We start from the raw sequence: 56,478 nt of genomic DNA on the forward strand, positions 1-56,478 counted from the left end.
GGGGACGGGCGGCGGCGAACCGCCCGTAGTGGGCCCCGCCATCCGGGGCTCCTTACCCCCAAGCTCAGAATCAGCTCAATTCCCTTGCCCGCCGGCCGCGCCGGCGGGCAAGGTCGTACCCAGCGCCCTTGACCCGGCCACCAGCACGACCCGCGCCCCCCACGCACCTCGGACCCAGTGGCGTCCCCCGCCCGCGGAGCCCTCCTCTACCAGCTCCGTACCGGCCCTGGGAAGCCCCGCGCCTCCCGGCCCCGTACCATGGACACAGCCGTGGCGCGTCCGCCCGGCGGGCGTACGAGGAATGACGCCGCATCCCACGATCCGAGAGAAGCGCACGCACCCATGCCCACGCGCCACGACATCCGCAACGTCGCCATCGTCGCCCACGTCGACCACGGCAAGACGACCATCGTCGACGCCATGCTCAAGCAGGCCGGTGCCTTCGCCGCCCACCAGCACCTCGACGACCGCATGATGGACTCGAACGACCTGGAGCGTGAGAAGGGCATCACGATCCTCGCCAAGAACACGGCGGTGAAGTACCACCCCAAGGACGGCGGGGCCCCGATCACGATCAACATCATCGACACCCCCGGCCACGCCGACTTCGGTGGTGAGGTCGAGCGCGGCCTGTCGATGGTGGACGCCGTCGTCCTGCTGGTGGACGCCTCCGAGGGTCCGCTGCCGCAGACCCGCTTCGTGCTGCGCAAGGCCCTGCAGGCCCGGATGCCCGTCATCCTGTGCATCAACAAGACGGACCGCCCGGACTCCCGGATCGACGAGGTCGTCAACGAGACCTACGACCTGTTCCTCGACCTGGACGCCGACGAGGACCAGATCGAGTTCCCGATCGTCTACGCCTGCGGCCGCGACGGCATCGCCTCGCTGACCAAGCCGGAGGACGGCACGGTCCCGGCGGACTCCACCAACCTGGAGCCGTTCTTCTCCACCATCCTGGAGCACGTCCCGGCCCCCACCTTCGAGGAGGACGCGCCGCTCCAGGCCCACGTCACCAACCTCGACGCCGACAACTTCCTCGGCCGCATCGCGCTGCTCCGCGTCGAGCAGGGCGAGCTGCGCAAGGGCCAGACCGTCGCGTGGATCAAGCGGGACGGCTCGATCTCCAACGTCCGCATCACCGAGCTGATGATGACCGAGGCGCTCACCCGCAAGCCGGCCGAGGTGGCGGGCCCCGGTGACATCTGCGCCGTCGCCGGCATCCCGGACATCATGATCGGCGAGACCCTGGCCGACCCGGAGAACCCGGTCGCGCTGCCGCTGATCACGGTCGACGAGCCGGCCATCTCCATGACCATCGGTACCAACACCTCGCCGCTGGTCGGCCGTGGCGGCACCGGCAAGGGCGCCGACAACAAGGCCGCGGTCAAGGACCGCAAGGTCACCGCCCGCCAGGTCAAGGACCGCCTGGACCGCGAGCTCATCGGCAACGTCTCGCTGCGCGTGCTCGACACCGAGCGCCCCGACGCCTGGGAGGTGCAGGGCCGCGGTGAGCTGGCGCTGGCCATCCTGGTCGAGCAGATGCGCCGCGAGGGCTTCGAGCTGACCATCGGCAAGCCCCAGGTCGTCACGCAGGAGATCGACGGCAAGGTGCACGAGCCGGTCGAGCGCATGACCATCGACGTGCCCGAGGAGCACATGGGCGCCGTCACGCAGCTCATGGGCGTCCGCAAGGGCCGCATGGACAACATGTCGAACCACGGCTCCGGCTGGGTGCGCATGGAGTTCGTCGTGCCCTCGCGCGGCCTGATCGGGTTCCGTACGGAGTTCCTGACCCAGACCCGCGGCACCGGCATCGCGCACTCGATCCACGAGGGCCACGAGCCGTGGTTCGGCACCCTGGCGACCCGCAACAACGGCTCGCTGGTCGCCGACCGCGCCGGTTCGGTCACCGCGTTCGCGATGACCAACCTGCAGGAGCGCGGCGTGCTGTTCACCGACCCCGGCACCGAGGTGTACGAGGGCATGATCGTCGGCGAGAACTCGCGCTCCGACGACATGGACGTGAACATCACCAAGGAGAAGAAGCTGACGAACATGCGGTCCTCGTCGGCCGACTCGTTCGAGGCGATCGTCCCGCCGCGCAAGCTCTCCCTGGAGCAGTCCCTGGAGTTCTGCCGCGACGACGAGTGCGTCGAGGTGACCCCGGAGGCCGTGCGCATCCGGAAGGTGAACCTGGACGGCCGCGAGCGCGCCCGCGCCGCGTCGCGCGCCAAGCACGGCTGAGCCACCAGGCAGTGACGAGCGGCGGTCCCCGGAGCCTTCCGGGGGCCGCCGCTCGGCGTTGGGGGGAGTGGCGCGTGTACGCCACCGGGGGTGTCCGGAGCGTGGGCGCGGGGCAGTGTCCGGTCAAGGAGTTTTCCCGAGCCCGGCGTCCGGATATCGACCGTCGCTCTCCGGAAGATGTGTTAACGGTCCGTTTCGGGGGTGTCTGTCTCTGCTCACTTTGTCCGGATTTCGGTCTTCCGGCCCTCGGCGATGTTGTCAAAACGAGACCCATTAAGTGTGGTTTACGGCCCGGACGTACTTAATAGTTGGCTCCATTGAGCTCGGGTCAATGGGTCACGCACTGTGGGGAGTGCCGACTCACGAGCACACTCGGGGCACTTGGGTCCATCGCCGTCAGGGGTGTCGGCGAACCTCGAAGTGCCCCTCTTGTAGTGACAAAGTGGACTCATGAGGAGGAACCCATGCGTGGTGCCAAGAGCGCCAAGTGGGTCGCGGGCGCGATCGTCGTCGCCCTGGCGGCGACGGCTTGTGGCGGGGGCAAGGACGACAAGGGCTCGTCCACCGAGAAGGGCAAGCCCGCGGGCTACGTCTCGGTCGACGTCGGCGAGCCGCAGAAGCCGCTGATCCCGGCCGACACGAACGAGTCGCTCGGCAGCTACGTGATCCAGGCCATCTTCACCGGCCTGCTCAGCTTCGACGCGCAGGGCAAGATCGTCTACGACAACGCCGAGTCGGTCAAGACGACGGACTCGAAGGTCTGGACGGTCAAGCTCAACAAGGGCTGGAAGTTCCACAACGGCGAGGCCGTCACCGCGCAGTCGTACGTCGACGCGTGGAACTGGTACGCCAACGTCAAGAACAAGCAGCAGAACGCCCCGTGGTTCTCCGACATCGAGGGCTTCGGCGACGTCCACCCGGACAAGGGTGACCCGAAGTCCGACAAGATGTCGGGCCTGAAGGTCGTCGACGAGAACACCTTCACCATCACGCTGTCGAAGCCGGTCCCGTACTTCGAGTACAAGCTCGGCTACACCACCTGGGCCCCGCTGCCCAAGAGCTTCTACGCCGACCCGAAGGCCTTCGGCCAGAAGCCGGTCGGCAACGGTCCCTACGTCTTCGAGAAGTGGGACCACAAGAAGCTCATCCAGGTCAAGGCGAACGCGGACTACCTGGGCCCGAACAAGGCCAAGAACAAGGGTGTCCTGTTCAAGAACTACGCCACCGTCGAGGCGGCGTACCAGGACCTGCTGTCCGGCAACCTGGACATGATCCGCCAGGTCGGCCCGAAGGACCTGCCGAAGTACAAGCAGGACCTCGGCGACCGCGCGGTCGAGCAGCCCTACGCGGCCATCCAGTCCCTGGTCCCGGCCATGTACTCGAAGCCGTTCAAGGGCATCAACCCGAAGGTCATGCAGGGCCTTTCGATGGCGATCGACCGTGACACGATCACGAAGACCGTCCTCAACGGCACCCGCAAGCCGGCGACGTCCTTCATCCCGGCCGGCGTGGCGGGCAAGCAGGACCTCCAGACGGACGTCTTCAAGTACAACCCGGCCAAGGCCAAGCAGCTCGTCACCGAGGGCGGCGGCGTTCCGGACAACAAGATCTGGATCCAGTACAACGCCGACGGTGGCCACAAGGAGTGGATCACGGCCGTCTGCGAGTCCATCCGCAACGCCACCGGGATCGACTGCATCCCGGACGCGAAGCCGGACTTCCAGACCGACCTGGAAGCGCGTGACAACGACCAGGTCAAGGGCATGTACCGCGGTGGCTGGGTGGCCGACTACCCGGTGAACGCCAACTTCATGCGCGAGCTGTACGACTCCAAGGCCGAGGCGAACAACGGTCGCTTCAACGACCCGGCGGTCGACGCTGCCTTCCGCAAGGGCGACAACGCCAAGTCCCTGGAAGAGTCCATCAAGGCTTACCAGGACGCGGAGAAGCTGGTTCTGTCGAAGATGCCGGCCATCCCGCTGTGGGAGTACAAGATCAACGGCGGCTACGGCAAGAACGTCAGCAACGTCAAGGTCGACTACCGCGGTGACTACGTGATCACGGACGTCACCGTCAAGTAACCCCGCCTACGGGCCAATCCCCACTCGGCCATCAGCCGCCACCGCACCGGCGGCAGGCCGGGGGCCGCTCCCCGCACGCGAGGGAGCGGCCCCCGGCTGCAGTTATCCACTCGGAGGCAACAATGGGGCGTTATGTCGTTCGGCGACTGCTCCAGATGATCCCGGTCTTCCTCGGGTCAACCCTGCTGGTCTTCTCCATGATGTACGCGCTGCCCGGCGACCCCGTGCGCGCGCTCGCCGGAGAACAGACCGTCGACCCCGCGCAGATCGCCCAGATGAAGAAGGACCTGGGACTCGATCTGCCGCTCTGGCACCAGTACCTGAACTATCTGGGCAACCTGTTCCAGGGTGACTTCGGCACCCAGATCGCCAGCGGTCGTCCGGTCGCGGACATCATCGCGGAAGCGTTCCCGATCACGGTCCGCCTCGCCCTGTTCGCCTTCACCTTCACGGTGCTCGTCGGTATCTCCATCGGCGTCTTCGCCGGTCTGAAGGCCGACACCCTGCGGGACCGGGCGCTGCTCGTCCTCACGCTGCTGCTCATCTCGGTCCCCTCCTTCGTACTCGGCTTCCTCGGCCAGTACTTCTTCGCCTTCCAGCTCGGCTGGGTCGAACCGAACGTCAGCCCCGAGGGCAACTGGGACGAGTTGTTCCTGCCCGCGGTGGTGCTCGGATCACTCTCACTCGCGTACGTGGCACGACTGACGCGTACCTCGGTCGCCGAGAACCTGCGCTCGGACTACATGCGCACCGCGGTCGCCAAGGGCCTGCCCCGCCGCCGCATCGTGGGCGTCCACCTGCTGCGCAACTCGATGATCCCGGTCGTGACCTTCCTCGGCACCGACCTCGGCGCGCTCTTCGGCGGCGCCGTCGTGACCGAGGGCATCTTCAACGTCAAGGGTGTCGGCTTCAACGTCTTCGACGCGCTCAAGCACCGCGAGGGCGCCACGGTCGTCGGCATCGTCACCCTGATCGTGATCGTGTACCTGGTCACCAGCCTGCTCGTCGACCTGCTCTACGCGGTCCTGGACCCGAGGATTCGCTATGCCTGAGGCAGTCAAGTCCACCCCCGAGGTCATCAAGGACCACCCGTCCCCGGACGTCCCGGCCGGGCTGCCCGCGGCCAAGCCCGAGAAGCCGCGCAGCCTGTGGACCGACGCCTGGCACGACCTGCGTCGCAACCCGCTGTTCATCGTCTCCGCGGTGCTGATCGTCGTCCTGCTGGTCATGGCGATCGCCCCGGGCCTCTTCACCGGCGCCGACCCGCGCCACGCGGACCTCGCCAAGCACTACCTCCAGCACCCGAAGTGGGGGAACGTCTTCTCCGAGGACTGGTTCGGCTACGACATCCAGGGCCGCTCGATCTACGCGCGTGTCATCTACGGCGCCCGCGCCTCGATCTCCGTCGCCGTCGTCGTGACCGTGCTGGTCACCGTCCTCGGCACGATCGTCGGCATGCTGGCCGGTTACTTCGGCGGCTGGATCGACACGCTCCTGTCGCGCGTCACCGACATCTTCTTCGGCGTCCCCTTCATCCTCGGCGCGATGGTGGTCCTCACCTCGTTCACCGAGCGCAGCCTGTGGGTCGTCATCCTCGCCCTGGCCTTCCTGGGCTGGACCCAGATCGCCCGTGTCGCCCGCGGCTCGGTGATCACCGTCAAGCAGGCCGACTACGTGATGGCGGCGCGCGCACTGGGCGCCTCCACCACCCGGATCCTGCTGCGGCACATCCTGCCCAACGCCATCGCCCCGGTGATCGTCGTCGCCACGATCGCGCTCGGCGGCTACATCTCGGCCGAGGCCACGCTGTCCTTCCTGGGCATCGGCCTCGCCGAGCCGACCGTCTCGTGGGGCGTCGACATCTCGTCCGGCCAGGAGCAGCTGCGCAACGCGCCGTACGTCCTGGTCATCCCGTCGGTGATGGTGTCGATCACGGTCCTGGCGTTCATCATGCTCGGCGATGCGGTGCGCAACGCCCTTGACCCGAAGCTGCGCTGAGGAGGGCGTACGTGACCATCATCGAAGAGACCGCAGGCGTCCCGGCGCCCCGCTCGAACGGCTCGCAGTCCACGCCTCTGCTCGAGGTCCGCGACCTGCACGTCGAGTTCCACACCCGTGACGGTGTCGCCAAGGCCGTCAACGGCGTCAACTACTCGCTGAACGCGGGCGAGACGCTGGCCGTGCTCGGCGAGTCCGGCTCCGGCAAGTCCGTCACCGCACAGGCGATCATGGGCATCCTCGACATGCCGCCCGGCCGCATCCCCAAGGGAGAGATCTTCTTCCAGGGGCAGGACATGCTGAAGATGTCCGCCGACGAGCGCCGCAAGATCCGCGGCCGGAAGATCGCGATGATCTTCCAGGACGCGCTGTCGTCGCTCAACCCGGTGCTCAGCGTGGGCTACCAGCTCGGCGAGATGTTCCGGGTGCACCAGGGCCTGTCCAAGAAGGACGCCAAGGCCAAGGCCATCGAGCTGATGGACAAGGTCAAGATCCCGGCCGCCAAGGCCCGGGTCAACGACTACCCCCACCAGTTCTCCGGCGGCATGCGCCAGCGCATCATGATCGCCATGGCGCTGGCCCTGGAGCCGGACCTGATCATCGCGGACGAGCCGACCACCGCGCTCGACGTGACCGTCCAGGCCCAGGTGATGGACCTGCTGGCGGAGCTGCAGCGCGAGTACAACATGGGCCTGATCCTGATCACCCACGACCTCGGCGTGGTCGCCGACGTCGCGGACAAGATCGCCGTGATGTACGCGGGCCGCATCGTGGAGAACGCGCCGGTGCACGAGCTCTACAAGCGCCCCGCGCACCCGTACACCCGGGGTCTGCTCGACTCGATCCCGCGCCTGGACCAGAAGGGCCAGGAGCTGTACGCGATCAAGGGCCTGCCCCCCAACCTGCTCAAGATCCCGTCGGGCTGCGCCTTCAACCCGCGCTGCCCGAAGGCGCAGGACATCTGCCGTACGGAGGTGCCGGCCCTGGTGCCCGTCACCGAGCGGGACGGCAGCGACCTGCCCGGCCGCGGCAGCGCGTGCCACTTCTGGAAGGAGACGATCCATGGCTGAGCCCAGCAAGAACGACGGGGCCGTGGACGCGACGCCGAACGTCACCGAGGTGGAGACCGTCGAGGTCTCCAGCGAGACCCAGGCGGTCGCGGCGATCGAGGCCCCGGTGGAGCGCGGCGAGCCGATCCTCCAGGTGCGCAACCTGGTCAAGCACTTCCCGCTGACCCAGGGCATCCTCTTCAAGAAGCACGTCGGCGCGGTCAAGGCCGTGGACGGCATCTCCTTCGACCTGTACCAGGGCGAGACCCTGGGCATCGTGGGCGAGTCCGGCTGCGGCAAGTCGACCGTCGCCAAGCTGCTGATGATGCTGGAGAACGCCACCTCCGGCGAGGTCTTCTACAAGGGCCAGGACATCACCAAGCTGTCCGGCCGCGCCCTGAAGGCCGTGCGCCGCAACATCCAGATGGTGTTCCAGGACCCGTACACCTCGCTGAACCCGCGCATGACGGTCGGCGACATCATCGGGGAGACCTTCGACATCCACCCCGAGGTGGCCCCGAAGGGCGACCGCCGGCGCCGGGTGCAGGAGCTCCTGGACGTGGTGGGCCTGAACCCGGAGTACATCAACCGCTACCCGCACCAGTTCTCCGGCGGCCAGCGCCAGCGCATCGGCATCGCGCGCGGCCTCGCGCTCAACCCGGAGATCATCATCTGCGACGAGCCGGTCTCCGCGCTCGACGTGTCGGTGCAGGCGCAGGTCATCAACCTGATGGAGAAGCTGCAGGACGAGTTCAACCTGTCCTACATCTTCATCGCGCACGACCTGTCGATCGTCCGGCACATCTCGGACCGGGTCGGCGTGATGTACCTCGGCAAGATGGCCGAGATCGGCACGGACACCCAGATCTACGACCACCCGACGCACCCCTACACCCAGGCGCTGCTGTCGGCGGTCCCGGTGCCCGACCCGGCGGCCCGCGAGGGCCGCGAGCGGATCATCCTCACCGGTGACGTCCCGTCGCCGGCGAACCCGCCGTCCGGCTGCCGCTTCCGCACGCGCTGCTGGAAGGCGCAGGACAAGTGCGCCACCGAGGTGCCGCTGCTGGCGATCCCCGAGCGCTTCCAGGGGGCCGAGACCCCCGCGGCGCACGAGTCGGCGTGCCACTTCGCCGAGGAGAAGGACGTCGTCCACGCGGCGTAGCCGACCCTCCGTACACGACGGACCCCCCGGAAGCCCGCTCGGGCATCCGGGGGGTCCGTCGTCTTCGTACGGACGCGGTGAACGTGCAGCCCGGGCGTTATGGGGTGATATTTGGGCCTAAGTGAGATCTGGTACCCACGGGAGGCACTCCATGCGCGGAGCCACGCACGCCAAGTGGACCGCTTGCGCAGCGGTCGTCGTACTCGCCGCGACGGCCTGCGGTGGCGGGGGCGACAGCGGCGGCAGCGGCGCCGACGGCATCGTGAGCTCCTCCTGGGGCGACCCGCAGAACCCGCTGGAGCCGGCGAACACCAACGAGGTCCAGGGCGGCAAGGTCCTCGACATGATCTTCCGGGGCCTGAAGCGGTACGACCCCAAGACCGGCGAGGCCAAGGACATGCTCGCCGAGAAGATCGACACCACCGACTCCACGAACTTCACCGTCAAGATCAAGGACGGCTGGACCTTCTCCAACGGCGAGAAGGTCACCTCGAAGTCCTTCGTGGACGCCTGGAACTACGGCGCGCACCTGAAGAACAACCAGAAGAACGCCTACTTCTTCGGCTACATCGAGGGCTACGACAAGGTCCACCCCGAGTCCGGCACCCCCACCGCCGAGACCATGAGCGGCCTGAAGGTCGTCGACCCGCTGACCTTCACGGTCAAGCTGAACCAGAAGTTCTCGACCTTCCCCGAGACCCTGGGCTACGCCGCGTTCGCCCCGCTGCCCGAGTCCTTCTTCAAGGACCACGCCGCCTGGCTGTCCAAGCCCGTCGGCAACGGCCCGTACAGCGTCGACGCGTACACCAAGGGCTCGCAGATGCAGCTCAAGAAGTGGGCCGACTACAAGGGCGACGACAAGGCGCAGAACGGCGGCGTGACCCTCAAGGTCTACACCGACAACAACACCGCCTACACCGACCTGACCGCCGGCAACCTGGACCTGGTCGACGACGTCCCGGCCTCGCAGCTGAAGAACGTCAAGAACGACCTGGGCGACCGGTACATCAACACCCCGGCCGGCATCATCCAGACCCTCGGCATCCCCTTCTACGACCAGGGCTGGCAGGGCGAGAACGGCGCCAAGGTCCGCAAGGGCCTGTCCATGGCGATCAACCGCCAGCAGATCACCGACACGATCTTCCAGAAGACCCGCACCCCCGCCAAGGACTGGACCTCGCCGGTGCTCGGCGCGGAGGGCGGCTACAAGGACACGCTCTGCGGCGACGCGTGCACCTTCAACCCGGCGGAGGCCAAGAAGCTGGTCGCCGAGGGCGGCGGCATCCCGGGCGGCCAGCTGAAGGTCTCGTACAACGCGGACACCGGCTCGCACAAGGAGTGGGTCGACGCCGTCTGCAACTCGATCAACAACGCGCTCGACAACGACAAGGCCTGCGTCGGCAACCCGGTCGGCACCTTCGCCGACTTCCGCAACCAGATCGGGCAGCACAAGATGCCCGGGCCGTTCCGCACCGGCTGGCAGATGGACTACCCGCTGATCCAGAACTTCCTGCAGCCGCTGTACTACACCAACGCGTCCTCCAACGACGGCCAGTTCAGCAACCCGCAGTTCGACAAGCTGGTCGACCAGGCCAACGCCGAGCCGGACACCAAGAAGGCCGTGGAGCTCTTCCAGCAGGCCGAGGAGGTCGTACGGGACCAGATGGCCGCGATCCCGCTCTGGTACCAGAACGGCAGCGCCGGCTACTCCTCGCGGGTGTCGAACGTGTCGCTGAACCCCTTCAGCGTGCCGGTCTACAACGAGATCAAGGTCAGCTGAGACCGGACGCCGGAAGGGGAGTGCCGCCATGGGGCGATATGTGGTCCGGCGCCTGTTGCAGATGATCCCGGTCTTCATCGGCACCACGCTGCTGATCTTCCTGATGGTCAACGTGATGGGCGACCCCATCGCGGGGCTGTGCGGCGACCGCCAGTGCGACCCCGCGCTGGCCGCCAAGCTGACCTCGGACTTCGGCCTCGACAAGCCCGTGTGGCAGCAGTACCTGACCTACATGGGCCACGTCTTCACCGGGGACTTCGGCACCGCGTTCAACGGTCAGAAGGTCACCGAGCTGATGTCGACGGCCTTCCCGGTGACCATCCGGCTCACCCTGGTGGCGATCTTCTTCGAGATCGTCATCGGCATCACCCTCGGCGTGCTCACCGGGCTGCGCCGCGGCAAGCCGATCGACACCACGGTGCTGATGCTGACCCTGGTCGTCATCGCGGTGCCCACCTTCGTCACCGGACTCCTCGCCCAGCTGCTGCTGGGCGTGGAGTGGGGCGTCATCAAGCCCGCCGTCTCGCCCGAGGCGCCGGTGAACGAGCTGATCGTGCCCGGCCTGGTGCTCGCCTCGGTCTCGCTCGCGTACGTCACCCGGCTCACCCGCACCTCGATCGCCGAGAACGCCCGCGCCGACTACGTCCGCACCGCCGTCGCCAAGGGCCTGCCCCGGCGCCGGATCATCTCCCGCCACCTACTGCGCAACTCGCTCATCCCGGTGGTCACCTTCATCGGCACCGACGTCGGCGCCCTGATGGGCGGGGCGATCGTCACCGAGCGGATCTTCAACATCCACGGCGTCGGCTACCAGCTCTACCAGGGCATCCTGCGGCAGAACAGCCAGACCGTGGTCGGCTTCGTGACCGTGCTGGTGCTGGTCTTCCTCGTCGCCAACCTGCTCGTGGACCTTCTGTACGCCGTACTCGACCCGAGGATCCGCTATGCCTGAGAACAACGAGGGCGCGATCGCAGCGACCGGGGCCGGCGGTGCGATGGACCTGGCCGCCAGCGAGGCGGGCAGCGTGGCCGGTGCGCCCGGCGGCCCCGGCGGCACCGGCCCCGCGAACAAGCCGCGCTCGCTGTGGTCCGACGCCTGGCGCGACCTGCGGCGCAACCCGGTCTTCATCATCTCCGCGCTGGTCATCCTGTTCCTGGTCGTCATCTCGATCTGGCCGTCGCTGATCGCGTCGGGCAACCCGCTCAAGTGCGACCTGGGCAAGGCGCAGCAGGGCTCCCAGCCCGGCCACCCCTTCGGCTTCGACGGCCAGGGCTGCGACGTCTACACCCGCACCGTCTACGGGGCCCGCACCTCGGTCCTGGTGGGCGTCCTGACCACGCTGGGCGTCGCGGTGCTCGGCTCGGTGCTCGGCGGTCTGGCCGGCTTCTTCGGCGGCGGCTGGGACGCCCTGCTGTCGCGGATCACCGACATCTTCTTCGGCATCCCGGTCGTCCTCGGCGGCCTGGTCTTCCTCTCCGTGGTCACCTCCTCCACGGTCTGGCCGGTGATCGCCTTCATGGTGCTGCTCGGCTGGCCGCAGATCGCCCGCATCGCGCGCGGCTCGGTGATCACCGCCAAGCAGAACGACTACGTCTCCGCGGCCCGGGCGCTGGGCGCCTCCAACTCCCGGATGCTGCTGCGGCACATCGCGCCCAACGCGCTGGCCCCGGTGATCGTCGTCGCCACCATCGCGCTCGGCACGTACATCGCGCTGGAGGCCACCCTGTCCTTCCTCGGCGTCGGCCTGAAGCCGCCGACGGTCTCCTGGGGCATCGACATCTCGGCGGCCGCCCAGTACATCCGCAACGCCCCGCACATGCTGCTCTGGCCGGCCGGCGCGCTGGCCCTCACCGTGCTCGCGTTCATCATGCTCGGCGACGCGGTGCGCGACGCCCTCGACCCCAAGCTGCGCTGAGGAGTTGGACGTCATGCTGCTCGAAGTGCGGGACCTCCAGGTGGAGTTCAGGACACGGGACGGGGTCGCCAAGGCCGTCAACGGGGTCAACTACTCGGTGGACGCGGGCGAGACGCTGGCCGTGCTCGGCGAGTCCGGCTCGGGGAAGTCGGTGACCGCGCAGGCGGTCATGGGCATCCTCGACGTGCCGCCGGGACGGATCGCGGGCGGCGAGATCCTCTTCCAGGGCCAGGACCTGCTGAAGCTCAAGGAGGAGGAGCGCCGGAAGATCCGCGGCGCGAAGATGGCGATGATCTTCCAGGACGCGCTGTCCTCGCTCAACCCCGTGCTCAGCGTGGGGGAGCAGCTCGGCGAGATGTTCGTGGTGCACCGGGGCATGTCCAGGAAGGACGCCAGGGCCAAGGCGATCGAGCTGATGGACGAGGTGCGCATCCCGGCGGCCAAGGAGCGGGTGGGGCAGTACCCGCACCAGTTCTCCGGCGGCATGCGCCAGCGCATCATGATCGCCATGGCGATGGCCCTGGAGCCGGACCTGATCATCGCGGACGAGCCGACCACCGCCCTGGACGTCACCGTCCAGGCCCAGGTGATGGACCTGCTCGCCGAGCTCCAGGCCCGGCACAACATGGGCCTGATCCTGATCACCCACGACCTGGGCGTGGTCGCCGACGTCGCGGACAAGATCGCGGTGATGTACGCGGGCCGGATCGTGGAGTCCGCCCCGGTGCACGAGATCTACAAGAACCCCGCCCACCCCTACACCCGGGGCCTGCTCGACTCGATCCCGCGCCTGGACCAGAAGGGGCAGGAGCTGTACGCGATCAAGGGCCTGCCGCCCAACCTGCTGGCCATCCCCTCGGGGTGCGCCTTCAACCCGCGCTGCCCGATGGCCCGCGACGTGTGCCGCACGGACGTGCCGCCGCTCGCCGAGGTGGCCCCCGGCCGCCGGAGCGCCTGCCACTTCTGGAAGGAGTGCCTCGATGGCTGAGCCGATCCTCGAAGTGCGCGACCTGGTCAAGCACTTCCCGCTGACCCAGGGCATCCTGTTCAAGAAGCAGGTGGGCGCGGTCAAGGCCGTCGACGGGGTGTCCTTCGGACTCGGGGCGGGCGAGACGCTGGGCATCGTGGGCGAGTCCGGCTGCGGCAAGTCGACCGTCGCCAAGATGCTGGTCAACCTGGAGAGCCCGACGTCCGGGGAGATCCGGTACAAGGGCGAGGACATCACCAAGCTGTCCGGCCGGGCCCTGAAGGCGGTGCGCCGCAACATCCAGATGGTGTTCCAGGACCCGTACACCTCGCTGAACCCGCGGATGACGGTCGGCGACATCATCGGGGAGCCGTACGAGATCCACCCCGAGGTCGCCCCCAAGGGCTCGCGCCGTCGCAAGGTGCAGGACCTGCTGGACGTGGTCGGGCTCAACCCCGAGTACATCAACCGCTACCCGCACCAGTTCTCCGGCGGCCAGCGCCAGCGCATCGGCATCGCGCGCGGCCTCGCGCTCCAGCCGGAGATCATCGTGGCGGACGAGCCGGTCTCGGCCCTGGACGTCTCGGTGCAGGCCCAGGTGGTGAACCTGCTGGAGCGGCTGCAGGACGAGTTCTCGCTCTCGTACGTCTTCATCGCGCACGACCTGTCCATCGTGCGGCACATCTCCGACCGGGTCGGGGTCATGTACCTGGGCCGGCTCGTGGAGATCGGCACGGACGCCGAGATCTACGACCACCCGACGCACCCCTACACCCAGGCGCTGCTGTCGGCGGTGCCGGTGCCCGACCCGGCGGCCCGTGAGCGCCGGGAGCGGATCATCCTGAGCGGCGACGTGCCGTCCCCGGCGAACCCGCCCTCCGGCTGCCGCTTCCGCACCCGCTGCTGGAAGGCGAAGGAGCGCTGCGAGCTGGAGGTGCCGCTGCTGGCGGTCCCGGCGGAGCTGCGGCTCGCCGACACGCCCGCGGCGCACGAGTCGGCGTGCCACTTCGCCGAGGAGAAGCACGTGGTGCCCTAGGGGTGCCTCAGGGGGCGGGGTCGGCCTTGACCGTCCCCGCCTCCGGGTGGTGGCAGGCCGTCAGGTGGTCCGCCGCATTGCCCTCGATGCGCACCAGCGGCGGCTCCTGCGCGGCGCACAGGTCCGTGGCCTTCCAGCAGCGGGTGCGGAAGCGGCAGCCCGAGGGCGGGTCCACCGGGGACGGCACGTCGCCGTGCAGCCGGATGCGCTCGCGGCCCTCGGCGTCCTCGGCGGCGTCCACGGTCGCCTCCGGGACCGCCGAGAGCAGCGCGTGGGTGTACGGGTGGCGGGGGCGCCGGTAGATCGCCTCGCGGCCGCCCACCTCCACCACCTTGCCCAGGTACATCACCGCGATCCGCTGCGAGAAGTGCCGCACCACGGCCAGGTCGTGGGCGATGAACAGGAACGCGATGCCCAGCTCCCGCTGGAGCTCCTGGAGCAGGTTCACCACCTGCGCCTGGATCGACACGTCCAGCGCCGAGACCGGCTCGTCGGCCACGATCAGCCGGGGCTCAAGGGCCAGCGCCCGGGCCACCCCGATGCGCTGGCGCTGCCCGCCGGAGAACTCGTGCGGGAAGCGGTTGTAGTGCTCGGGGTTGAGGCCCACGGTCTCCAGCAGCTCGCGCACCCGGGCCTCGCGCCCGCCGGGCGGCTTCAGGCCGTTGATCTCCATCGGTCCCGAGATGATCGTGCCGACCGTCTGGCGCGGGTTGAGCGACGAGTAGGGGTCCTGGAAGATCATCTGGATCTCGGAGCGGATCGGCGCCAGCTCCTTGCGCCCGGCCCGGGTGATGTCGCGGCCCCGGTAGGTGATGGTCCCCGAGGTCGGTTCGAGCAGCCGGGTCAGCAGCCGCCCGGTGGTGGACTTGCCGCACCCCGACTCGCCGACCAGGCCGAAGCTCTCGCCCTCCCGCACGGTCAGGTCGACGCCGTCCACCGCCTGCACGGAGCCCACCCGGCGCCGGAAGGGGAAACCGCCCGTCACGGGGAAGTACTTGGTCAGCCCCCGGGCCGTCAGCAGTTCCGTCACCGTACGCCTCCAGGGAACCGGATCCCCCGCTTGTCCGCGGGACTCAAGTGGCAGGCCGCGCCCCGCCCTTCGGGCATCGCGGGCCGCTCCGACGCGCACCGTCCCCGCGGCACCAGGGCGGTGTGCGGGCAGCGCGGGTGGAAGGGGCAGCCGGAGGGCGGGTCGAGCAGGCTCGGCGGCGTGCCCGGGATCGGCCGCAGCGGCTCGTCCACGTCCGACTCCAGGCGCGGCATCGAGCCGAGCAGCCCCCAGGTGTACGGGTGCCGGGGGTCGCGCAGCACCTCGCGCACCGTGCCGCGCTCCACCGCCCGGCCCGCGTACATCACCAGCAGGTCGTCCGCGGTGTTGGCGACCACCCCCAGGTCGTGGGTGATCAGGATGATCGCCGAGCCGAACTCCTGCTGGAGCTCGGCCAGCAGGTCCAGGATCTGCGCCTGCACGGTCACGTCGAGCGCCGTCGTCGGCTCGTCCGCGATCAGCAGCTCGGGGTCGCAGACCAGCGCCATCGCGATCATGGCGCGCTGGCGCATCCCGCCGGAGAACTGGTGCGGGTAGTCCCGGGCGCGCAGCCCGGGCCGGGGGATGCCCACCTTGCCGAGCATCTCCACCGCCCGGTCCCACGCCGCGCGCCGGGAGGCCCCGGTGTGCTTGCGGTACGGCTCCGCGATCTGCCGCCCGATCGTGTAGTACGGCGAGAGGGCGCTCAGCGAGTCCTGGAAGATCATCGCGACCTTGCTGCCGCGCAGCCGCTCCAGGGTGCGCTCGTCGGCGCCGGTGACCTCCTGGCCGTCCAGCAGGATCTCGCCCTCGGTGCGGGAGGTCGCCGGGTCGTGCAGCCCGAGGACGGACAGGCTGGTGACGGACTTGCCGGAGCCGGACTCGCCGACGATGCCGAGGGTGCGGCCGCGCGCCAGGTCGAAGGAGAGCCCGTCGACGGCCCGTACGGTCCCGTCCTCGGTGGAGAAGCGGACCCGCAGGTCGCGCACGGACAGGAAGGCCCCGTCCCCGGCGGGCGCGGGCGCCGCCCCGTGGTCCCGGATGGCTTCGGTCAAGGCAGCTCCTAGGACAGCCGCACGCGCGGGTCGATGAAGGCGTACAGGGCGTCGACGACGATGTTGGCGAGGACGATCGCGGTGCAGCTGAAGAGCATCACGCCCATCAGCATCGGCAGGTCCTTCTCGGTCACCGACTCCACCGCGAGCCGCCCCAGGCCGTGCAGCGTGAAGGTGAACTCGGTGATCATGGCGCCGCCGAACAGGCTGCCCAGGTCGATGCCGAGGATCGTCACGATCGGGGCCAGGGCGCCCCGCCAGGCGTACCGGAAGAAGACGGCGGAGCGGCTCATCCCCTTGGCGCGGGCGGTGCGCACGTGCTCCTCGCCGAGCTGCTCGATCATCTGCGAGCGGGTCATGCGGCTGTAGTTGGCGACGAAGACGATGGACAGGATCAGCCAGGGCAGCAGCATCCCGGTGAACCAGCCCACCGGGTCCCGGGTGATCGGCACGTACGCGGGCCGGTCCAGCCAGCCGGTGGAGTCCACCAGCAGCCACAGCGCGAGGGTGCCGACGAAGTAGATCTGCATCGAGTTGGCGACCAGCGACAGGGAGCTGAACACCTTGTCGGTCAGGGTGCCCCGGCGGGCCGCCGCGAGCATCCCGATGCCGACGCCGACCACCAGGAAGACCACGGTGCCGCCGACGGCGAGGGAGAGCGTGGTGGGGTAGCGGTCGACGATGGTGTCCCACACCAGCGTCTGGTCGTTGAAGGAGTAGCCCAGGCAGGGCGCGGGGCAGTGGCCGAGGGAGAAGTCCCGGCCCGCGAAGATCCCCACCAGGTAGTGCCAGTACTGCACCGGCACCGGGTCGTCGAGGCCCAGGTTCCGGTTGATGAGCGCGATGGCCGCCGGGTCGCAGTTCTTCCCGCAGGAGAGCATCGCGGGCTGCGAGGGCAGCGCGAAGAAGAGGAAGAACGTGATGGCGCTGATCAGCAGGATGATGACGCTGGCGCCGAGCGTCCGGCGCACCAGGAATCGAAGCATGGCGGCGGGGTCTCTTCTCCGGTTCGGTCTTCCCCGGTTCGGGCGGTGCGGGTCCGCGCCGGTGCGGGCGCGGACCCGGTGGGTGTGCGGGCGGCGCTACTTGACGTAGACGCCGGTCGGGTCCGCCGTGCCGTACACGGAGTGGTACTTCACGCCGCCGAGGCCGGAACCCCACAGCGAGTACTGGGTGTTGTAGAAGATCGGCACCGCCGGGACGTCGTCGGTGAGGATCTTCTCGGAGAGCTTGAACCACTCGGGCGCGGCCGCGTCGATGTCCTGGACCTTGTTGATCCGGTCGATCTCCGCGTTGACCTTCGGGTCGTTCAGCAGCCAGTAGTTCTGCGAGCCGTCGGAGATCTGCCGGCCGTCGAAGAGCGGCGGCACGACGGTCGAGCCGACCGGCCAGTCCGCGCCCCAGGACGCCCGGTGGATGTCGATCTTCTTGTCGACCTTGGAGATCTCGTCACGGAAGTTGTCCGGGTCGATCTCCTTCTTCTCCACCTTGAACCCGGCCTTCTCCAGCGCCTGGGCGACCACCACGGAGACCTTCTGGTAGATCTCGTCGTTGCGGTAGGCGTACACCAGCTCGTAGCCCTCGGCGCCGGCCTCCTTCAGCAGCTGCTTCGCCTTGGCCGTGTCGCCGCCCGCGTACTTCTTCTTGCCGAACGGGTCGGTGTCCTGCCAGCCGGCCAGCGACGGCGACATCAGGTTGCCCGCCACCACCCCGCCGGTCTTGCCGCCCACCTGGGCCAGGATCTGCGCGCTGGGCAGCGCGTAGGCGATGGCCTCGCGCACCCGCTTGTCCTTCACCCGGCGGGTGTTGATCGCCATGTAGTCCTCGTACGGCTGGACCTCGCGGAAGGACCGGGACTTGGTGCCCGGGTCGTCGAGCACCGACTGCGCGGTGTCGGTGGTCACCGCGTCGGAGAAGGACATGGCGGTCTTGTCGGAGCCGCGGTCGGCGAGCAGCCTGCGGGTGGTCTCGGCCTCCTCGCTGCCGAAGCTGATCTGGAAGCCGTCGACGTACTGGTGGCGGATCGGGTCGGTGTCCGCCTTCCACTGGGTGTTCTTGACCATGGAGATGGACTTGCCGGTCTTGATCTCCCCGAACTTGTACGGACCCGAGGCCAGCGGGCGCTTGTTGTAGGGCTCGCCGGGGTCCTTGCCGGGCGCCGAGGGCACCGCGCCGATGTTGGGCATGGCCATCGCGTACGGGGCGTCGGGGTGCGCGGTGCGGAAGTGGAAGACGACCGTCTTCTCGTCCGGGGTGTCGAGCACGGACGCGGGCAGGTGCTTGCCCTTGTACGGCCCGTCGGGCAGCGCCTTGCGGAAGTCCTGGCCGTCACCGGAGAGCCACTGCGGCACGTACAGCGGGCCGTCGGTGGCCCAGCTCGCGTACAGCCGCTCCACGCTCTGCCGGACGTCGGCCGAGGTGATCTTCGAGCCGTCCTCCCAGGCGAGTCCGGACTTGAGCGTGTACGTCCAGGTCTTCCCGCCGTCGGAGGACCTGCCCGGGTCGGTGGCCAGGTCGCCGACCAGGGTCACCTTCCCCTTCTCGTCGATCTTGTAGCCGGTCAGCGAGCGGTTGTAGAGCAGCTGGTTGGTGAGGGTGTCCGAGTAGTAGATCTCGGCAGGGTCCAGGTAGTTGAAGGCCGCCAGCTGGAGCACGTTGACCGTGCCGCCGCTCTTGGCGCCCTTCACCGCGGGGGCGGGGCCCTTGGAGTCGGCGGCGTTGCCGATCCGGTAGTTCCCCGCCTTGTTCTTGTCCGGGCCCGTCGCCCCCTCGCCCTTGCCGCCCCCGCCGCCCCCTCCGCCGCTGCTGCAGGCGGAGAGGAGCAGCGCCCCGGTGGCCAGAGCCACGGCCGCCAGCCGTCCTCTGCTCAACAGTTGATCACGCATGGGGAGTTGCACCTGCCTGTCCGTCGTTGCTGCCCTGAGCCTGGACCGAGCTGAGCTGTGCACGTGCTGCCGAACGGCCTTGCTAGACCCGGGACCTGGGGTCGAAGGCGTCCCGGACGGAGTCCCCGAGCAGGTTGAAGGCGACCACGAAGACCACCATCGCGATGCCGGGGAAGAACATGTAGGTGATGTCGTCGTGGTAGTACGCCGCGCCCGCGCGGAACATCCGGCCCCAGTCGGGCGTGGGCTCGACGATGCCCACGCCGAGGAAGGAGAGCCCGGCCTCGATGGTCACGAAGTTGGGCAGCATGAGCGTGGACTGCACCAGGATCGGCGTCCACAGGTTGGGGAGCAGCTCCTTGCGGATGATCCGCCACGGCGAGGCCCCCGAGACCCGCGCCGCCTCGATGAACTCCCGCTCCCGCAGGCTCAGCACCTGCCCGCGCAGCAGCCGGGCCAGCGCCATCCAGCCCAGCGCCCACATCACGATCACCAGCGTGACCACCCGCAGGTAGGTGGGCGTCTCCCGCTCCGGGCTGACGAACAGGGCGTACACCACCGGGGTGAAGGCCACGAACGACAGCTGAGAGGGGAAGGCGAGCAGCAGGTCGATGAAGCGGCCCAGGAAGTAGTCGGTGCGCCCGCCCGCGTACCCCGCGACCACGCCGACCACGATCCCGGTCACCGTGCAGAGCACCGTCACCACCAGGGCGATCAGCAGCGAGGTCCGGATTCCGTAGATCAATTGGGTGAACACGTCCCGGCCGAGCTGCGGTTCGATTCCGAACCAGAATTCGGAGTCGATTCCGCCGTTGGGCTTCACGGGGTAGGAGAACTCGTTGAGCAGCCCGGGACGGTCGAGTCCGTAGGTGGTGTAGGGGTCCTTTCCGTACAGCCACGAGATCACCGGCGCGAGTGCGGCCACCGCGATGAAGAACAGCACCACGTAGGCCGAGACCACCCCCGTGCGGTCGCGCTTGAAACGCCGCCACATCAGCTGTCCCGGCGAGCGCCCCGGCAGTCGGCCGGCGTCCTTCCCGACGGCGCCCGGGATCAGCGCGGGATCGGTCGATGGTGCGTCAACTCCGGCCGCACCGGCCTGAGACGGGCTGCTCATCGCGTCATGTCCCCCGACAGTCGTGGCGCACGCTCGTGGTTCGGGATGAGCGGACTGTGGCAATGGCGGTCTACGCCAGTCAAGGGTCCGGCGGGGAAAGGTGTGGTAGCCACGCGCATCTTGAGCGAAGGTATGGCGGATCGTCGTGACGGCGTGCTTGACAGCGGATGCGGCCGGGCGACATCGGAGGAAAAATGCGCATCGCCTTCGTTAACAAGAAGGCAATCGAACCGACGCGGCACCGATATACGGAACGGCCACGCTGAACAACGTACGGCCGTGCGGGTGCCGTTGACCGGCCGGGGCGCGCCATGTCGCCCCGGCCGGTCGCCCGTTCCGCGGAAACCTATCCGATCTTCAGCGAGCGCTTCAGGAAATCGACCTGGAGCAGCAGCAGGTTCTCCGCGATCTGCTCCTGCGGCGTCATGTGGGTCACCCCGGTCAGCGGCAGCACCTCGTGCGGGCGGCCCGCCGCGAGCAGCGCCGAGGACAGCCGCAGGGTGTGCGCCACCACCACGTTGTCGTCGGCCGTGCCGTGCACCAGCATCAACGGCCGGTGCGGCTCGGCCGGTTCGGAGAGCAGACCGTCCTCGGTGACCAGCGAGCTCCTGCGGTACGCCTCCGGCTGGGCCACCGGGTCGCCCAGGTAGCGCTCGGTGTAGTGGGTGTCGTACAGCCGCCAGTCGGTCACCGGGGCGCCCGCCACCGCCGCGTGGAAGACGTCCGGGCGGCGCAGCACCGCCAGCGCGGCCAGGTAGCCGCCGTAGGACCAGCCGCGCACGCCCACCCGGCCCAGGTCCAGCGGGAACTCCCCGGCGAGCGCGTGCAGCGCCTCCACCTGGTCGTCCAGCGTCACCGTCAGGTCGTCCCTGATCGCCTTCTCCCAGCCGGGTCCGTGCCCGGGCGTGCCGCGCCCGTCGGCGACGACCACCGCGAAGCCCTGGTCCGCGAACCACTGCGAGGTCAGGTGCGGGTTGTGCGCCGCGACCACCCGCTGCCCGTGCGGGCCGCCGTAGGGGTCCAGGAGCACCGGGAGCGGCCCGTCGCCCTCGCGGTGGCCGGTGGGCAGCAGCACCGCGCACGGCACCCGCCGCGGGCCCGCCGTGGTCAGCCGCACCCGGGGCGAGAGCACCGGCGTCTGGGCGTGCGAGACCACCACCGCCTCCCGCTTGCCCTCCCGCAGCACCCGCACCCGCGTCCCGGGCTCCTCCGGCCGCGCCGACGACAGCAGCGTCACCGCGCCCGAGCGCACCGCCGAGTGCACCCCGGGCCCCTCGGAGATCCGCTCCGCGCCCAGCTCGCTGACCCGGTACACGTGGACCTGCCCGACCTCCGCGTCGGCCGCCTCCGCCCCGGCCGACGCCTGCACCAGGACGTCGGGACCGCCCGCGTCCAGGACCGCCCGTACGTGCAGCCGGCCGCCCGTCAGCGTCCGGTCGCCCACCGCGAGCACCCGCGCCCCGCCCTCGTCCGCGATGCGCACCAGCCGCCCGTCCGGCGTCCAGGCCGGCACCCCGGGCAGCAGCTCCAGCCAGACCGCGTCCTCGTCCACGTGCACCGTCCGGGTGGTCCCGCGGTCCGGGTCCACCGCCAGGTACGCCTGGGTGCGCTGGTCCCGCGCCTGCACGAGCAGCAGCGGCGCCCCGGCCGCCGACCAGTGCACCCGCGCCAGGTACGGGTAGCGGGCCCGGTCCCAGCCGACCTCCACCCGCGAGCCGTCCAGCCCGTACGCGTACAGCCGCACCTCCGCGTTGGCCGTGCCCGCCGCCGGGTAGCCGACCCGGGCCGGCTCCCGGTCCGGGTGCGCCGCGTCCGCGATCCACCACTGCCGCACCGGCGACTCGTCGGCCCGCGCCACCAGCAGCCGGTCCGACTCCGGCGACCACCAGTGGCCGCGCAGCCGTCCCATCTCCTCGGCCGCGATGAACTCGGCCAGTCCGTAGGTCACTTGGGGTCCCTCGGGCTCCGCCAGCGCCCGGTCGCCGGTGCCGTCCGCGCCGACCACGCGCAGCGCGCCGTCGCTCACGTACGCCACGTGGCGCCCGTCCGGGGAGGGCCGCGGGTCGATCACCGGTCCGGCGACCGGGAGTTCGGACGCCGTGCCCGCCCGCAGCTCAGCGGTGAACAGCCGCCCCGACAGGGCGAACGCCGCCAGCTCCACGGCCGCGTCCACCGCGTAGTCGACGATCCCCGCCGAGCCCTCCCGGGAGCGCTCGCGGCGCGCCCGCTCCCGCTCCGAGAGCTGCTCGTCGGCCCCGCCGAGCAGGGCGGCCGGGTCCGCGGCCAGCCGCTCGCGCGACTCGCCCTCAAGGTCAAGGACCCAGAGTTGATGGGTGCGTTGGGTGCCCGAGGGGGAGCGGAGGAAGACCACCCGGAGGTTGTCGGGGGAGACGGTGAACGCCCGGGGCGCACCGAGGGCGAAGCGCTGGGTCCTGGCGAACTGCCTTGGGAAGGAGAGCTGCTGCCTCGAGGTCATGCGACCGAATCTAGGGCCTGTGCGCCCCCGTGTGCTGCCGTGCACCGATCGATGCGTTGGCACGGATAGTTATGATCCGTAGCGCTAGGTGGGTATGAACCTGCTGGCAGTCGCATGCTGACCGTTTCAGTCCGGATATGTATGGAGGTGAACCGCCGTGGCACTCTCGATTTCGGCGGTGGTGCTGCTGGCGATCGTCGTCTTCCTGCTGGTCCGGAAATCCGGACTCAAAGCCGGACACGCGGCGGTCTGCGTGCTGCTCGGCTTCTACCTGGCGAGCTCGTCCATCGCCCCGACCATCAGCTCGCTGACCACGAACGTGGCGGGGATGCTCGGCGGCATCAAGTTCTGAGCCCGCGGCTCCCGCCATCGGGTTCAGGGCCCGCGGCTCCCGCCATCACGTTCTGAGCCCGCGGCTCCGGCCTCGTAGGCTGGGGCCATGACGGATCTTCCCGCCCGTCGTCTGCTCCTGGTGCACGCGCACCCCGACGACGAGTCGATCAACAACGGCGCGACCATGGCCCGGTACGCGGCCGAGGGCGTGCACGTCACCCTGGTGACCTGCACGCGCGGTGAGGAGGGCGAGGTCATCCCGCCCGCCCTCGCCCACCTCGCGCCCGACCGGGACGACACGCTGGGCCCCCATCGCGTCGGCGAGCTCGCCGACGCGATGGAGGAGCTGGGCGTCACCGACCACCGCTTCCTGGGCGGACCCGGGCGCTTCCGCGACTCCGGGATGATGGGCGCCGAGCAGAACCGGCGCCCCGGCGCGTTCTGGAACACCCCCGTGGACGAGGCCGCCGGGTACCTCGTCGAGGTGATCCGTTCCGTACGCCCCCAGGTCCTGGTCACCTACGACCCCGACGGCGGCTACGGCCACCCCGACCACATCCAGGCCCACCGGGTCGCCACCCGGGCCGCCGAACTGGCCGCCGACCCCGCCCACCGCCCGGACCTCGGCCCGGCGCACGCCGTCGCCAAGCTCTACTGGAACCGCGTCCCGCGCACGGTCGCCGAGGAGGCCTTCGCCCGGCTGCGCGCCGCGGCCCCGGACTTCCCCGGCGTCGCCGCCCTCGACGACGTGCCCGGCGTCGTCCCCGACGAGCGGATCACCGCCGAGGTCGACGGCACCGCCTACGCCGCGCGGAAGGCCGCCGCGATGCGCGCCCACGCCACCCAGGTGGCCGTCGAGGGGCCGTTCTTCGCGCTCTCCAACGACCTCGGCCAGCCGATCTTCACCACCGAGTACTACGAGCTGGCGCACGGCACCAGCGGCGCGCCCCGCGGCGAGCGCGAGCACGACCTGTTCGCGGGGGTGGAGGCGTGAACACCTTCACCCCCGGCCGCGGCGCCGCCTACCTGCTGCTCGCCGTGCTCGGCTTCGCCGTCGGCCTGGCCGGCTCGCTCGTCCAGGCGGCCTGGCTCCCCGGCGGCCTGCTGCTCGCCCTGCTCGCCTCCGCCGCCCTCTTCCACGCCGGCGTGCGCGTCACCGGCAACCAGCTCGGCGCGGCCGCGCCGGTGGCCGGCTGGCTCGGCGCCGTGGTCTGGCTGAGCCTCGGACGCCCGGAAGGGGACGGGGTGTTCGGCGGCGGGATCGGCGACCTCGTCTTCATCCTCGGCGGGATGGCGGCCGCTGTGATGTGTGCCACGATGACGCGGCTGCCGCAACCGATCCGTCCGGAATGACCGTCCCCCCTCTTCCCGAGCTCGTGGGGTACGGGGCGTTGGCGGCCAGTATGGTGGTGCGCTGCCGAGCCGCCGAGACAGAGCGAGTCCTTGTAAGAACGGGCGGCGGAGCCAACCGGGAGAACCTGCTTTGAGTCGTGAAACTGACAGTTCGTCCTCCGGCCCCCAGGGGCGGGGTGGAGCCGCGTACCCGTCGGGGACACCGCCGTACGGGACCGACGCGGTGAGTGCGCCCGCGCAGCCGGAGGAGAAGAAGACCGAGACCACGCTCACGACCAGGATCCGGATCAACATCCCCGGGTCCCGGCCGATCCCCCCGGTGGTCATGCGCACCCCGATGAGCGACCTCGACGACGCTCCGGAGCAGGCCCCGGCCGAGGCGCCCGCCGCCCCGCCGGAGCCGCGGCCCCAGGCCGCCGAGGAGCCGAAGCCGACCAGCGACTGGTTCGCCCCGCGCAAGGCCCCGGCCGCCGACCGGGCCGAACCGGCCCCCGCACCGCGTGACATCCCCGGGGTGCCGCAGGCGTACGAGGCGTACGACGAGCCGGGCGCCGACCCGTCGACGGGGTCGTACCCGCTGCCCGGCACGGGCGGGGACACCGGTTCGTACGCGCTGCCGGGTACCGACCGGTCGACCGGTGCGCACCACGTCCCGGGCCTCGACCCGGACACGGGCTCGTACCCGCTGCCGGGGGACACCGGCTCCTACCCGCTGCCGGGCGGCACCGGTTCGTACCCGGTCCCGGGCGTCGACCAGTCCACCGGTGCGCACCACGTCCCGGGCCTCGACCCGGACACGGGCTCCTACCCGGTCCCGGGCACGGGCGGGCCCGCCGGCTCCTACCCCGGCCCCAGCCTCGACGCCGACACCGGGACGCAGCAGATCCCGGTGATCGACCCGCTGGCCCCGCAGGCCCCCGGCATGCCGTACTTCTCCGACGGCCCGCAGGGCGGCCCGGTCCCGGACCGCGCCGAGCCGCCCGCCGGGCCCACCACGGGCCCGGTCGCGGGCAGCACCCCCATGGGCGCCCCGGCCACCCCGCCCGGCGCCCGCGCCAAGGCCCCGGCGCCGAACCCGGCCCAGGCCCCGAATCCGGCCGCCGGGTACGCCGGCGGTGCCCCGCGGCTGTCCGACGACACCGCGGTGCTCACCCCGCAGCGCCCCGCCCCCGAGGGCGGCCCCGACCAGGGTCACGTCTCCGGGGACACCCTGACCAGCGGCATCCCGTTCGTCCCCGACGAGCCCCGCCCGCAGGCGCCCGCTCCGGCCCCGGCGCCCGCCGCCCCGGCCGCCGCCACGCCGCCCAAGGCCGCGCCGTCGAAGAAGAAGGGCCGCTCCAAGCTGGTCCTGCTCGGCGCGGGCGTCGTCGGCCTCGCCGGTGTCGCCTACGGCGCCGGCCTGCTGATGAACCACTCCGACGTGCCCAAGGGCACCTCGGTGCTCGGCGTCGACATCGGCGGCGGCAGCCGCGACGAGGCCGTCGCCAAGCTGGACGCGGCCGTCGGCAAGCGCGCGGCCATGCCGCTCCAGCTCACCGTCGGAGGCAAGAAGGAGCAGCTCAGCCCGGACAAGGCGGGGCTCTCCCTGGACAGCCAGGCCACCGTGCGCGGGGCCGCGGGGAGCGACTACAACCCGGTCTCCGTGATCGGCTCGCTGTTCGGCGGCGAGCGCGAGGCCGAGGCCGTGCTGCCGGTGGACGAGGAGAAGCTGGGCGTCGCGCTCGCCGACCTGGCGGGCGTCGCCGGATCGGCCAGCGAGGGCACCGTCACGTTCGAGCCGAACAAGGTCACCGCCGTGCCCGGCAAGTCCGGTCAGACGCTGGACGTGCAGAAGTCCATGGCGTCGGTGCGCGACGCCTTCTTCGCCCAGGTGAAGTCGGGCAAGCCGGTGCCGGTCGAGCTGCCGGTGGCGACCCGCGAGCCGACGGTCACCAAGGCCGAACTGGACCGGGCGATGAAGGAGTTCGCCAAGCCCGCGATGTCCGGCAACATCAAGATCGTCGCCGGTGCGAAGTCCATCGAGTTCGGGCCGTCCCGCTCGCTGCCGCAGATCCTGTCGATGAAGGCGGTCAACGGCCGGCTGGTCGAGGTCTACGACAAGAAGGCGATCGACCGGCTGCTCGACGGCGTCTTCGACGGCATCATGATCACCAAGGGCGACGGCAAGAAGCACCAGGTGTCGGCCGACGACGTGGCGTTCGCCATGCAGACCGCGCTCAAGGGCAAGACCCGCGCGGAGCGCACGGTCACGATCGACCTCGACCCCAAGGGCTGACCCGCCCGACCCGTCCCGTCCCCGGCCCTGGTCCGAGCGACGGGGCCGGGCGCCCACGAGGGGCCCGCGGCCACGCGCCGCCGGGCCCCTTCCGCGTACCGGCGGCTCAGCGGTGCCGTCATACGGGCGGCATGACATCTGTCATCCGCGAGTCACGACCCGCGACACTGACCCGGGCACCCCCCCGCGCGGTGATCCTGGACGCATGACGACGAAGACCGACCACCCGGTGGTGAGCTTCCGCGGCGTCGACAAGCGCTTCGGACAGGTCCACGCGGTGGACACCCTCTCCCTGGAACTGCACCCCGGCGAGACCGTCGCCCTCCTCGGGCCCAACGGCGCCGGCAAGTCCACCACGCTCGACCTGCTGCTCGGCCTGCGCCTGCCGGACACCGGTGACGTACGGCTCTTCGGGCTCACCCCCGAACAGGCCATCAAGCAGGGCAAGGTCGGGGCGATGCTGCAGAGCGGCGGCCTGATGGAGGAGGTCAGGGTCCGCGAGCTGGTCCGGCTGGCCTGCGCCCTGCACCCGCACCCGTACCCGGTGGACGAGGTCCTGGACCGCGCGGGCGTCACGCAGATCGCCGACCGCCTGGTCAACAAGCTCTCCGGCGGCCAGGAGCAGCGCGTGCGCTTCGCGCTCGCCACCGCGGGCGCCAACGACCTGATCGTGCTCGACGAGCCGACCACGGGCATGGACGTCACCGCCCGCCAGGCGTTCTGGGCGACCATGCGCGAGCAGGCCGACCAGGGCCGTACGGTCCTGTTCGCCACCCACTACCTGGAGGAGGCCGACGCGATCGCCGACCGCGTCCTGGTGCTGCACCGGGGCCGGCTGATCGCCGACGGCACCGCCGCCGAGATCAAGGCCAAGGCGGGCGCCCGCCGCATCGCCTTCGACCTGGAGGGGCCCATCGACGAGCGCGCCCTGCGCGACGAACTGCCCGCGCTGGTCTCGCTGTCCGTCTCCGGGCACACCGTCCGCATCCAGTCCCAGGACGCGGACGCCACCGTCCACGCGCTGTACGGGCTCGGCGTCTACCCGCGCAACCTGGAGGTCGCGGGCCTCGGCCTGGAGCAGGCCTTCCTCGCCCTCACCAACGCCGAAGAGAGCGCCACCGGCGCCGTGAAGGAGGCTCCGGCCGCATGAACACCCTGGTCAAGCTGGAGATCACCCGCACCCTGCGGAACAAGAAGTTCATGTTCTTCTCGGTGGTCTACCCGACGATGCTCTACCTGATCTTCGTCGCCACCAACCAGGGCGACCAGGTGATCGCGGGCACCGGCCTCACCTTCAAGGCCCTGTACATGGTCTCGATGGCGTCCTTCGGCGCGATCACGGCCGTCCTGATGGGCAACAGCGAGCGGATCGCCAAGGAGCGCGAGAAGGGCTGGGTGCGCCAGCTGCGGCTGACCACGCTGCCCGGCCGCGGCTACGTCCTCGCCAAGATCGCCAGCGCCGCGGTGGTCTCCCTGCCCTCCATCGTCGTGGTCTTCCTGGCCGCCGCACTGGTCAAGGGCGTCCGCTTCGAGGCCTGGCAGTGGCTCGCGCTGACCGGCGCGATCTGGGCCGGCTCGCTGGTCTTCGCCGCGCTCGGCGTCGCCATCGGCTACATCGCCAGCGGTGACGCGGTCCGCCCGATCACGATGATCATCTACTTCGGGCTCTCCATGCTGGGCGGCCTGTGGTGGCCCAGCGCGATCTTCCCGCAGTGGCTGCAGAACATCGCCGAGTGGCTGCCCACCCACGCCTACGCCGGGCTCGGCCAGGCCATCGAGATCGGCAACGCCCCCGGCGCCAAGGACGTGGCGATCCTCGCGGTGTACTTCCTGGTCTTCGCGGGCGGCGCCGCCTGGCTGTACCGGAAGGACACACTGAAGGCGTGAACACACGAGCCCCCGACCCCGTGGAGGAGCGCACCCGCGTCTCCCCGCTGATCGGCCGCGCCCCCATGAACCGCCGCCAGGCCCTCGTCAAGCTGGGCTGGATCGGCATCTGGCTCGCCTTCATGGGGGCGCCGGTCAGCGACCTGTTCGACCGGGAGCACGCCCCCCTGGCCACCGCGCTGGGCTGGGCGGGCCTGGTCGTCTTCGTGACGGTCTACCTGACCCTGGTGTTCGTGCACACCTCGCGGCCGGTGCCCGCCCCGCTGGTGCGCGCGACGCTGCTGTTCCTGCTCGTGCTGGCCGTGGTGCTCTCGCTGTCGCTGGGCTCGGAGTGGCTCGTGCTGTTCGTGTACGTCTCCGTGTCCTGCGGGGCCGTGCTGCCGATGGGCCTGGCGCGCTGGGCGATCCTGGTCGTCACGGCCCTGATGGTGGCCATCGGGATGCGCACCGACGACCCGGCCGGGATCCTGGGCGCGGTCACCATCCCGGCCCTGCTGGGCGGCTTCTCCATGACCGGGGTGCGGCAACTGGTGCGTACGACGGTGGAGTTGCGCGAGGCCCGGGCCACCGTCGCCCAGCTCGCCGCCAACGAGGAGCGGCTGAGGCTCGCCCGCGACCTGCACGACCTGCTGGGCCACTCGCTCTCCCTGATCACGCTCAAGAGCGAGCTCGCCGGACGGATGCTGCCCGCCCACCCCGACCAGGCGGCCCAGCAGGTCGCCGACATCGAACGGGTCAGCAGGCAGGCCCTGGTGGACGTGCGCGAGGCCGTCACCGGCTACCGCAGGCTCACGCTCCCCGGCGAACTGGCGGGCGCCCGTACCGCGCTGGCCGCCGCCGGGATCGCCGCCGACGTGCCCACCGGCGCCCCGCCGCTCGCCGAGGACCGGGAGGAGGCGCTCGCCTGGACGCTGCGGGAGGCCGTCACCAACGTCGTACGGCACAGCGGGGCGCGCCGCTGCGTCGTCGGGATCGACGAACGCCAGACCCTGGACGGCCGGTTCACCGAACTGACCGTGACCGACGACGGCCGCGGCGCGGCGGGCGGCAGCACCCCCGGCAACGGCCTCACCGGCCTGCGCGAACGCCTGGAGGCGGTCGGCGGCGCCCTGGACGCCTCCGGCGGCCGTTCCGGCTTCACCCTCACCGCACGCGTCCCCCTGGAACCCGGCCACGACCTAGGATCCGACGCATGACCCGCCCCACCAGACTCCTGCTCGCCGAGGACCAGTCCATGGTCCGCGAGGCCCTCGCCGCGCTCCTCGGCCTCGAACCCGACTTCGAGGTCGCCGCCCAGGTCGCCCGCGGCGACGAGGTCCTCGCCGCCGCCCGGGAGCACGCGGTGGACGTGGCGCTGCTCGACATCGAGATGCCCGGCATGACCGGGATCGAGGCCGCCGCGGAGCTCCAGCGGGAGCTGCCGGACCTGAAGGTGGTCGTGCTCACCACCTTCGGCCGCCCCGGCTACCTGCGCCGGGCCATGGAGTCGGGGGCCGACGCCTTCCTGGTCAAGGACGCCCCCGCGGCCCAGCTCGCGGACGCGGTGCGCCGGGTGCTCGCGGGGGAGCGGGTCATCGACCCCACCCTGGCAGCCGCCGCCCTGGCGGAGGGCGCCAACCCGCTGACGGACCGCGAACGCGACGTCCTGCGCGCGGCCGCGAACGGCGCCACGAACGCGGAACTGGCGGCCGAACTCCACCTGTCCCAGGGGACGGTGCGCAACTACCTCTCCACGGCGATCCAGAAACTGACGGTCCGCAACAGGGCGGAAGCGGTAAGGGTGGCGAGGGAGAAGGGCTGGCTGTAGGGAGCGGGACTCCGGGGCGCAGCCCTCGGCGAGCTTCGGGGCACACCCCTCAGGGGTGCAGGGGCGCAGCCCGCGAGGAGCTTCGGGGCACAGCCCCCAGGGGGTGCAGGGGCGCAGCCCCGCGGGGGTGCAGGGGGCGAAGCCCCCGCAGGGGGTCCGGGGGCGAAGCCCCCGTAAAACCTTCCCCCTCCACCGCCGGAGGCTTTCGGGAAGGGGCGGGGAGGGGAACCCCAAGGCCCGCACCCGGAGGCCCACCCCCGCGCACCCGCCCCGAGCCACACGACGCCCCGCACCCCGATACGCCCCGCCCCCGCGAGGCTCCGGCACCCCGATACGCCCCGCCCCCGCGAGGCCACCCCCTAGTTCAGCAACGCCCGCGCCGCCCGTGCCCGGCGCCGGATCGCGTCGGCCGTGGCCGGCTCCACCACCGCCACCACCTCCGCGTACGCCTCCATCTCCGCCGCCCCCGTCAGGAAGTCCCCGCGCTGGATCAGCAGTTGGGCGCGCTCGTAGCGCAGGCGGGCGGGGTGCGAGGGGAGCAGCAGGGACAGCTCCACCGCCCACAGCGCCACGTCCGCCCGCTCGGGACGGGCCGCGGCCCACGCCCGTACGTTGTTCAGCACCCGCCGCACGATGTCCAGCGGGTCCGCCGGGCTCAGCATCGAGGGGTCGAGGGCCGCCCCGGTCGCCCCCGCCACCAGGAGTTCCGCGTCCCCCGGCGACAGCGCGCGGCCGCCCGCGAACGGGTCCGCGAGCACCTGCTCGTCCGGGTCGCCGAAGCCGACGACGAAGTGGCCCGGCAGCGCCACCCCGTACACCGGCGCCCCCGCCCTGCGGGCCACCTCGATCCAGACCACGGAGAGCAGGATCGGCAGCCCCCGGCGCCGCCGCAGCACCTCGGGCAGCAGCGACGACTCCAGGCGCTGGTAGTCGGCCGGGGTGCCGTGGAAGCCGCAGCGCCCGCCGAGGAGTTCACCGACGGCCGCCGCCCAGGCGCGGGCCCCGGAGAGCCCGAAGGGCAGCAGCCCGGCGAGGCGGTCCAGTTCGATCTGGGCCTCGTCCAGGCCGTGGCGGCCCAGCGCGGGGTCCGCCTCGGCGCTCACCAGGAGGCACAGGGTCGCCAGGTCCGGCCGCTCGGCGCGGGCCTCCTCGGCGAACAGCCGCCGCCCGCCGGTCGATTCCGGGTGCATGACCCTCACGTACCCGCTCGGGGAGATCGGAAGTGGTGGTACCGGTGGTGGACGGCGAAGCCCATCGCCTCGTACAGCCCCCGCGCCGCGTCGTTGTCCGTCTCCACCTGCAGCCACGCCGCCGACGCGCCCTCGTCGAGGGCCCGCCGCGCCAGCGCCGCCATCACGGCCTTCGCGAGGCCCCGGCGCCGCAGGCCCGGGTCGACCTCCACGGCGGCGAAGGACGCCCACCGGCCGTCCACCACCAGGCGGCCGATCGCGTCCCCGTCGGCCACCCGGGCGAACCAGACCGAGGCCCCCGCCGTCAGGACCGCGCGCACGTGCGGCCCCGGCTCGCCCCCCGCGCGGTTGTAGCGGCGCAGCCACCCGTCCCCGGGTTCCCGCTCCAGCACCACGCCCGACACGTCCGCGTCCAGGTCGCCGACCGGCGCCAGGCCCGCGACGCGGACCTCGGCCGACACCTCGCGGGTCCAGCCGCGCTCCTCCAGGGCGGCGCAGAGCGCCTCCTGGGTGCCCTCGGCGCCGGTCGAGGCCTGGACGTACCCGGGCAGTCCGCGCGCGGCGTACCAACGGTCCACCGCGGCCAGCGCGTCGTCCAGGTCCGTGCCCGGATCGCCGAGCGGCAGCGCCGAGTTGGCCCTGCGGGTGAATCCCGACGCGGCGCGCAGGGTCCACTCCCCGAGGGGTTCGCTCTCCACCGGCCGCCAGGCGCGGGCCTGGGAGGCGGCGAGTTCGGCGAAGGAGGCGGCGGGGCCGCGCCGGCGCGCCGGTGCGGCGGGCACGACCTTCCCCGCGACCAGGGCGGATTCCGCGATCCGGACGCCCTCTCCGGTACGTCGTGTGACCAGCAGCACACCGTCGGTCCATGATGTGAGAACACCGACCGTGTCGGTGAACTTCTCCGGTCCGCTTCCAGAACCGCTCAAGGCCCGGACGGAGACCCTTTTGCCCATGTCAGCGGCGGTGATGCGGACCTCAAGGCGTCCTCCCGCGGTGAATTCCACAGCTCTCTGCGCCCCTCCTGTTCGGATCATGCCCCGGAACGGAGATACTAGGGGCGGGCATCGACGACGCCGCGCTCCCGCGCGAGAGCCAAGCCCTACCGAGGAGGAACGACAGCGTGACCTACGTCATCGCGCAGCCTTGTGTCGACGTCAAGGACAAGGCCTGCATCGAGGAGTGCCCCGTCGACTGCATCTACGAGGGCCAGCGGTCCTTGTACATCCACCCGGACGAATGCGTCGACTGCGGAGCCTGTGAGCCGGTGTGCCCGGTCGAGGCGATCTTCTACGAGGACGACACCCCGGAGGAGTGGAAGGACTACTACAAGGCGAACGTCGAGTTCTTCGACGACCTCGGTTCGCCCGGTGGCGCGTCCAAGCTCGGCCTGATCGAGCGTGACCACCCCTTCGTGGCCGGCCTGCCGCCGCAGAACGGCTGACGGACATCCGGCGGTCCCGCACGGCTCGCCGCCGTGCGGGGCCGCCGCGTTTCGTACGCACGAGAACGCGTTTCGTACGCACGAGAAAGTGAGCACCCCCGTGAGCGCAGTCTCCTCGCGCCTCCCCGTCTTCCCCTGGGACCGTCTGGAGCCCTACAAGGCCACGGCCGCCGCCCATCCGGACGGCATCGTGGACCTGTCGGTGGGCACCCCGGTGGACCCGGTGCCCGAGCTGGTCCAGCGCGCGCTGGTCGCGGCGGCGGACTCGCCCGGCTATCCCACGGTGTGGGGCACCAAGGAGCTGCGCGACGCGCTCACCGGCTGGGTGGAGCGCCGCCTGGGCGCCGTCGCGGTGCGCCACGAGAACGTGCTGCCGGTGGTCGGCTCCAAGGAGCTGGTGGCCTGGCTGCCGACCCAGCTGGGCCTGGGCGCGGGCGACCAGGTGGCCTACCCGCGGCTCGCCTACCCGACGTACGAGGTGGGCGCGCGGCTGTGCGGCGCGGAGCCGGTGGTGTACGACGACCCGGTCGCCGACCTCGACCCGGCGCGGGTGCGGCTGCTGTGGCTCAACTCGCCGTCCAACCCGACCGGCCGGGTGCTCGCCAAGGACGAGCTGGTGCGGATCGTGGCCTGGGCCCGCGAGCACGGCGTCCTGGTCTTCGCCGACGAGTGCTACCTGGAGCTGGGCTGGGAGGCCGAGCCGGTCTCCGTGCTGCACGAGGACGTCTGCGGCGGTTCGTACGAGGGCGTCGTCGCCGTCCACTCCCTCTCCAAGCGCTCCAACCTGGCGGGCTACCGCGCCGCGTTCATCGCGGGCGACGCGGACGTGCTCGGCGAGCTGCTGAAGATCCGCAAGCACGGCGGCATGATGACCGCCGCCCCGGTGCAGGCGGCCACGGTCGCCGCGCTCGGCGACGACGCGCACGTGGCGGAGCAGCGCGAGCGCTACGCCGCGCGCCGCGCCGCGCTGCGCGAGGCCCTGGAGCGGCACGGCTTCCGCATCGAGCACAGCGAGGCCAGCCTCTACCTGTGGGCGACGCGGGACGAGGGCTGCTGGGAGACGGTGGCGCACCTGGCCGAGCTCGGCATCCTGGTGGCGCCGGGCGACTTCTACGGCGAGGCGGGCGGGCGCTTCGTGCGGGTGGCCTTCACGGCGACCGACGAGCGGGTGGCCGCGGCGGTCAAGCGCCTGGCCTGAGGCAAGCGTACGCGGAAGGGCCCGGGGAGTTCGTGATCCCCGGGCCCTTCCGCGTACCGCCGTGGTGCGGGCGGGTCAGCCGCCCAGCGGCAGGCCCTTGACCGGCAGCTGGCCGGTGGGCAGGCCGCCGCCGGGCAGGCCGCCCTTCAGGGCGTCGGTGGGCAGGCCGCCGCCGGCCACCGGCAGGCCGCCCTCGGTCGCGGCACCGGCGGTCTCGCCGAGGATGTCGCCGGCGCTGCCCGCGGCCTCACCGGCGGCCTTCTGCGCGGCGGGGGTGGCCGTCTTGCCGGCCTTGCCGAGGGTCTTGCCCGCGGTCGGGACGGTCTTCTTGACCGCCTTGCTGCCCGCGTCGCCGGCCAGACCGGTCGCCTTCTGCGCGGCACCGTCCACGGCGCCGCCGAGGGCGTCCCCGTCCAGCTGCGTCAGGCCGCCCAGGTCGGGGGCCTTGGGGAGGTCCACGGCGCTCGCGGAGCCGGCCGCACCGACCACGGGGGCTGCGCCCGCCGCGACCAGCAGCGCGACACGGGCGATCCGGCGGGTCAGGGGGAGGGACATGGTGCTCCTTCGAATGGGGACGTTTGGTGTCCGGCGTTCGGACGTGTCCGGCGTCCGGACGCAGTGACAACACCTCGGAGGGCGGGGGAGGTTGCGGTGGCCCCGGGTAAAGAGTTGGTAATGCGTCGCATTATCGGCAGGGGATGAACACGGACAAAGGGCGTCATCGAATTCCGCCGGAGGAACCGTCACTTCCCTTTGCTGGCAAGGGAATTGGGGATTTCGCCGCGCGGGCCCCGGACGGCCGGGTGAAACGTCGCCCCGGCGAGACGCCGGGTGACTCCGTGGAGTGAGCACCCAAACGCGTGAACGGCCCGGTATTCGACGGAGTTCGAAGGAGGACGTTCCGGAGAGCCCCCTCCGGACGTCCTAGCGGGCCACTTCGAGACGCACCCCGGGACCCTTGTCGGGGCCCTCGACCCACCCCCGCGACGACTGCGCCGCGCGCCAGGTCCGGTTCCCGAACGAGACCTCCGACAGGTGCAGCCCCTCGGCGTTGGCCACCGCCCAGCGCGCCAGCTGCCGGCCGCGCCGCTCGGCGTCCTCGCCGGTCACCGGCAGCGTGATCCGGCCGCCCGCGGGCGCGCCCGACGCCCCGCGGCGCGGCTCGGCCAGCACCCCCGCGCCGAACGAGCGGGCCAGCTCCGAGCGCACCCGCGCCGGGTCGCCCGCCGTGGCGTCGCCCAGCGTCTCGCAGGTCAGGGAGGTGTCCGGGCGGCCGGTCAGCGCGGCCGCCAGCAGCGTGGCGTCCGGCTCGTGCTTGGCGTACGCCTGTGGGAAGCCGCTGCGCTGCACCCGCTGCGCGGCCACCGTCAGCGGCAGCCGCGAGTAGCCCGGCACCTCGGCGAGGTGCTCGTAGAACTTCCCCGCCGAGAACACCGGGTCCATGATCTGGCGCTGGGTGCCCCAGCCCTGCGAGGGGCGCTGCTGGAACAGGCCGAGCGAGTCCCGGTCGCCGTGCTCGATGTTGCGCAGCCCCGACTCCTGCAGCGCGGTGGCCAGCGCGATCGCCACGGCCCGCTCCGGCAGGCCGCGGGTGGTGCCGACCGCGGAGATCACCGCCGCGTTGCCCGCCTGCTCCGGCGTCAGCTCGTAGCGCTGCCCGTCCGCGGTCACCGCGCACCGGCGGCCGCTCTTGCCGCCCGTCGCGTACTGCGCCGCCACGTAGCCGACGAGGGCGAGCAGCACGGCGAGCGCCGCCGCGAGACGGACGCGGCGGCTCCGGCGGGGGGACGGGGCGGAGCTGGACACGCAGCCCACCGTACTGGAGCCCGCGTTAGGGTCGGCACCATGGCTGACACCGCACTCGACCTCGCCCTGGACGGCCCGGCCCTGACCGCCGCGCTCGTCGACTTCCCCTCGGTCAGCGGCACCGAGGAGCCGCTGACGGACGCGATCGAGGAAGCGCTGCGGGCCCTGCCCCACCTCACCGTCGACCGGTACGGCAACAACGTCGTGGCCCGCACGAACCTGGGCCGCGCCGACCGGGTCGTGCTCGCCGGCCACATCGACACCGTGCCCATCGCCGACAACGTGCCCTCGCGCCTGGACGAGGACGGCGTGCTGTGGGGCTGCGGCACCAGCGACATGAAGGCCGGCGTCGCCGTCCAGCTGCGCATCGCCGCCACCGTCCCCGAGCCCAACCGCGACCTCACCTTCGTCTTCTACGACAACGAGGAGGTCGCCGCCCACCTCAACGGCCTGGGCCACGTCGCCGAGGCCCACCCCGAGTGGCTGGCCGGCGACTTCGCGGTCCTGCTCGAACCCTCCGACGGCGAGGTCGAGGGCGGCTGCCAGGGCACCCTGCGGATGCTGCTGCGCACCACCGGCGAGCGCGCCCACTCCGCCCGCAGCTGGATGGGCTCCAACGCCGTCCACGCGGCCGCGCCGATCCTGGCCAGGCTGGCGGCCTACGAGCCGCGCCTGCCGGTCATCGACGGCCTGGAGTACCACGAGGGGCTGAACGCGGTCGGCATCACCGGCGGTGTCGCCACCAACGTCATCCCGGACTCCTGCACCGTCACGGTCAACTTCCGCTACGCGCCCGATCGCACCATGGCGGAGGCCGAGTCGTTCGTACGGGAGTACTTCGCGGACTGCGGCGTGGCCGAGTTCGTGGTCGACGACCACACCGGAGGGGCGCTGCCCGGGCTGTCCCACCCGGCCGCGGTGGAGTTCATGAAGGCGGTCGGCGGCCGGGCCAGGCCCAAGTTCGGCTGGACCGACGTGGCCCGCTTCAGCGCCCTCGGCGTGCCCGCGGTGAACTACGGGCCCGGCGACGCGCTGCTGGCCCACAAGGTGGACGAGCGGGTGGCCGTGGAGAAGGTCACCCACTGCGAGAACCGACTCCGCACCTGGCTGACCACCTGAATTTCGCTGTTTGTCACGTCTGTGGACCTACCCTTGCGGCAACCGTACGGATCAAGCGGAGGGAGCAGTCCATGGGCAACCCCGAGAGCGCGAGGCCGGAGGAGCAGAGGCTCGGACCGGTGCTGCGGCGCAGGGAGCAGGTGCAGCCGGGCACCACGGATCAGCGCCTCCTCGACAGCGAGGGCGACTCCGAGTGGGTGCACACCGACCCCTGGCGGGTCATGCGCATCCAGTCGGAGTTCGTGGAGGGCTTCGGCGCGCTCGCCGAACTCCCCAGCGCGATCAGTGTCTTCGGGTCGGCGAGAACCCCCGCGGACACCCCGGAGTACGAGGCGGGCGTGCGCATCGGGCGCGCGCTCGTCGAGGCGGGCTTCGCGGTGATCACGGGCGGCGGCCCGGGCGCCATGGAGGCCGCCAACAAGGGCGCGCGCGACGCCAAGGGGGTCTCGGTCGGCCTGGGCATCGAGCTGCCCTTCGAGCAGGGCCTGAACCCGCACGTCGACATCGGCGTCAACTTCCGCTACTTCTTCGTCCGCAAGACGATGTTCGTGAAGTACGCGCAGGGGTTCGTGGTCCTGCCCGGCGGGCTCGGCACCCTCGACGAGCTCTTCGAGGCGCTGACGCTGGTGCAGACCCGCAAGGTGACCCGCTTCCCGATCGTGCTGTTCGGCACGGAGTACTGGAGCGGGCTGGTCGACTGGCTGCGCGACACGGTCGTCGCGCAGGGCAAGGCCTCCGAGAAGGACCTGCTGCTGTTCCACGTCACGGACGACGTGGACGAGGCGGTCACCCTGGTCACCAAGGAGACCTCCAGGTAGCAGGCGGTACGCGTACGGGGCGGGCGCTCTTCCGGGCACCCGCCCCGTCGTCCCTAGGCCAGGCCCCGGCGCGCCACCGCGGGCTCGCGGTGGCCGGCGATCGTGGAGACCATGTCCAGGACCTGGCGGGTCTCGTCCACCTCGTGCACCCGGTACACCCGGGCGCCCAGCCACGACGACACCGCCGTCGTCGCCAGCGTGCCCAGCACCCGCTCCTTGACCGGCTTGTCCAGCGTCTCGCCCACGAAGTCCTTGTTGGACAGCGACACGAGCACCGGCCACCCGGTCTCCGCCAGCTCCCCGAGCCGCCGCGTCGCCTCCAGCGAGTGCCGGGTGTTCTTCCCGAAGTCGTGCCCCGGGTCGATCATGATCCCGTCGGGCCGCACGCCCAGCTCCACCGCCCGCTCGGCCAGCCCCACGGTGACCCGCAGCACGTCCGCCACCACGTCCTCGTACCCGATCCGGTGCGGCCGGGTCCGCGGCTCGGCGCCGCCCGCGTGGGTGCACACCAGACCCGCCCCGTACCGCGCGGCGACCTCCGCCAGCTTCGGGTCCACCCCGCCCCAGGCGTCGTTCAGGACGTCCGCGCCCACCTCGCACACGGCCTCGCCGACCTCGTGCCGCCAGGTGTCCACGCTGATCACCACGGACGGGAAGCGCCGCCGCACCTCCGCGACGAAGCCCACCGTGCGCCGCGCCTCCTCCTCGGCGGTGACCTCCTCGCCGGGCCCGGCCTTCACCCCGCCGATGTCGATGATCGCGGCGCCCTCGGCCACCGCCTGCTCGACCCGGGCCAGCGCGGGCTCGTCGCGGAACGTGGCCCCCTGGTCGTAGAAGGAGTCCGGAGTCCGGTTCACGATGGCCATGATGACCTGGTCGTGCGGCCCGAACTCGTGCCGTCCCAGCCGTAGCGTCCCGCTGCCCATCCGTGACTCCTCCTCGCGTCCGTACGGCTGCGACCTTAACCGTCGGCACCGCATGGCACGATCGGCACAGGACGTATTCCGGCTCGCACGCTCGGGGAGAGGCACGCAGGTGTTCTGGTTCTTGCTGATCGCGATGGTCGTGGTGGTCGCCGCGGTGACCCTCGCGGTGATCGGTGGGGGAGACCGCGAGGTCCTCCCCGAGGTGCCGCCCGAGCGGCTGGTCGACCCGCTGCCGCGGTCCCGGCCGGTGGGCCGGGCGGACGTGGAGGCGCTGCGGCTGCCGGTGGCCCCGCGCGGCTACCGGATGGCCGACGTCGACGACGTGCTCGGCCGGCTGGGCGCGGAGCTCGCCGAGCGTGACGCCCGGATCGCCGAGCTGGAGGCCGCGCTCGCGGGCGCCCAGGCGACCGCGGTGTCCTCGCCCGACCTCTTCGCGGGGCCCGGGCAGCGCGACGAGGAGGAGGGCCGGTGAGCGCCGCCGTCGCCGGCCCCGACGGCCGCAAGCGCTGCCCCTGGGGGACCTCCGCCGAGGACTACGTCGCGTACCACGACACCGAGTGGGGCGTCGCCGTGCACGGCGACGACGCGCTCTACGAGCGGCTCTGCCTGGAGGCCTTCCAGTCCGGGCTGTCCTGGATCACCATCCTGCGCCGCCGCGAGGGCTTCCGCCGGGCCTTCGACGGCTTCTCCATCGCCAAGGTCGCCCGCTTCACCGAGGCGGACGAGGAGCGGCTGCTCGCCGACGAGGGCATCATCCGCAACGGCGCCAAGATCCGGGCCACCGTGGCCAACGCGCGCGTGCTCGCCGACTGGGCGCCGGGCGAGCTGGATGAGCTGATCTGGTCCTTCGCCCCCGACCCGGAGGGCCGCCGGGCGCCGCGCACCCTCGCGGACGTCCCGGCCGTCACCGACGAGTCCACCGCGCTGTCCAAGGAGCTGAAGAAGCGCGGCATCCGGTTCGTCGGCCCCACCACGGCGTACGCCCTGATGCAGGCCTGCGGCCTGGTGGACGACCACCTGGCGGACTGCTTCGCCCGCCGGGCGGCCACCCGGGGTGCCGCGCGGAAGTCCTGATCAGCGGCCCAGGTACCGGGGCTGCTCCTTGGCCAGGAACGCCCGCACCGCGATGGTGTGGTCCTCGGAGGAGCCGGCCCTGGCCTGCAGCTCGTCCTCCTTCTCCAGGGTCTCGTCCAGCGAGTGCGAGAGCCCGAAGGCCACCGACTCCTTGAGCGCGGCGTAGGCCAGCGTGGGTCCCTCGGCCAGCGTCCTGGCCAGCTTCAGGGCCTCCGCCGCGAGCTCGGCCGCCGGTACGACCCGGTTGGCGATGCCCAGTTCGTACGCCTCCTGGGCCTTCAGGCTGCGCGGGAAGAGCAGCAGGTCGGCGGCGCGGCCGGGGCCCACCACCCGGGGGAGCGTCCAGGACACCCCGGAGTCGGCGGTCAGCGCGACCCCGGCGAAGGAGGTGTTGAAGGAGGCGGTGTCGGCCACGATCCGGTAGTCGGCGGCCAGCGCGAAGCCGAAGCCGGCGCCCGCGGCGACGCCGTTGACGGCGGCCACCACCGGCTTGGGCGCCCCGGCCAGCGCGCGCACGATCGGGTTGTAGTGCTCCTGGACCGTGCTCATCACGGCCCCCTCCGCGCCGGACTCGCGCGCCGCGGTCAGCGTGCCGACGTGCTCCTTGAGGTCCTGGCCCACGCAGAACGCCCGGTCGCCGGCCGCAGTGAGCAGCACCGCGCGCACGGCCGGGTCGGAGGCGGCCGACCGGGCCGCCTCGCGCAGCGCGACCTTCGCCTCGGTGTTCATGGCGTTCATCGCCTCGGGGCGGTTCAGCGTGATCGTCGCGAGCCCGTCGCTCACCTCGTACCGCACGGCGTCGGCCATGGCGGATCCCCTCTTTCGACGGCAGTGTCCCGCCCAGCATGGCGGAGATCACGGGCACCGGACATGTGACCTGCGTCAAACAATTCGCCCTGCCGGCCGTGCGGAAGGTGGCGAAGTATCGCAGGCGGATCCCCGAATTGGGCGGTTTTGCGAGAGCGCGTTGCGCAATGGATGCCGTCCGATGTTGGTCATCGGGTCCTGCGATGCGGGATAATGACCTGGAAGCAATGTGTTCGATGCCGGTGACGCGTGCCCATCCAGGGGGCCGTTCGGTGACGATGAGCTGGTTTCAGGAAGGGGAACGAGCATGGCGGCCATGAAGCCGCGGACGGGCGACGGCCCGCTCGAGGTGACCAAGGAGGGGCGGGGCATCGTCATGCGCGTTCCGCTCGAAGGCGGCGGTCGGCTTGTCGTCGAGCTGACGCCGGACGAGGCCGGAGCCCTCGGCGACGCCCTGAAGCAGGTCGTCGGCTGACGCGGTAACGACCGTACTCTTCTCGACTGCCCCGGCACGCCCTGCGTACACCTCTCGTACGTGGAGCGTGCCGGGGCAGCCGTGTGTCCGGGGCCGGTACGGGCCCCGGGGAGGCCGTCTCAGCCCCGCCGCACCGCGCACAGCAGGCCGTCGCCCACCGGCAGCAGCGAGGGCAGCAGCTCCTGGCTCTCGCGCACGGCCCGCAGCAGCTCCCGCAGCCTGAGCACCTCGGCCGGGACCGGACCCGAGTCGACCGTCCGGCCGTCCGCGAAGACGCCCTCGAAGCACACCAGACCCCCCGGTCGGAGCAGGCGCAACGATTCAGCGAGGTAGTCCAGGCTCTCCGTGCGGTCGCCGTCGCAGAACACCAGGTCGTACCCGCCGTCCGCGAGGCGCGGCAGCACGTCGAGCGCCCGGCCCGGGATGAAGCGCGCCCGGTTGCCCGCGAAGCCCGCCGCCCGGAACGCCTGCTTGGCGAACTGCTGGCGCTCCGGCTCGATGTCCACGGTGGTCAGCACGCCGTCGGGCCGCATCCCGTGCAGCAGGTAGATCCCCGACACGCCGGTGCCGGTGCCGATCTCGGCCACCGCTTTCGCGTCGGCCGTGGCCGCGAGGAGTCGCAGCGCCGCCCCGGTGCCGGGCGACACCGAGGGGAGCCCTGACTCCCGGGCCCGGTCGCGGGCCCAGCGCAGCGCGTCGTCCTCGGCGACAAAGGCGTCGGCGAACGCCCAGCTCGTCTGCCGGTTGGCGGTAATGACCCTCTCCTGTCCCCGTAGTTGGCGCAACGGTGACTGTATCCGTTGACGTCGGGAACCCGCAGATGGGACCGGGCGTTGGGGAGGAAGGGGGACCGGCGGGGGGAGAGTGCGGTGGAACGGACCGGAGGACGGGCCGCACCCGGTGCGGCCGATCGTGGGACGGCCCCAAATTCGCGTAAAGATTCTTATCCGGAGCTAACGGGCGAGGTGGCTATGGTAGGGGCTCCACTGGACACCACCAGAGCCGATAGGGGAGGTGCGGCTGCGCCTGTGGACCGCGGAGGAGTGCTCCGGCGCCTCCTGAGGTCAGCTGGTGAGCCGAAATCCGTGACCAACACCGCTGACCGCTTCCGCGCCGCACGTCCCGCGGCTTCCGCACCGACCACGGCGACCTTCGCACCGGATGCGGAATCGCAGGCGTGGACCCCTCCCACCTGGGAGGAGATCGTCAGCACGCACAGCGGTCGGGTCTACCGCCTCGCCTACCGGCTGACGGGCAACCAGCACGACGCCGAGGACCTCACGCAGGAGGTCTTCGTCCGCGTCTTCCGCTCCCTGTCGACGTACACGCCGGGGACGTTCGAGGGCTGGCTGCACCGCATCACCACCAACCTCTTCCTGGACATGGTCCGGCGCAAGCAGCGCATCCGCTTCGACGCCCTGGGCGACGACGCGGCCGAGCGGCTGCCCAGCCGTGAGCCCACCCCCCAGCAGGTCTTCCACGACACCCACTTCGACGCCGACGTCCAGCAGGCGCTGGACACCCTTGCGCCCGAGTTCCGCGCCGCCGTGGTGCTCTGCGACATCGAGGGCCTGTCGTACGAGGAGATCGCCGCGACCCTGGGCGTCAAGCTCGGCACCGTGCGCAGCCGCATCCACCGCGGCCGCTCGCACCTGCGCAAGGCCCTGCAGCACCGCTCCCCGGAGGCCCGGGCCGAACAGCGCGCGCTGGCGGGCGTGGGCGGGGAGGGCGGACCCGCGTGAGCGGCACAGGTCCGACCCCGGCGGAACAGCATCTGGGGGACCGGCTCGCCGCCCTGGTGGACGGTGAGCTCGGCCATGACGCCCGTGAGCGGGTCCTGGCACACCTGGCGACCTGCCCCAAGTGCAAGGCCGAGGCGGACGCGCAGCGCCGGCTGAAGAACGTCTTCGCGCAGGCCGCGCCGCCGCCGCCGTCCGAGGGCTTCCTGGCCCGTCTGCAGGGACTGCCGGGGGGACCCGGGGACTTCGGAGGGGATGACGACGGCCGGGGGGGACCCTTCGGGCCCGGCCGGTTCGCCGACGGGGTCTTCGGAGTGAGGACGGACGGCTTCGGGTACGTGCCGGCGGGCGGCGGCCACGCGGCCGTGCTGCCGGCTGACCCGGGCTTCCGCATCCACCCGGTGGCCCGCCCCGGGCAGGAGCGCCCCTCGTGGCGCGGGCGCCGGTTCGCCTTCGCGGCGGCCAGCGCGGTGTCGCTCGCGGCGATCGCCCTGGGCGGCGCCCTGCCGCTGGAGGCGGCCGTCGACCCGAGCAGCTCCACCGCCAGCGGCGAGGGCGCCGGCACCGACGCCGTGCGCCTCAGCGTGCCCCGCGGTCCGCAGACCCGTGGACAGGCCCCGGCCGGGCCCGACCAGACCGATCGCTCCGACCGCAGACGCGGCGGAGCCCGCGGCTTCCGCGACGGCCTGACCGCCGACGAGGTGCCGCTGGGCACCCAGGGCGGCGGGACGACCCTGCTGCCGCTCTCCGGAGTGCCCACCCAGCCGTTCAGCACGCCGGGCTCGCCGCTCGCGGGCGGCTCGTCCCTGGGCGGCGGATCGTCCCTGCCCCCGCTGATACGGCCGGGCCAGGCGCTGCGACTGGCCCTGGTCCCCGGTGCCACCCCGAGCGCCACTCCGGCGCCCACCCGGCTCGACGGTCCTGCCGAGCCGGTCCTGCCGCTGGCGTCCCGCCGCTGACCGCCCCCCTGCGCGGGCATCGCCGAACCTGGTTGAATCCAGGGAAGGGGTGCCCCCGCGGGGGCACGCACGGCCAGTGGCGGGGAGAGCATGGACGAGGGCAAGCGCACGGAGACGAAGCCGAAGTGGTGGAGCCGCCCGTCCCGGGCCGCCACCCCGCCCGAGCCTCCCCAGGACGCCCCGCCCGCCCCCGCCGACCCGCCCGCGGAGCCCCCGGTGGTCCCGCAGGTCCCGCAGGTCCCGTCCGACGCGCCCACGGCCGTCCAGCGGCCCGCCGCCGCCCCGGAAGCGGCCCCCGCGCCGGAGACCGCCGCCCCCGCACAGCCCGCCGCCCCGGAGGTCCCCGCACAGGCCCCCGCGCCCGAAGCCGCCCCCGCGCCCGTCGCGCAGGGCCCCGCGCCCGAGCCCGTGCGCGCGCAGCCGCTGCACGACCCCGATCCGTACGGCACCCCGCCCTACGGCGGCCCCGGGCCCTGGGCGCCGGCGCCGCCCGTGCAGCACCCCGCCGCCACCCCGGCCCAGGGCACCGCGCTGCCGCCGCACCCCGCCCCCGTACCGCCGCACCCGCACGCCGGGCCCGAGCCGCACCTCCTCCCGCCGCCACCCCAGCCCCAGCCCCAGCAGACGGGCCAGTGGCAGAGCTACGACCCGTGGAGCGCGCCCGGTGTCGGCACCGGGCTCTCGCACCCCTTCACCCAGGTCGGCGAGCCCGCCCCCCGCAGGTCCCGCAAGGGCCTCTACCTCACCGGCGCGCTGTGCTTCGCGCTGCTCACCGGGGTCATCGGCGGCGGCGTCGGCGCGTACGTCGAGCGCAACGGCGGGCTGACCACCGTCGAACTGCCGCAGTCCTCCGGGCAGGACACCGGCCGCGCCCCCGACAGCGTCGCGGGCATCGCCGCCAGCGCCCTGCCCAGCGTGGTCACCCTCCACGTGAGCGGCGGCGGCGAGCAGGGCACCGGCACCGGCTTCGTGCTCGACCGGCAGGGCCACATCCTGACCAACAACCACGTGGTCGCCCCGGCCGGCGGCTCCGGCGACATCTCGGTCACCTTCAGCGGCGGCGAGACCGCCCGCGCCAAGCTGATCGGCAAGGACAGCGGCTACGACCTGGCCGTGGTCCAGGTCACCGGCGTCTCCCGGCTCACGCCGCTGCCGCTGGGCAACTCCGACAGCGTCCGGGTCGGCGACCCGGTGGTCGCCATCGGCGCCCCCTTCGACCTCCAGAACACCGTGACCTCCGGCATCATCAGCGCCAAGGAGCGGCCGATCACGGCGGGCGGCGAGAAGGGCGACGGCAGCGACATCAGCTACGTCGACGCGCTCCAGACCGACGCCCCGATAAACCCCGGCAACTCCGGCGGCCCGCTCGTCGACTCCAAGGCCCGGGTGATCGGCATCAACAGCGCCATCCGCGCCGCCGACAGCGGCAGCGCCACCGAGGGCGGCCAGGCGGGCTCGATCGGCCTGGGCTTCGCCATCCCGATCAACCAGGGCAAGCGGGTGGCCGAGGAGCTCATCAACACGGGCAGGGCCACCCACCCGGTGATCGGCGTCAGCCTCGACATGAAGTACACCGGCGACGGCGCCCGGGTGGGCCAGAAGGGCTCCGACGGCTCCGCGGCCGTGACGCCCGGCGGCCCGGCGGCCAAGGCGGGCGTCCAGCCCGGCGACGTCATCACCAAGGTGGACGGCCAGCGGGTGCACAGCGGCGAGGAGCTGATCGTGAAGATCCGCTCGCACCGCCCGGGCGACCGCCTGGAGCTGACCGTGCGGCGCGCGGGCAAAGAGCTGGCCAAGACTCTGACCCTGGGATCCTCGACCGGAGCCTGAGCTTCGCCTGAACGCCGCCTGGGCGGCGCGGAACGGTCACCGGAAGGTACCGCCGCGACAGTTCGGGCAGGTACCGTGGGGCGGGCCCGGACCCGTGAAGGAGCAACAAGGTGTTCAGCGACATAGGCGCACTGGAGCTGGTGACGCTCGTGGTTCTCGCCGTGCTCATCTTCGGGCCGGACAAGCTGCCGAAGGTCATCCAGGACGTCTCCCGGTTCATCCGCAAGGTCAAGGACTTCTCGGACAACGCCAAGCAGGACATCCGCAGCGAGCTGGGGCCGGAGTTCAAGGACTTCGAGTTCGAGGACCTCAACCCCAAGACCTTCCTGCGCAAGCAGCTGGCCGAGAACGAGGACCTCAGCGACATCCGCAGCAGCCTCGACCTGCGCAAGGAGATGAACGACGTCGCGGACGCGGTGCACGGCCGCGCCGGCGACTCCTCCGTGCCCGCCGCGGTCAACGGCTCGGCGGGCGCGGCCCCGTCCTCGGGCCCCGACCTGCTGAAGAAGAACGACAAGCCCGACCCGGGCGAGCGTCCCCCGTTCGACGCCGACGCCACCTGACCGACGCCCACGGCCTGTCCTAACAGCCCCTCCCCACCGGCGAGAAGCAGCCACCCGGGCCACCCGCGCACCGTCTTTCCCGACGCGGCGGCGCGAGGTGGCTATCCTCCATCTGTCCGGACCTAGGACGCCCGAGGGGGGCGGGCCGCTCCGGACCCCGTGGATCGAGGAGGCGGCCGGTAGATGGAGACGACGAGTCGGGCGGGGGCGGACACCGCCCCCGGGGCACCCACCGCCGAGGGGGTGCAGACGGCCCGGCGCACGATCGTCGACGGCTATCTGCGCGCGCCCTTCCCCTGGTACGGCCTGGACGAGGCCTTCACGGGCCCGCGCTGGCTGATGCAGGTGGGCACGGCGGCGGACGGCAGCGTGCAGCACGGGTCGACCGGGCACGGTGACGAGCCGTCGATAAAGTCCGACGCCTCCCAGCCGGAGCGGGAGCGCTTCGCGGTGGTGGTGACGGTGGCGGCGAGCCCGGTGCGCCGCTCCGGCGACGGTACGGGCGTGCTGGACGCGACCACCGTCTCCTCGGCCGCCTGGCTCGCCGGTTCGGGCCTGCTGGCCTGCACCTGGCCCGCCCAGCTGGACCACGCGCTGCGCGACGACTGGCTGGACCAGCAGACCGAGGCGGCCTTCGAGCTGGCGGACGACCTGGAGGGGCCCGACTGGTCCACGCTGTCGCTGCCGGTGGACGGCGAGCCGATGCCCTTCCACTACCGCGAGTCCGAGTTCGGCTGGGTGCTCGCCGGGTCCACCCGCGGCGGGGTGCACCTGGGCGCGTACGGCCGCGGGATGAGCGCGTACGGGCTGGGCTTCTCGGTGGTGCGGGACATCACCTCGTACGCGTCCTGAGCCCCTGGGGACCCGGGGACGGACGCGCGCACGCGCACGACGACGGGAGGGGCGCCACCGGATGACCCGGTGGCGCCCCTCCCGTCGTGCGTGGCGCGTCAGAACTTGTTGCGCGGGGTGATTCCCAGGCTCATGCCCGACAGGCCGCGCTGGCGGCCGCCGAGCTTGCCCGCGATGGCGCGCAGCGCGGCGCCCGCCGGGGAGTCCGGGTGGGACAGCACGACCGGGCGGCCGTCGTCGCCGCCCTCGCGCAGCCGTACGTCGATCGGGATCTGGCCCAGCACCGGCACGTTCGCACCGGTCGTCCTGGTGAGCCCCTCGGCGACCATCTGCCCGCCGCCGGTGCCGAACACGTCGACCATCTCGTCGCAGTGCGGACAGGGCAGGCCCGACATGTTCTCGACCACGCCGACGATCTTCTGGTGGGTCTGCACGGCGATGGAGCCGGCCCGCTCGGCGACCTCGGCGGCGGCCTGCTGCGGCGTGGTCACCACCAGGATCTCGGCGTTCGGGACGAGCTGGGCGACCGAGATCGCGATGTCGCCGGTGCCCGGCGGCAGGTCGAGCAGCAGCACGTCCAGGTCGCCCCAGTAGACGTCCGCGAGGAACTGCTGGAGCGCGCGGTGCAGCATCGGGCCGCGCCACACCACCGGGGCGTTGCCCGGGGTGAACATGCCGATGGAGATCACCTTCACGCCGTGCGACGACGGCGGCATGATCATGTTCTCGACCTGGGTGGGACGGCCGTCCGCGCCCAGCATGCGGGGCACCGAGTGGCCGTAGATGTCGGCGTCGACCACGCCGACCTTCAGGCCGTCGGCCGCCATCGCGGCGGCCAGGTTCACGGTGACCGAGGACTTGCCGACGCCGCCCTTGCCGGAGGCGACCGCGTACACCCGGGTCAGCGAGCCGGGCTTGGCGAAGGGCACCTCGCGCTCGGCGGTGGTGCCGCGCAGCGCCGCGGCCAGTTCCTTGCGCTGCTCGTCGCTCATCACGTCCAGGTCGACGGAGACGGACGTCACGCCCTCGACGCGGGAGACCGCCTCGCGCACGTTGGTGGTGATCGTCTCGCGCATCGGGCAGCCGGAGACCGTGAGGTAGACGGTGACGGCGACCGCCCCGTCCGCCCCGATCTCGACCGATTTGACCATGCCGAGCTCAGTGATCGGTCGGTGGATCTCGGGGTCGTTCACCGTCGCCAGTGCTTCGCGCACCGCGTCTTCCGTAGCCATGGGTCGATGGTACGGCGCCCACCACGGCCACCGGAAAGCCCCGTCAGCGGTCGGGTTCGTCACTCCGGTACGACGGCTCGTACGGGAATAGATCCCGCCGCTCCTCCATCTCCTTGACCAGGTCCTGGAGTTCGGAGCGGATCCAGTCGCGGGTGGCCACCTCGCCCAGGCCCATCCGCAGCGCGGCGATCTCCCGGGTGAGGTACTCGGTGTCCGCCATGGACCGCTCGTTCTGCTTGCGGTCCTGCTCGTGGGTGACCCGGTCGCGGTCGTCCTGCCGGTTCTGCGCGAGCAGGATCAGCGGGGCGGCGTACGAGGCCTGCAGCGAGAGCATCAGCGTCAGGAAGATGAAGGGGTACTCGTCGAAGCGCAGGCTCTTCGGCGCCACGATGTTCCACACCACCCAGGCGATGATGATCACCGTCATCCAGACGATGAACCGCCCGGTGCCCAGGAAGCGCGCGATGCGCTCCGAGAGCCGCCCGAACGCCTCGGGGTCGTACTCCGGGATCAGCCTGCGGCGACGGTCGCGCGGCAGGTCGAGTCGGATGCGCGGGGCGGTCCGCTCCTGCGGCCGCTCGCGGTCGCGTTCAGTGGCCATGGACCGGCGCCTCCTCGTCCGCGTGGAACTCGGTCTCGCGCCAGTCCTCCGGCAGCAGGTGGTCCAGGACGTCGTCGACCGTGACGGCGCCGAGCAGCGAGCCGCTCTCGTCCACCACGGCCGCGGAGACCAGGTTGTAGGCCGCGAAGTAGCTGGTGACGGCGTGCAGCGGGGTGCCCGGGGAGAGCGGCTCCAGGTCGTTGTCCACGACCGCGGAGACCAGGGTGAACGGCGGCTCCCGCAGCAGCCGCTGGAAGTGCACGGTGCCCAGGTACTTGCCGGTCGGCGTCTCGTCCGGCGGCCGGCACACGTACACCTGCGCGGCCAGCGCGGGGGAGAGGTCCTGCTGGCGCACCCGGGCCAGGGCGTCGGCCACCGTGGCGTCCGGGCGCAGCACGATCGGCTCGGTCGTCATCAGACCGCCCGCGGTGTGCTCCTCGTACGACATCAGCCGGCGCACGTCGGCGGCGTCGTCCGGCTGCATCAGGGTGAGCAGCCGCTCCTTCTCCTCGTCGGGCAGCTCGTTGAGCAGGTCGGCCGCGTCGTCGGGGTCCATCGCCTCCAGGACGTCGGCGGCCCGCTCCTCCTTCAGCTTGCCGAGGATCTCCACCTGGTCGTCCTCCGGCAGCTCCTCCAGGACGTCCGCGAGCCGGTCGTCGTCGAGGGCCGCGGCCACCTCGGAGCGCCGCTTGGGGGTCAGGTGGTGCAGCACGTTGGCCAGGTCCGCCGGGCGCATCCGCTCGAAGGTCGCCACCAGGTTCTCGGCGCCCTGCCCGTGCTCCTCCAGCGAGAAGCCGGTCACCGCCGACCACTCGACGGTCAGCGTCTCGCCCTTGCGGCGCAGCGCGCCGCCCTTGCCCTTGCGCACGAAGACCTTGTCGATCTCCCAGTCGCGCCGGGCCGGCAGCTGCTGGATCGCCACGTCCAGGACGGTCACCTCGGCGCCGTCCTCCACCAGGCGCACCCGCCGGTCAAGCAGCTCGCCCAGGACCAGCCGCTCGGTCGGGCGCTGCTCGAAGCGCCGCATGTTGACGACTCCGGTGGTGATCACCTGGCCCGACTCCATGCCGGTGACCCGGGTCATGGGCAGGAAGATCCGGCGCCGCGAGACGACCTCCACCACCAGGCCGAGCAGCCGGGGAGGGCGGCGGCCCACGCGCAGCATCGCGACGAAGTCGCGGACGCGGCCCACCTGGTCGCCGTTGGGGTCGAAGACGGGCACGTCCGCGAGGTGCGAGACGAAGATCCGGGGAGCGCCTGCCGCCATGCCGTGCGCCTCCTCGGTGCCGTCGGGTGCCGCTGATCTCGTGGTTCAGGCTAGCCCGTCCGTTTGGGGGCCGCCCTGGCGGGGCGTCCGTACGGTCCGCTCGGGACGCCGCGGAACGCCCGGGTAGGGTGCCGTCTGGCGTCCCCCCAGACACGTCCCCCGCCCCCACCCCGATGAGAGGCAGTGCGCAAGGTGACCGCTCTCCCCGTCGTTCCCCGCGCCCGCAGGGCCGTGCTCTGTGTGGCGCTGTGCGCCGGACTGACGGCGGGACTCGCCGCCTGCGGGGAGGACCCGGACGAGGGCACCAACGGCGTCGGCAAGCTCAACGCGTCCGCCATCGAGGAGAAGGCGCAGCAGGCGGCCGAGGGCGCCAAGGCGGTGCGGCTGGACGGGACGCTGGTCAGCAAGGGCGGTACGTACAAGCTGAACATGCGGCTCAAGCAGGCCGGCGCGACCGGCTCGGTGACCACGAAGAACAGCACCTTCGAGCTGCTGCGGGTGGACGACGCGCTCTACCTGAAGGCCGACGCGGGCTTCTGGAGCCACGGCGAGGCCGGCGCCTCGCCCAGCAGCACCGACACCGAGGCCGCGGGCAAGCTCGACGACAAGTACGTGCGCGTCCCGCAGGACGACCCCTCCTACAAGCAGCTGCGCGGCTTCACCGACATGGCCCCGCTGCTCGGCGGCCTCCTCGCGCTCCAGGGCGACCTCGCCAAGGGCGACCGCAACCGGGTCGGCGGCGTGCGCACCATCAAGGTCACCGCGGGGGAGGAGGGCGACGGCGGCACCCTCGACGTGGCCCTGGAGGGCACCCCCTACCCGCTGCAGATGGAGCGCGGCGGCGGCGCGGGCGTGCTGGTCCTCTCGGACTGGGACGAGGACTTCGCGCTGACCCCGCCGGACAAGAACGCCACCGTCGACTACGGCAAGCAGCTCCCCCGTACCAGCGACTGACCGCACCGGTCGCGGGGCCGAACGGGTGAAGGCGGGGCCCGGGGGTCCGGCCGGGCGCTTACCTTCTGACCGTGGCGGGTTGGGAGCACATCGGTTTCGTGGCACTGCTGTGCCCGCAGGTGGCCGTCTCGGCGTCGGTCGCCGGGGTGGTGGGCGTGGCCGTGGACGTGGACCTGTGCGCGCACCCGGAGGCACCCGCCGAGGAGGCGCGGCCCGCCCCGGGCCCGCCACCGGCCGCCCCCGCCCCCGCCGCGGCGCCCCCGGGCGTACGGCCCGAGGGGGTACGGACCCGGGCCCCGGCCCCCGTCCCCACTCCTGCTCCGGCGGCCGGACGCCCCGAGGAACCGTTACGGCAACAGCCGCCCGCCCCCGCGCCGCTCCCCGCGCCCCCGGCGCGCGAACCCGCACCCGCGCCCCCCACGCCTTCCGTGCCGCCGTCCCCGGCCGCCCGCCCCTCACCCGTCTACGCGGTGCGGGCCTACCACCGCTCCGCCCCCGCGCCCCGGCGCTCCGGCACCTCCGTGGTCACCCTGATGCTCACCACGACCACGCCCGCCGTCCTCGCGGCCGCCCTGATGCGGCCGCGCTCCAGCTCCCGTTCCCGCTCCCGCTGACCGTCCGAGGATCCCCGTGTCCGACTGGCTCGTCCTGGGCTCCGCGATGGCCGCCGCCTGCGCGGTCGTCCTGGCCCTCACCCTCGTCCACCACCGCCGCGCCGCCCGGGCGGACGCGGACCCCACCGAGACCCCCGACGTCATCGAGTACATGGTGATGATGGTGGGCGTCGTGTACGCGATCGTCCTGGGCCTGGCCATCGCCGGGGTCTGGGAGGCGCGCGGCGCCGCCCAGGACGGGGTGCGCCAGGAGGCCCAGGCGCTGCACGAGATCGAGCAGCGCGTCCAGGTCTACCCGCCCGCCCGCCAGGCCGAGTTGCGCACCCGGATCGACGCGTACGCCGCGCACGTGGTGCGGGTGGAGTGGCCCGGCGTCGACGAGCGCGGCGACCAGCTGCTCGGCGAGCTGCGCACCGACCTGGTGGCGCACGCCCCGACTGGGGAGGCCGAGGCGCAGATGTACCAGCCGCTGGTGGACCGGGTCGCCGCCCTCGACGAGGCGCGCGGCGCCCGGGCCGAGGGCGCGGAGGACACCCTGCCGGGCGTCGTCTGGTTCGGGCTGATCGTGGGGGCCGTGGTGACCGTCGGCCTGATCTTCACGCTGCAGATCCGGCGCTCGGGGCGGGAGCTGCTGCTGGCCGGGGTGTTCAGCGCGCTGATCGCGTTCCTGCTGTTCCTGGTCTGGAACTTCGACGCGCCCTACGGCCGCTCGGGCAACGAGGCGGCGGAGTCCTTCGTCCGCCTCTTCCCGGAAGCGACCACGGGCCCGCTCTAGCCGCGCTTCTTGCGCCCCCGCTTGAACAGCAGCCTGGGCAGGGCGGCCGGGACCGGCTGGCGGGTGGTGGCCGGGGACGGCAGCGGCGGCGCCGCCAGCGAGCCGTCCGGCAGGTCGGTGAGGGTGTCGCGCGGGGTGAGGCGCAGGACCCGGCACTCGCGCGCCCAGCGGTCGGTCATCGCCTCGCCGTCCGGCGCGTTCAGCCGCTTGCCCTTGAGCTCGGCGACGGCCGCCAGCCACTCCTCGGACCGGGGGGCGAGCTCGGTGACCGAGGCCGTCCAGGCCACCAGGCGCCCGCCCTTGTCCTTGCTGCGCACGGTCACCTCGGCGACGGCCCCGTCGGCCAGCCCCGGCAGCGGCTGCTCGCCGGGCCCGTCACCGACCACGTGCGCGGCACCGTCCAGCCACGCGTGCCAGAGCGCCCGCGCGGGCCCGTCGCCCCGCACCCAGACGAGGCCGGACTTCTTGGTGGCCTCCTCGACGAGAGCGACCCCGAGCAACACGTCATCCATCCCCGCAGTCTAGGACCTGTCCGGTCGCTCACGCCTGGGCCGCGGCGCCTGGCACGCACGCTCGCTGCGTTCTCGTCGGTCGACAACGCTCCGCGTTGCCTCCCTCCTCCGCCTTGCGATCGCACGCACCAGCCACCGCTCACCCGGACCAGAGGGCACCCGGCACCCCGTGTCGGCATGATCGACCGGACAGGTCCTAGGCGTCCCGCCCCGGGCTACAGCCAAGGGCGTCCCGCCCCGGGCTACAGCCAGCCGTTGCGCTTCAAGGTGCGGTGGATGGAGAGGCAGATCGCGATGATCCCCGTCAGCACCAGCGGGTACCCGTACTTCCAGTGCAGCTCCGGCATGTGGTCGAAGTTCATGCCGTACACCCCGCACACCGCCGTCGGCACGGCGACGATCGCCGCCCACGAGGTGATCTTGCGCATGTCCTCGTTCTGCGCGACCGTCGCCTGCGCCAGGTTCGCCTGGAGGATCGAGTTCAGCAGTTCGTCGAAGCCGATGACCTGCTCCTGGACCCGCGCCAGGTGGTCGGCCACGTCCCGGAAGTACTTCTGGATGTCCGGGTCCACCAGCCGCATCGGCCGCTCGCTCAGCAGCTGCAGCGGACGGGCCAGCGGGGAGACCGCGCGCTTGAACTCCAGTACCTCGCGCTTGAGCTGGTAGATGCGGCCGGTGTCGGTGCCGCGGGTGGAGCCCTTGGCCGGCGGCGAGAAGACGTCGCTCTCGATCTGGTCGATGTCGTCCTGCACCGCGTCCGCGACCGCCAGGTACCCGTCCACCACGTGGTCCGCGATCGCGTGCAGCACCGCCGAGGGGCCCTTGACCAGCAGGTCCGGCTCGTCCTGGAGGCGGTGGCGCAGGCTGCGCAGCGAGCCCTGGCCGCCGTGCCGCACGGTGATGACGAAGTCCCGGCCGGTGAAGCACATCACCTCGCCGGTCTCCACGACCTCGCTGGTGGCGGTGAGCTCGACGTGGTCGACGTAGTGGATGGTCTTGAAGACCGTGAACAGCGTCTCGTCGTAGCGCTCCAGCTTGGGCCGCTGGTGCGCGTGCACCGCGTCCTCCACGGCCAGCGGGTGCAGCCCGAACTCCGCGGCGATACCGGCGAATTCGGACTCGGTCGGCTCGTGCAGCCCGATCCAGGCGAAGCCGCCGTCCTCGCGCACCCGGCGCATCGCCTCGCGCGGGCTCAGGCACTCGGGCCCCTGGACCCGCTTGCCGTCGCGGTAGACGGCGCAGTCCACCACGGCGGTGGAGAACGACGGGTCGCGGGTGGGGTCGTACGCCGCGGCCGGGTAGGCGGCGCTCCTCTTGTGCAGCGAGGGGCGTACGACGGCGCGCAGGTCACGGATCATCGACATGGCAGGGCTCCTTCACGGAGAGGCCGTCGGCGGGTCGTGGCACAGCCCGGAATGGGGACGCTGTCGCTCTACTTCGTCCACAAAGCGGGCGGCACCGCGGGATCGTCGCGGTGACGGCGTTCGCTACAGACAGGCAAAACGGGATGCTCTTCCGTCGTGCGCGATGCCCTGAGCCCAAGGACCCCGGGCCCGTTGCGGGGCGTCCGGTGTGTCCGGCGGGAACTCTGCGGGAAGACCCTCAGCCCAGTGAGGGCGTCGGCCGTACGGAAGGGCGGCTGGTACTACCCGATCGACTTCGATCCACCGCAGCCCCACCTCCTCCGGCCGGTCCCCCGTGGGGGACGACGTGTCGTCGGGACTGAGAGCCACGCTCGGCGTGCTGTCCCGACCAGCGGCCAAGACTATCAGCCGGCAAGGGGTCAATCCCTTACTTTGCCCGTTCCATACGCGTCTTATGCTCGCGGCATGGCAGAAGTTCTAGCTCTGGTCGAGGCCCGGTTGCGCACCGCCCTCGGCGAACCCGACGCCCGCGCGTCCGTGACGTTCCTGGGCACCGACCGCGTCGAGGTGCTGCGGTTCGTGGACGGCGACGTCGCGCGGTACGCCACGCTCGGGATGTCCGCGCAGCCGATGACCGACCCCACGGCCGCGCTGGCCGACCCGGTCCGCGGGCCGCGCGCCGAACTGGTGCTCTCGGTACGGGCCGGGCTCGCCGACACCGACAAGGTGCTGCGCCCGCTCGCCGTGCTCGCCGCCTCGCCGCAGGTGGAGGGCGTGGTGGTGGCCCCGGGGGCGTCGCTGGACCTGGGGGAGCCGCTGTGGCCTGGGGCGCCCTTCTCCTCCGTACTGGTGGCGGAGCCGGGCGGTCTGGTGGAGGACCTGGAACTGCCGGAGCCGATGGACCCGGTGGCCTTCCTGCCGCTGCTGCCGATGACGCCGAACGAGGCGGCCTGGAAGCGGGTGCACGGCGCGCAGGCCCTCCAGGAGCGCTGGCTGGGCAGCGGTACGGACCTGCGCGATCCGCTGCGCAGGTCCGTGACCCTGGACTGACGTACGGCGCCGGTCAGTTGGCGAAGACCGCCACGCCGTCCTCGCTCGCGTGCCGGGGCTCAAGCTCCTCGGCCTCGTGGGTGAGGGAGGCGCGCCGGGCCCACACGACGCCCGCGCCGATCAGCGCGGCGGCGCCGGCCACCACGAACGGCATGTGGATGTCGGTCCACTCCTCGATCTTCGGGGCGAAGTAGGGGGCGGCCGCCGCGGCGAACCAGCGCACGAAGTTGTAGCCCGCGCTGGCCACCGGCCGCGGCGCGTCCGAGACGCCGAGCGCCAGTTCGGTGAAGACGGTGTTGTTCACGCCGATGAAGGCGCCGGACAGGACCGTGCAGACGATCGCGGTCGTGTGGCTGCCGTACCCGAGCACCACCACGTCGGCGGCGAGCAGCACCAGCGAGCCGCCGAGCACCTTCAGCGACCCGAACCGCCGCTGCAGGCGCGGGGCGACGAGCACCGAGAACACGGCGAGCAGCACGCCCCAGGCGAAGAACACCCCGCCGGACTTGTACGGCGTCATGTCGAGCACGAACGGGGTGAAGGCCAGCACCGTGAAGAACGCGTAGTTGTAGAAGAACGCGGCCGCCGCGGCGGAGGCGAGGCCGCCGTGGCCCAGCGCCCGCACCGGGTCGAGCAGCGAGGTCTTGCGGGCGGGCCGCGGCTGCTCCTTGAGGAACGCCGTGATGCACAGGAAGCCGACGGCCATCAGCGCGGCCGTGCCGAAGAACGGGTAGCGCCAGCTGGCGTTGCCCAGCAGGGCGCCGAGCAGCGGCCCGCAGGCCATGCCGAGCCCGAGCGCGGACTCGTACAGCAGGATCGCCGCGGCGCTGCCGCCGGCCGCCGCGCCGACGATGACGGCCAGCG

The 56,478-nt window shown here is 71.9% G+C and carries 54 protein-coding genes (1 of these 54 cut by a window edge); 35 read left to right on the forward strand and 19 right to left on the reverse strand.

Annotated elements, in window-relative coordinates; translation table 11 throughout:
- Positions 1-342: 342 nt before the first annotated feature.
- The 11 genes from typA (at position 343) to ABT160_RS06535 (ending at position 14,233) form a co-directional block, all read left to right on the forward strand.
- A complete protein-coding gene (gene typA / locus ABT160_RS06485; protein ID WP_351644328.1) occupies positions 343-2,244 on the forward strand; it encodes a translational GTPase TypA in 1,902 nt (633 codons plus the stop codon).
- A gap of 464 nt (positions 2,245-2,708) precedes the next feature.
- Positions 2,709-4,325, forward strand: a complete 1,617-nt coding sequence (locus tag ABT160_RS06490) for a peptide ABC transporter substrate-binding protein (RefSeq protein WP_351644330.1) — start codon at positions 2,709-2,711, stop codon at positions 4,323-4,325.
- A 122-nt stretch (positions 4,326-4,447) separates the two neighbouring features.
- A complete protein-coding gene (locus tag ABT160_RS06495; RefSeq protein WP_351644332.1) occupies positions 4,448-5,377 on the forward strand; it encodes an ABC transporter permease in 930 nt (309 codons plus the stop codon).
- Positions 5,370-6,323, forward strand: coding sequence for an ABC transporter permease (locus tag ABT160_RS06500; RefSeq protein WP_351644335.1), 954 nt, complete (start codon positions 5,370-5,372; stop codon positions 6,321-6,323). The genes ABT160_RS06495 and ABT160_RS06500 overlap by 8 nt, the downstream gene beginning before the upstream one ends.
- 11 nt (positions 6,324-6,334) lie before the next feature.
- A complete protein-coding gene (locus ABT160_RS06505; RefSeq protein ID WP_351644337.1) occupies positions 6,335-7,393 on the forward strand; it encodes an ABC transporter ATP-binding protein in 1,059 nt (352 codons plus the stop codon).
- A complete protein-coding gene (locus tag ABT160_RS06510) occupies positions 7,386-8,534 on the forward strand; it encodes an ABC transporter ATP-binding protein (protein ID WP_351644340.1) in 1,149 nt (382 codons plus the stop codon). The genes ABT160_RS06505 and ABT160_RS06510 overlap by 8 nt, the downstream gene beginning before the upstream one ends.
- A gap of 151 nt (positions 8,535-8,685) precedes the next feature.
- A complete protein-coding gene (locus tag ABT160_RS06515) occupies positions 8,686-10,314 on the forward strand; it encodes a peptide ABC transporter substrate-binding protein (protein WP_351644342.1) in 1,629 nt (542 codons plus the stop codon).
- Between the two features lie 28 nt (positions 10,315-10,342).
- A complete protein-coding gene (locus ABT160_RS06520) occupies positions 10,343-11,266 on the forward strand; it encodes an ABC transporter permease (RefSeq protein WP_351644345.1) in 924 nt (307 codons plus the stop codon).
- Positions 11,259-12,230 (forward strand): ABC transporter permease, encoded by a 972-nt coding sequence (locus ABT160_RS06525; protein WP_351644348.1) that lies wholly within the window; start codon positions 11,259-11,261, stop codon positions 12,228-12,230. The genes ABT160_RS06520 and ABT160_RS06525 overlap by 8 nt, the downstream gene beginning before the upstream one ends.
- Before the next feature lie 13 nt (positions 12,231-12,243).
- Positions 12,244-13,218 carry an ABC transporter ATP-binding protein gene (locus ABT160_RS06530; RefSeq protein WP_351644350.1) on the forward strand — a complete coding sequence of 325 codons (975 nt, stop codon included), beginning with the start codon at positions 12,244-12,246 and terminating at the stop codon, positions 13,216-13,218.
- Positions 13,211-14,233: an ABC transporter ATP-binding protein gene (locus ABT160_RS06535; protein WP_502984169.1), complete on the forward strand. Its 1,023-nt coding sequence runs from the start codon at positions 13,211-13,213 to the stop codon at positions 14,231-14,233. Before ABT160_RS06530 ends, ABT160_RS06535 begins: the two co-directional genes overlap by 8 nt.
- Before the next feature lie 7 nt (positions 14,234-14,240).
- Here ABT160_RS06535 and ABT160_RS06540 read toward each other — a convergent pair whose 3' ends face one another.
- From ABT160_RS06540 to ABT160_RS06565, 6 genes are all read right to left on the reverse strand, one after another.
- Positions 14,241-15,263: an ABC transporter ATP-binding protein gene (locus tag ABT160_RS06540; protein WP_351644353.1), complete on the reverse strand. Its 1,023-nt coding sequence runs from the start codon at positions 15,261-15,263 to the stop codon at positions 14,241-14,243.
- Entirely contained in the window at positions 15,260-16,315 is a 1,056-nt protein-coding gene (locus tag ABT160_RS06545) for an ABC transporter ATP-binding protein (protein WP_351644356.1), read from the reverse strand. The genes ABT160_RS06540 and ABT160_RS06545 overlap by 4 nt, the downstream gene beginning before the upstream one ends.
- Before the next feature lie 8 nt (positions 16,316-16,323).
- Positions 16,324-17,301, reverse strand: coding sequence for an ABC transporter permease (locus tag ABT160_RS06550; RefSeq protein ID WP_351644358.1), 978 nt, complete (start codon positions 17,299-17,301; stop codon positions 16,324-16,326).
- Positions 17,302-17,397: 96 nt separating this feature from the next.
- Positions 17,398-19,200 carry an ABC transporter substrate-binding protein gene (locus ABT160_RS06555; protein WP_351644360.1) on the reverse strand — a complete coding sequence of 601 codons (1,803 nt, stop codon included), beginning with the start codon at positions 19,198-19,200 and terminating at the stop codon, positions 17,398-17,400.
- Positions 19,201-19,282: 82 nt separating this feature from the next.
- The gene (locus tag ABT160_RS06560; protein WP_351644363.1) at positions 19,283-20,317 is read right to left on the reverse strand and encodes an ABC transporter permease; all 1,035 of its coding nucleotides are present in this window, start codon (positions 20,315-20,317) and stop codon (positions 19,283-19,285) included.
- 346 nt (positions 20,318-20,663) lie between these two features.
- Positions 20,664-22,793, reverse strand: a complete 2,130-nt coding sequence (locus tag ABT160_RS06565) for a S9 family peptidase (RefSeq protein ID WP_351644366.1) — start codon at positions 22,791-22,793, stop codon at positions 20,664-20,666.
- A gap of 157 nt (positions 22,794-22,950) precedes the next feature.
- Here ABT160_RS06565 and ABT160_RS06570 point away from each other — a divergent pair, with 157 nt between their 5' ends.
- The 8 genes from ABT160_RS06570 to ABT160_RS06605 all read left to right on the forward strand — a co-directional run bounded on the left by ABT160_RS06570 (position 22,951) and on the right by ABT160_RS06605 (position 30,448).
- Positions 22,951-23,145, forward strand: coding sequence for a hypothetical protein (locus tag ABT160_RS06570; RefSeq protein WP_351644367.1), 195 nt, complete (start codon positions 22,951-22,953; stop codon positions 23,143-23,145).
- 87 nt (positions 23,146-23,232) lie between these two features.
- Complete coding sequence (gene mshB / locus ABT160_RS06575) at positions 23,233-24,120, forward strand: N-acetyl-1-D-myo-inositol-2-amino-2-deoxy-alpha-D-glucopyranoside deacetylase (RefSeq protein WP_351644369.1); 888 nt, start codon at positions 23,233-23,235, stop codon at positions 24,118-24,120.
- Positions 24,117-24,479 carry a DUF6113 family protein gene (locus ABT160_RS06580; RefSeq protein ID WP_351644372.1) on the forward strand — a complete coding sequence of 121 codons (363 nt, stop codon included), beginning with the start codon at positions 24,117-24,119 and terminating at the stop codon, positions 24,477-24,479. Before mshB ends, ABT160_RS06580 begins: the two co-directional genes overlap by 4 nt.
- 130 nt (positions 24,480-24,609) lie before the next feature.
- Positions 24,610-26,754 (forward strand): hypothetical protein, encoded by a 2,145-nt coding sequence (locus ABT160_RS06585; protein WP_351644375.1) that lies wholly within the window; start codon positions 24,610-24,612, stop codon positions 26,752-26,754.
- Between the two features lie 205 nt (positions 26,755-26,959).
- Positions 26,960-27,904 carry an ABC transporter ATP-binding protein gene (locus ABT160_RS06590; RefSeq protein WP_351644378.1) on the forward strand — a complete coding sequence of 315 codons (945 nt, stop codon included), beginning with the start codon at positions 26,960-26,962 and terminating at the stop codon, positions 27,902-27,904.
- A complete protein-coding gene (locus tag ABT160_RS06595) occupies positions 27,901-28,641 on the forward strand; it encodes an ABC transporter permease (RefSeq protein WP_351644380.1) in 741 nt (246 codons plus the stop codon). Before ABT160_RS06590 ends, ABT160_RS06595 begins: the two co-directional genes overlap by 4 nt.
- A 65-nt stretch (positions 28,642-28,706) precedes the next feature.
- On the forward strand, positions 28,707-29,837 hold the full coding sequence (locus ABT160_RS06600) for a sensor histidine kinase (RefSeq protein ID WP_351644687.1): 1,131 nt from the start codon (positions 28,707-28,709) through the stop codon (positions 29,835-29,837).
- Complete coding sequence (locus tag ABT160_RS06605) at positions 29,834-30,448, forward strand: response regulator transcription factor (protein WP_351644381.1); 615 nt, start codon at positions 29,834-29,836, stop codon at positions 30,446-30,448. Before ABT160_RS06600 ends, ABT160_RS06605 begins: the two co-directional genes overlap by 4 nt.
- Before the next feature lie 359 nt (positions 30,449-30,807).
- Here the strand turns inward: ABT160_RS06605 and ABT160_RS06610 are convergent, their stop codons facing one another.
- Positions 30,808-31,638, reverse strand: a complete 831-nt coding sequence (locus ABT160_RS06610; RefSeq protein WP_351644383.1) for a transglutaminase family protein — start codon at positions 31,636-31,638, stop codon at positions 30,808-30,810.
- A gap of 5 nt (positions 31,639-31,643) precedes the next feature.
- The gene (locus ABT160_RS06615) at positions 31,644-32,642 is read right to left on the reverse strand and encodes a GNAT family N-acetyltransferase (RefSeq protein WP_351644386.1); all 999 of its coding nucleotides are present in this window, start codon (positions 32,640-32,642) and stop codon (positions 31,644-31,646) included.
- A gap of 116 nt (positions 32,643-32,758) precedes the next feature.
- Between ABT160_RS06615 and fdxA the strand changes: the two genes are divergently transcribed.
- Together fdxA and dapC are read left to right on the forward strand one after the other, a co-directional pair.
- Entirely contained in the window at positions 32,759-33,079 is a 321-nt protein-coding gene (fdxA, locus tag ABT160_RS06620; protein WP_351644388.1) for a ferredoxin, read from the forward strand.
- Positions 33,080-33,179: 100 nt separating this feature from the next.
- Positions 33,180-34,277 carry a succinyldiaminopimelate transaminase gene (dapC, locus tag ABT160_RS06625; RefSeq protein WP_351644390.1) on the forward strand — a complete coding sequence of 366 codons (1,098 nt, stop codon included), beginning with the start codon at positions 33,180-33,182 and terminating at the stop codon, positions 34,275-34,277.
- A 75-nt stretch (positions 34,278-34,352) separates the two neighbouring features.
- Here the strand turns inward: dapC and ABT160_RS06630 are convergent, their stop codons facing one another.
- Positions 34,353-34,832, reverse strand: coding sequence for an ATP-binding protein (locus tag ABT160_RS06630; protein ID WP_351644393.1), 480 nt, complete (start codon positions 34,830-34,832; stop codon positions 34,353-34,355).
- Between the two features lie 369 nt (positions 34,833-35,201).
- Positions 35,202-36,092 (reverse strand): hypothetical protein, encoded by an 891-nt coding sequence (locus ABT160_RS06635; protein WP_351644394.1) that lies wholly within the window; start codon positions 36,090-36,092, stop codon positions 35,202-35,204.
- Positions 36,093-36,122: 30 nt separating this feature from the next.
- Between ABT160_RS06635 and dapE the strand changes: the two genes are divergently transcribed.
- Together dapE and ABT160_RS06645 are read left to right on the forward strand one after the other, a co-directional pair.
- Positions 36,123-37,202 carry a succinyl-diaminopimelate desuccinylase gene (gene dapE / locus ABT160_RS06640; protein WP_351644396.1) on the forward strand — a complete coding sequence of 360 codons (1,080 nt, stop codon included), beginning with the start codon at positions 36,123-36,125 and terminating at the stop codon, positions 37,200-37,202.
- A gap of 71 nt (positions 37,203-37,273) precedes the next feature.
- Positions 37,274-38,020, forward strand: a complete 747-nt coding sequence (locus ABT160_RS06645) for an LOG family protein (protein ID WP_351644399.1) — start codon at positions 37,274-37,276, stop codon at positions 38,018-38,020.
- Positions 38,021-38,073: 53 nt separating this feature from the next.
- Here ABT160_RS06645 and folP read toward each other — a convergent pair whose 3' ends face one another.
- Positions 38,074-38,946 (reverse strand): dihydropteroate synthase, encoded by an 873-nt coding sequence (gene folP / locus ABT160_RS06650; RefSeq protein ID WP_351644402.1) that lies wholly within the window; start codon positions 38,944-38,946, stop codon positions 38,074-38,076.
- 52 nt (positions 38,947-38,998) lie between these two features.
- Here folP and ABT160_RS06655 point away from each other — a divergent pair, with 52 nt between their 5' ends.
- Together ABT160_RS06655 and ABT160_RS06660 are read left to right on the forward strand one after the other, a co-directional pair.
- On the forward strand, positions 38,999-39,418 hold the full coding sequence (locus tag ABT160_RS06655; RefSeq protein WP_351644404.1) for a hypothetical protein: 420 nt from the start codon (positions 38,999-39,001) through the stop codon (positions 39,416-39,418).
- Positions 39,415-40,020 carry a DNA-3-methyladenine glycosylase I gene (locus ABT160_RS06660; RefSeq protein ID WP_351644407.1) on the forward strand — a complete coding sequence of 202 codons (606 nt, stop codon included), beginning with the start codon at positions 39,415-39,417 and terminating at the stop codon, positions 40,018-40,020. The genes ABT160_RS06655 and ABT160_RS06660 overlap by 4 nt, the downstream gene beginning before the upstream one ends.
- Here ABT160_RS06660 and chcB read toward each other — a convergent pair whose 3' ends face one another.
- On the reverse strand, positions 40,021-40,827 hold the full coding sequence (gene chcB / locus ABT160_RS06665) for a 2-cyclohexenylcarbonyl CoA isomerase (protein ID WP_351644410.1): 807 nt from the start codon (positions 40,825-40,827) through the stop codon (positions 40,021-40,023).
- 307 nt (positions 40,828-41,134) lie between these two features.
- Here chcB and ABT160_RS06670 point away from each other — a divergent pair, with 307 nt between their 5' ends.
- Positions 41,135-41,302, forward strand: a complete 168-nt coding sequence (locus tag ABT160_RS06670) for a DUF3117 domain-containing protein (protein WP_200263181.1) — start codon at positions 41,135-41,137, stop codon at positions 41,300-41,302.
- Between the two features lie 119 nt (positions 41,303-41,421).
- Here ABT160_RS06670 and ABT160_RS06675 read toward each other — a convergent pair whose 3' ends face one another.
- Positions 41,422-42,087 carry an O-methyltransferase gene (locus tag ABT160_RS06675; RefSeq protein ID WP_351644411.1) on the reverse strand — a complete coding sequence of 222 codons (666 nt, stop codon included), beginning with the start codon at positions 42,085-42,087 and terminating at the stop codon, positions 41,422-41,424.
- A 186-nt stretch (positions 42,088-42,273) separates the two neighbouring features.
- Between ABT160_RS06675 and sigE the strand changes: the two genes are divergently transcribed.
- The 5 genes from sigE (at position 42,274) to ABT160_RS06700 (ending at position 47,245) form a co-directional block, all read left to right on the forward strand.
- Positions 42,274-43,044: an RNA polymerase sigma factor SigE gene (gene sigE, locus ABT160_RS06680; protein ID WP_351644413.1), complete on the forward strand. Its 771-nt coding sequence runs from the start codon at positions 42,274-42,276 to the stop codon at positions 43,042-43,044.
- A complete protein-coding gene (locus ABT160_RS06685) occupies positions 43,041-44,000 on the forward strand; it encodes an anti-sigma factor family protein (protein WP_351644415.1) in 960 nt (319 codons plus the stop codon). Before sigE ends, ABT160_RS06685 begins: the two co-directional genes overlap by 4 nt.
- Before the next feature lie 90 nt (positions 44,001-44,090).
- On the forward strand, positions 44,091-45,830 hold the full coding sequence (locus ABT160_RS06690) for a S1C family serine protease (protein WP_351644418.1): 1,740 nt from the start codon (positions 44,091-44,093) through the stop codon (positions 45,828-45,830).
- 110 nt (positions 45,831-45,940) lie between these two features.
- A complete protein-coding gene (locus tag ABT160_RS06695; protein WP_351644420.1) occupies positions 45,941-46,393 on the forward strand; it encodes a sec-independent translocase in 453 nt (150 codons plus the stop codon).
- A 183-nt stretch (positions 46,394-46,576) separates the two neighbouring features.
- The gene (locus ABT160_RS06700) at positions 46,577-47,245 is read left to right on the forward strand and encodes a hypothetical protein (RefSeq protein WP_351644423.1); all 669 of its coding nucleotides are present in this window, start codon (positions 46,577-46,579) and stop codon (positions 47,243-47,245) included.
- Between the two features lie 98 nt (positions 47,246-47,343).
- On the opposite strand, the gene ABT160_RS06705 is transcribed toward ABT160_RS06700, so the two are convergent.
- From ABT160_RS06705 to ABT160_RS06715, 3 genes are read right to left on the reverse strand one after another with little or no spacing between them, the layout of a single operon-like run.
- Positions 47,344-48,477 (reverse strand): Mrp/NBP35 family ATP-binding protein, encoded by a 1,134-nt coding sequence (locus tag ABT160_RS06705; protein WP_351644425.1) that lies wholly within the window; start codon positions 48,475-48,477, stop codon positions 47,344-47,346.
- A 43-nt stretch (positions 48,478-48,520) separates the two neighbouring features.
- Complete coding sequence (locus tag ABT160_RS06710; protein ID WP_351644428.1) at positions 48,521-49,078, reverse strand: DUF1003 domain-containing protein; 558 nt, start codon at positions 49,076-49,078, stop codon at positions 48,521-48,523.
- Complete coding sequence (locus tag ABT160_RS06715) at positions 49,068-50,345, reverse strand: magnesium transporter MgtE N-terminal domain-containing protein (protein ID WP_351644431.1); 1,278 nt, start codon at positions 50,343-50,345, stop codon at positions 49,068-49,070. The genes ABT160_RS06710 and ABT160_RS06715 overlap by 11 nt, the downstream gene beginning before the upstream one ends.
- A 192-nt stretch (positions 50,346-50,537) precedes the next feature.
- On the opposite strand from ABT160_RS06715, the gene ABT160_RS06720 reads away from it, so the two are divergent.
- The 3 genes from ABT160_RS06720 to ABT160_RS06730 all read left to right on the forward strand — a co-directional run bounded on the left by ABT160_RS06720 (position 50,538) and on the right by ABT160_RS06730 (position 52,688).
- Positions 50,538-51,299 carry a hypothetical protein gene (locus tag ABT160_RS06720; RefSeq protein ID WP_351644434.1) on the forward strand — a complete coding sequence of 254 codons (762 nt, stop codon included), beginning with the start codon at positions 50,538-50,540 and terminating at the stop codon, positions 51,297-51,299.
- 71 nt (positions 51,300-51,370) lie between these two features.
- Positions 51,371-51,913: a hypothetical protein gene (locus tag ABT160_RS06725; RefSeq protein WP_351644436.1), complete on the forward strand. Its 543-nt coding sequence runs from the start codon at positions 51,371-51,373 to the stop codon at positions 51,911-51,913.
- Positions 51,914-51,929: 16 nt separating this feature from the next.
- Positions 51,930-52,688, forward strand: a complete 759-nt coding sequence (locus ABT160_RS06730) for a bestrophin-like domain (RefSeq protein WP_351644439.1) — start codon at positions 51,930-51,932, stop codon at positions 52,686-52,688.
- Here the strand turns inward: ABT160_RS06730 and ABT160_RS06735 are convergent.
- Complete coding sequence (locus ABT160_RS06735; protein WP_351644442.1) at positions 52,685-53,200, reverse strand: hypothetical protein; 516 nt, start codon at positions 53,198-53,200, stop codon at positions 52,685-52,687. The genes ABT160_RS06730 and ABT160_RS06735 overlap by 4 nt on opposite strands.
- A gap of 242 nt (positions 53,201-53,442) precedes the next feature.
- On the reverse strand, positions 53,443-54,564 hold the full coding sequence (locus tag ABT160_RS06740; RefSeq protein WP_351644445.1) for a magnesium and cobalt transport protein CorA: 1,122 nt from the start codon (positions 54,562-54,564) through the stop codon (positions 53,443-53,445).
- Positions 54,565-55,029: 465 nt separating this feature from the next.
- On the opposite strand from ABT160_RS06740, the gene ABT160_RS06745 reads away from it, so the two are divergent.
- On the forward strand, positions 55,030-55,614 hold the full coding sequence (locus ABT160_RS06745) for a suppressor of fused domain protein (protein WP_351644447.1): 585 nt from the start codon (positions 55,030-55,032) through the stop codon (positions 55,612-55,614).
- Positions 55,615-55,627: 13 nt separating this feature from the next.
- On the opposite strand, the gene ABT160_RS06750 is transcribed toward ABT160_RS06745, so the two are convergent.
- Positions 55,628-56,478 carry the 3' portion of an MFS transporter gene (locus ABT160_RS06750; RefSeq protein ID WP_351644450.1) on the reverse strand. 382 nt of this gene lie beyond the right edge of the window, so only the last 851 of its 1,233 coding nucleotides appear in the window; the start codon falls outside the window, past its right edge — the gene reads right to left on this strand; it ends in the stop codon at positions 55,628-55,630.

Source organism: Streptomyces sp. NPDC001941 (assembly GCF_040296945.1).
In the GTDB taxonomy this organism is placed as follows: Bacteria; Actinomycetota; Actinomycetes; order Streptomycetales; family Streptomycetaceae; genus Streptomyces.

Coding starts and splice junctions, on each gene's coding strand:
- typA (WP_351644328.1), top strand. CDS start 343: ATGCCCACGCGCCACGACATCCGCAACGTCGCCATCGTCGCCCACGTC.
- ABT160_RS06490 (WP_351644330.1), top strand. CDS start 2,709: ATGCGTGGTGCCAAGAGCGCCAAGTGGGTCGCGGGCGCGATCGTCGTC.
- ABT160_RS06495 (WP_351644332.1), top strand. CDS start 4,448: ATGGGGCGTTATGTCGTTCGGCGACTGCTCCAGATGATCCCGGTCTTC.
- ABT160_RS06500 (WP_351644335.1), top strand. CDS start 5,370: ATGCCTGAGGCAGTCAAGTCCACCCCCGAGGTCATCAAGGACCACCCG.
- ABT160_RS06510 (WP_351644340.1), top strand. CDS start 7,386: ATGGCTGAGCCCAGCAAGAACGACGGGGCCGTGGACGCGACGCCGAAC.
- ABT160_RS06515 (WP_351644342.1), top strand. CDS start 8,686: ATGCGCGGAGCCACGCACGCCAAGTGGACCGCTTGCGCAGCGGTCGTC.
- ABT160_RS06520 (WP_351644345.1), top strand. CDS start 10,343: ATGGGGCGATATGTGGTCCGGCGCCTGTTGCAGATGATCCCGGTCTTC.
- ABT160_RS06525 (WP_351644348.1), top strand. CDS start 11,259: ATGCCTGAGAACAACGAGGGCGCGATCGCAGCGACCGGGGCCGGCGGT.
- ABT160_RS06530 (WP_351644350.1), top strand. CDS start 12,244: ATGCTGCTCGAAGTGCGGGACCTCCAGGTGGAGTTCAGGACACGGGAC.
- ABT160_RS06535 (WP_502984169.1), top strand. CDS start 13,211: ATGGCTGAGCCGATCCTCGAAGTGCGCGACCTGGTCAAGCACTTCCCG.
- ABT160_RS06550 (WP_351644358.1), bottom strand. CDS start 17,301: ATGCTTCGATTCCTGGTGCGCCGGACGCTCGGCGCCAGCGTCATCATC.
- ABT160_RS06555 (WP_351644360.1), bottom strand. CDS start 19,200: ATGCGTGATCAACTGTTGAGCAGAGGACGGCTGGCGGCCGTGGCTCTG.
- ABT160_RS06560 (WP_351644363.1), bottom strand. CDS start 20,317: ATGAGCAGCCCGTCTCAGGCCGGTGCGGCCGGAGTTGACGCACCATCG.
- ABT160_RS06565 (WP_351644366.1), bottom strand. CDS start 22,793: ATGACCTCGAGGCAGCAGCTCTCCTTCCCAAGGCAGTTCGCCAGGACC.
- mshB (WP_351644369.1), top strand. CDS start 23,233: ATGACGGATCTTCCCGCCCGTCGTCTGCTCCTGGTGCACGCGCACCCC.
- ABT160_RS06590 (WP_351644378.1), top strand. CDS start 26,960: ATGACGACGAAGACCGACCACCCGGTGGTGAGCTTCCGCGGCGTCGAC.
- ABT160_RS06595 (WP_351644380.1), top strand. CDS start 27,901: ATGAACACCCTGGTCAAGCTGGAGATCACCCGCACCCTGCGGAACAAG.
- ABT160_RS06600 (WP_351644687.1), top strand. CDS start 28,707: ATGAACCGCCGCCAGGCCCTCGTCAAGCTGGGCTGGATCGGCATCTGG.
- ABT160_RS06605 (WP_351644381.1), top strand. CDS start 29,834: ATGACCCGCCCCACCAGACTCCTGCTCGCCGAGGACCAGTCCATGGTC.
- ABT160_RS06610 (WP_351644383.1), bottom strand. CDS start 31,638: ATGCACCCGGAATCGACCGGCGGGCGGCGGCTGTTCGCCGAGGAGGCC.
- ABT160_RS06630 (WP_351644393.1), bottom strand. CDS start 34,832: ATGTCCCTCCCCCTGACCCGCCGGATCGCCCGTGTCGCGCTGCTGGTC.
- dapE (WP_351644396.1), top strand. CDS start 36,123: ATGGCTGACACCGCACTCGACCTCGCCCTGGACGGCCCGGCCCTGACC.
- ABT160_RS06645 (WP_351644399.1), top strand. CDS start 37,274: ATGGGCAACCCCGAGAGCGCGAGGCCGGAGGAGCAGAGGCTCGGACCG.
- folP (WP_351644402.1), bottom strand. CDS start 38,946: ATGGGCAGCGGGACGCTACGGCTGGGACGGCACGAGTTCGGGCCGCAC.
- ABT160_RS06655 (WP_351644404.1), top strand. CDS start 38,999: ATGGCACGATCGGCACAGGACGTATTCCGGCTCGCACGCTCGGGGAGA.
- chcB (WP_351644410.1), bottom strand. CDS start 40,827: ATGGCCGACGCCGTGCGGTACGAGGTGAGCGACGGGCTCGCGACGATC.
- ABT160_RS06670 (WP_200263181.1), top strand. CDS start 41,135: ATGGCGGCCATGAAGCCGCGGACGGGCGACGGCCCGCTCGAGGTGACC.
- sigE (WP_351644413.1), top strand. CDS start 42,274: ATGGTAGGGGCTCCACTGGACACCACCAGAGCCGATAGGGGAGGTGCG.
- ABT160_RS06690 (WP_351644418.1), top strand. CDS start 44,091: ATGGACGAGGGCAAGCGCACGGAGACGAAGCCGAAGTGGTGGAGCCGC.
- ABT160_RS06700 (WP_351644423.1), top strand. CDS start 46,577: ATGGAGACGACGAGTCGGGCGGGGGCGGACACCGCCCCCGGGGCACCC.
- ABT160_RS06705 (WP_351644425.1), bottom strand. CDS start 48,477: ATGGCTACGGAAGACGCGGTGCGCGAAGCACTGGCGACGGTGAACGAC.
- ABT160_RS06710 (WP_351644428.1), bottom strand. CDS start 49,078: ATGGCCACTGAACGCGACCGCGAGCGGCCGCAGGAGCGGACCGCCCCG.
- ABT160_RS06715 (WP_351644431.1), bottom strand. CDS start 50,345: ATGGCGGCAGGCGCTCCCCGGATCTTCGTCTCGCACCTCGCGGACGTG.
- ABT160_RS06735 (WP_351644442.1), bottom strand. CDS start 53,200: ATGGATGACGTGTTGCTCGGGGTCGCTCTCGTCGAGGAGGCCACCAAG.
- ABT160_RS06740 (WP_351644445.1), bottom strand. CDS start 54,564: ATGTCGATGATCCGTGACCTGCGCGCCGTCGTACGCCCCTCGCTGCAC.
- ABT160_RS06745 (WP_351644447.1), top strand. CDS start 55,030: ATGGCAGAAGTTCTAGCTCTGGTCGAGGCCCGGTTGCGCACCGCCCTC.